We start from the raw sequence: 50440 nt of genomic DNA on the forward strand, positions 1-50440 counted from the left end.
TGCCGCTCCGGCCGAAGAGAAGACCGAGTTCACGGTCGTTCTCGCCAGCGCCGGCGACAAGAAGATCGAGGTCATCAAGGAAGTCCGCGCCATCACCGGTCTCGGCCTGAAGGAAGCAAAGGACCTCGTCGAGGGTGCTCCGAAGCCGCTGAAGGAAGGCGTGAACAAGGAAGAAGCCGACAAGATCAAGGCCCAGCTCGAGAAGGCTGGCGCCAAGGTCGAGCTGAAGTAACGCAAGATACTTCAGCGAAATCCCGGGCTCGCGAAGCGAGACCCGGGATCTCGTCCCAAGATCGTGGATGGCCGGGTCAAGCCCGGCCATGACGATCGGAAAGACAGGGGCCGGATGCAAAAGGCGTGCGACGGAACGTTCCGACGCAGGCCGAACACGAAAAAGTGTGGGGATTTGAGGGTTTGCCCCTCGAATCTGCACTATTGTCGCCCCATATCGGGTCGGCAGCACGAAAGCGCGGTGGGCAGGGATGCCGGATTTCCCTGTAAGCCGTTGGGAGAGCAGGCTATTTCGGGCTTTTGCAGTCCGTGAAGACGATCGTTGTGACGGGCGGGCGCGCTCTTGCGCCCCGCGCGTCGTTTTGCGTTTTGAAGGTCTGAAGAACAGATTCAGGACATTCGCGCCTGAAACTGCGTCTCTGGCCCCCAAGGCGGGTTCGAAAATTCAACCCGGAGAGCGGTGGCAGCCGCGTTCCGGACGGCGCGCCCAGAGCGGGCGACGAAAATGAGAGGCCACGATGGCGCAGCAGACATTCACCGGTCGCAAACGCGTTCGCAAGTTCTTCGGACACATCAAGGAAGTCGCCGAGATGCCGAACCTCATCGAGGTTCAGAAGGCGTCCTATGACCAATTCCTGATGGTCGACGAACCCCAGGGCGGCCGTCTCGACGAGGGTCTGCAGGCGGTGTTCCGCTCGGTGTTTCCGATCTCGGATTTCTCGGGCACCTCGATGCTGGAATTCGTCCGCTACGAGTTCGAGCAGCCGAAATACGACGTCGACGAGTGCCGCCAGCGCGGCATGACCTTCGCCGCGCCCCTCAAGGTGACGCTGCGCCTCATCGTGTTCGATATCGACGAGGAGACCGGCGCCAAGTCGGTGAAGGACATCAAGGAGCAGGACGTCTACATGGGCGACATCCCGCTCATGACGATGAACGGCACCTTCATCGTCAACGGCACCGAGCGCGTCATCGTCTCGCAGATGCACCGGTCGCCCGGCGTGTTCTTCGACCACGACAAGGGCAAGACCCATTCCTCGGGCAAGCTGCTGTTCGCCGCCCGCGTCATCCCGTATCGCGGCTCCTGGCTCGACATCGAGTTCGACGCCAAGGACATCGTCTATGCGCGCATCGACCGTCGCCGCAAGATTCCGGTGACGTCGCTGATGTTCGCCCTCGGCCTCGACGGCGAAGCGATCCTGTCCACGTTCTACAAGAAGATCCTCTACAAGCGGACCAAGGAAGGCTGGCGCGTTCCGTTCGACGCCAACCGTTTCCGCGGCTATTCGACCGTCAACGACCTGATCGACGCCGACACCGGCAAGGTCGTGCTCGAGGCCGGCAAGAAGCTCACCGTTCGTGCCGCCCGCCTTCTCCAGGAGAAGGGGCTGAAGGCGCTGCGCATGGCCGACGAGGAGCTGGTCGGCAACTACGTCGCCGAGGATCTCGTCAACCCGAAGACCGGTGAGATCCACGCCGAGGCCGGTGAGGAAATCACCGACAAGCTGATGAAGGCGCTCAACGAGCAGGGCTACAAGGAACTTCCGCTGCTCGACATCGACCACGTCAATGTCGGCCCCTACATCCGCAACACGCTGTCGGCCGACAAGAACATGACGCGTGAGGATGCGCTGTTCGACATCTACCGTGTGATGCGCCCGGGCGAGCCGCCGACGCTGGAATCGGCGCAGGCGATGTTCCAGTCGCTGTTCTTCGACGCCGAACGCTACGACCTCTCAGCGGTCGGCCGCGTCAAGATGAACATGCGCCTCGACCTCGATGCGCCCGACACCCAGCGTACGCTGCGCAAGGAGGACATCCTCTCCGTCATCAAGACGCTGGTGGATTTGCGCGACGGCAAGGGCGAGATCGACGACATCGACCATCTCGGCAACCGCCGTGTGCGTTCGGTCGGCGAACTCATGGAGAACCAGTATCGCATCGGCCTGTTGCGCATGGAGCGTGCGATCAAGGAGCGCATGTCCTCGGTCGACATCGACACGGTCATGCCGCAGGACCTGATCAACGCCAAGCCGGCGGCTGCCGCCGTGCGCGAGTTCTTCGGCTCCTCGCAGCTCTCGCAGTTCATGGACCAGACCAACCCGCTGTCGGAAATCACCCACAAGCGCCGCCTGTCGGCGCTTGGACCGGGCGGTCTGACCCGCGAGCGCGCCGGCTTCGAGGTGCGCGACGTGCATCCGACGCATTACGGCCGCATCTGCCCGATCGAGACGCCGGAAGGTCCGAACATCGGCCTGATCAACTCGCTCGCGACCTTCGCGCGCGTGAACAAGTACGGCTTCGTCGAGACGCCGTATCGCAAGGTCAAGGACGGCCGCGTCACCGACGAGGTCGTGTACCTGTCGGCGATGGAAGAGGGGCGCTACTCCGTGGCCCAGGCCAACGTGCCGGTCGACGCCAAGGGCCGCTTTACCGAAGACCTGGTGGTCTGCCGCTCGAGCGGGACCCGCGACGTCGTGCCGATGACGCCTGACAAGGTCGACTACATGGACGTGTCGCCGAAGCAGCTCGTTTCGGTCGCCGCGGCGCTGATCCCGTTCCTCGAGAACGACGACGCCAACCGCGCGCTGATGGGCTCGAACATGCAGCGCCAGGCGGTGCCGCTGGTTCGCGCCGAGGCGCCGTTCGTCGGCACCGGCATGGAAGGCGTCGTTGCCCGGGACTCGGGTGCCGCGATCGCGGCGCGCCGCTCGGGCGTGATCGACCAGATCGACGCGACCCGCGTCGTCATCCGCGCCACGGAAGATCTCGATCCGACCAAGTCGGGCGTCGATATCTACCGTCTCATGAAGTACCAGCGCTCCAACCAGTCGACCTGCATCAACCAGCGTCCGCTGGTGAAGGTCGGCGACGTCGTCAAGAAGGGCGACATCATCGCTGACGGTCCGTCGACCGATCTCGGCGAGCTGGCGCTCGGCCGCAACGTACTGGTCGCGTTCATGCCATGGAACGGCTACAACTTCGAAGACTCGATCCTGCTCTCCGAGCGGATCGTGAAGGAAGACGTCTTCACCTCGATCCACATCGAGGAGTTCGAGGTGATGGCCCGCGACACCAAGCTCGGACCCGAGGAAATCACTCGCGACATTCCGAACGTCTCGGAAGAAGCGCTGAAGAACCTCGACGAAGCCGGCATCGTCTACATCGGTGCGGAAGTGCGCGCCGGCGACATCCTGGTCGGCAAGATCACGCCGAAGGGCGAAAGCCCGATGACGCCGGAAGAAAAGCTCCTGCGCGCCATCTTCGGCGAGAAGGCTTCCGACGTTCGCGATACCTCGCTGCGCGTTCCTCCGGGCGTGCAGGGCACGATCGTGGAAGTGCGCGTGTTCAATCGTCATGGCGTCGACAAGGACGAGCGTGCGCTGGCGATCGAGCGGGAAGAGATCGAGCGTCTGGCCAAGGACCGCGACGACGAGCAGGCGATCCTGGACCGCAACGTCTACAACCGTCTCGCCGAGCTCCTCGAGGGGCGGCAGGGCATTGCGGGTCCGAAAGGCTTCAAGAAGGACACCAAGATCACCCGTGCGGTGCTCGAGGAGTACCCGAAGTCGCAGTGGTGGCTGTTCGCCTCGCCGAACGACAAGCTGATGGCCGAGATCGAGGCCATGCGGAAGCAGTACGACGAGTCGAAGAAGGGGCTGGAACAGCGCTTCCTCGACAAGGTCGAGAAGCTTCAGCGCGGTGACGAATTGCCGCCCGGCGTGATGAAGATGGTCAAGGTCTTCGTCGCGGTGAAGCGCAAGATCCAGCCCGGCGACAAGATGGCCGGCCGCCACGGCAACAAGGGCGTGGTGTCGAAGATCGTGCCGATCGAGGACATGCCGTTCCTCGAAGACGGCACGCATGCCGACATCGTGCTCAATCCGCTCGGCGTGCCCTCGCGCATGAACGTCGGACAGATCCTCGAGACCCATCTCGGCTGGGCCTGCGCCGGTCTCGGCAAGCGTATCGGCCAGACGGTCGACGCCTATCTGTCGAAGCAGGACATCAAGCCGCTGAAGGAAACCTTGAAGAAGGTCTACGGCGAGGACGAGACGATCAAGTCGCTCAACGACAACGAGCTGCTCGAACTCGGCCATAACCTCAGCCGCGGCGTGCCGATCGCGACGCCGGTGTTCGACGGCGCCAAGGAAGCCGACATCGAGGAGATGCTGAAGCTCGCCGGTCTCGACGCTTCGGGTCAGTCGACCGTCTACGACGGCCGCACCGGCGATCCGTTCGATCGCAAGGTGACCGTGGGCTACATCTACATGCTCAAGCTGCACCATCTGGTCGACGACAAGATCCATGCGCGTTCGATCGGTCCGTACTCGCTCGTCACCCAGCAGCCGCTGGGCGGCAAGGCGCAGTTCGGCGGCCAGCGCTTCGGCGAAATGGAGGTGTGGGCGCTCGAGGCTTACGGCGCGGCGTACACGCTCCAGGAGATGCTGACGGTGAAGTCGGACGACGTCGCTGGCCGTACCAAGGTGTACGAGGCGATCGTGCGCGGCGACGACACGTTCGAGGCCGGTATTCCGGAATCGTTCAACGTGCTGGTCAAGGAAATGCGCTCGCTCGGCCTCAACGTCGACCTGCACAACTCCAAGATGGGACCGGCGCCGACGTCGGAAGCGGCCGAGTAATTCGACCTGTCATGCCCGGCCCTCACGGCCGGGCATTGGCGCCCCGCCTGAGGCCTTGAGGGCAGGGCGCCCCGCTAAGTGATTTTCGACTTTTGCGGCCGGAGGCGACCGGTACGCGAGGAGAAGACGATGAACCAAGAAATTATGAATCTCTTTAACCCGACGACGCCGGCTCAGGTCTTCGACCAGATCCGGATCTCGATCGCGTCCCCGGAGAAGATTCTGTCCTGGTCCTACGGCGAGATCAAGAAGCCGGAGACCATCAACTACCGTACATTCAAGCCCGAGCGTGACGGCCTGTTCTGCGCCCGCATCTTCGGGCCGATCAAGGACTACGAGTGCTTGTGCGGCAAGTACAAGCGTATGAAGTACAAGGGCATCATCTGCGAGAAGTGCTCGGTCGAGGTCACGCTGTCGCGCGTCCGGCGCGAGCGCATGGGCCATATCGAACTCGCAGCCCCCGTCGCCCACATCTGGTTCCTGAAGTCGCTGCCCTCGCGCATCGGCCTCCTCCTGGACATGACGCTGAAGGATCTCGAGCGGATCCTTTACTTCGAATATTACGTCGTGCTGGAGCCGGGCCTCACCGCGCTGAAGGACCGTCAGCTGCTGTCGGAAGACGAGTATCTGAAGGCGCAGGACGAGTACGGCCAGGATTCCTTCACTGCCATGATCGGCGCCGAAGCGATCCGCGAGCTGCTCAAGGGCATGGACCTCGAGAAGCTCGAGGCCTCGCTGCGTGTCGAGATGCAGGAGACCGACTCCGACATCAAGCACAAGAAGCTCGCCAAGCGCCTGAAGATCGTGGAAGCGTTCCGCCACTCCGGCAACAAGCCGGAATGGATGATCATGACCGTGGTCCCGGTGATCCCGCCGGACCTGCGTCCGCTGGTGCCGCTGGACGGCGGCCGCTTCGCGACCTCGGACCTCAACGACCTCTACCGCCGCGTCATCAACCGCAACAACCGCTTGAAGCGGCTGATGGAGCTGCGCGCGCCGGACATCATCATCCGCAACGAGAAGCGCATGCTTCAGGAGGCCGTCGACGCGCTGTTCGACAACGGCCGCCGCGGCCGCGTCATCACGGGCGCCAACAAGCGCCCGCTGAAGTCGCTCGCCGACATGCTCAAGGGCAAGCAGGGCCGCTTCCGCCAGAACCTGCTCGGCAAGCGCGTCGACTATTCGGGTCGTTCGGTGATCGTGGTCGGTCCCGAGCTGCGCCTGCATCAGTGCGGCCTGCCGAAGAAGATGGCGCTCGAGCTGTTCAAGCCGTTCATCTATTCGCGGCTTGACGCCAAGGGCCTGTCCACCACGGTGAAGCAGGCCAAGAAGCTGGTCGAGAAGGAGCGGCCCGAGGTCTGGGACATCCTGGACGAGGTCATCCGCGAGCATCCGGTGCTGCTCAACCGCGCGCCGACGCTGCATCGCCTCGGCATCCAGGCGTTCGAGCCCGTGCTGATCGAGGGCAAGGCGATCCAGCTTCATCCGCTGGTCTGCTCGGCGTTCAACGCCGACTTCGACGGCGACCAGATGGCCGTGCACGTTCCGCTGTCGCTCGAAGCGCAGCTGGAAGCACGCGTCCTGATGATGTCGACCAACAACATCCTGCATCCGGCGAACGGTCAGCCGATCATCGTGCCGTCGCAGGACATCGTGCTCGGTCTCTACTACGTCTCGATCATGCGTGAAGGCCTGCCCGGCGAGGGCAAGGTGTTCGGCGACATGGCCGAGCTCGAGCACGCCCTGCACGCCAAGGTCATCCACCTCCACACCAAGATCAAGTACCGGTGGGAAGGCATGGACGAGACCGGCAAGGTCTCCAAGCGCTGGATCGAGACCACCGCCGGCCGCGTCATGCTGGGTAATCTGCTGCCGAAGAACCCGCGCATCTCGTACGAGATCATCAACAAGCTGATGACCAAGCGCGAGATCTCGGGCGTGATCGACCAGGTCTATCGTCACTGCGGCCAGAAGGAGACGGTGATCTTCTGCGACCGCATCATGGCGCTCGGCTTCTACAATGCGTTCAAGGCCGGCATCTCGTTCGGCAAGGACGACATGGTCGTGCCGCACGGCAAGTGGAAGATCGTCGACACCACCCGTACGCTGGCGAAGGATTTCGAGCAGCAGTACAACGATGGTCTGATCACCCATGGCGAGAAGTACAACAAGGTCGTCGACGCATGGTCGAAGGCCACGGAAGAAATCGCCAAGGCGATGATGAAGGAGATCTCCGCCACCAAGAAGACGGCGAGCGGAGCCGACGCCGACATCAACTCGATCTACATGATGGCTCACTCCGGTGCCCGCGGTTCGCCGGCCCAGATGCGCCAGCTCGCCGGCATGCGCGGCCTGATGGCCAAGCCGTCGGGTGAGATCATCGAGACGCCGATCATCTCGAACTTCAAGGAAGGCCTCTCGGTTCTCGAGTACTTCAACTCGACTCACGGCGCCCGTAAGGGCCTCGCGGACACCGCGTTGAAGACCGCGAACTCGGGTTACCTGACCCGTCGTCTCGTCGACGTCGCGCAGGACTGCATCATCACGCAGTCGGACTGCGGCACCAAGCTCGGCATCAAGATGCGCGCCATCGTCGATGCCGGCACCGTGGTGGCTTCGCTCGGTTCGCGCATCCTGGGCCGCACGGCCTGTGAAGACATCCGTGACAGCTCCGGCAAGGTAATCATCAAGCGCGATACGCTGATGGAAGAGAGCCATCTGGACGCTATCCAGCAGGGTGGTGTACAGGAGGTGAAGATCCGCTCGGCGCTGACCTGCGAGCTCGTCAACGGCATCTGCGGCAAGTGCTACGGCCGCGATCTCGCCCGCGGCACGCCGGTCAACCACGGCGAAGCGGTCGGCGTCATCGCGGCGCAGTCGATCGGCGAGCCGGGCACCCAGCTCACCATGCGCACCTTCCACATCGGCGGTGCGGCGCAGCTCAACGAGCAGTCGTTCGTCGAAGCCAATTTCGACGGCAAGATCGTGATCAGGAACAAGGCCATCGCCCGCAACAGCGAAGGCCACCTGATCGCGATGGTGCGCAACATGGTGGTGGCGATCGTCGATGCCGACGGCACCGAACGTGCGACGCACCGCGTACAGTATGGCTCGCGCCTGCACGTCGACGAGGGCGACAACGTCAAGCGCGGCCAGCGCATCGTCGAGTGGGATCCCTACACCCGTCCGCTCCTCACCGAAGTCGAAGGTACCATCGGCTTCGAGGATCTGGTCGAGGGGCAGTCGATCTCGGAAACGCTCGACGAGGCCACCGGTATCGCCAAGCGCGTGGTCATCGACTGGCGCTCGACCCGCGGCGGTTCGGACCTGCGTCCGGCCATCGTGGTTAAGGGCAAGGACGGCAAGGTGCTCAAGCTCGCCCGTGGCGGCGATGCCCGCTACATGCTGTCGGTCGACGCCATTCTCTCGGTCGACGTCGGAGCCAAGGTCAATCCGGGCGACATCCTCGCCCGTGTCTCGACCGAAAGCGCCAAGACGCGTGACATCACCGGCGGTCTGCCGCGGGTGGCGGAACTGTTCGAGGCTCGGCGCCCGAAGGATGCGGCGATCATCGCCGAAATCGCGGGCACCATCCGGTTCGGGCGCGACTACAAGAACAAGCGTCGCATCTCGATCGAGCCGATGGACAAGACCGACGAGCCGCGCGAGTACCTGATCCCAAAGGGCAAGCACATCCACCTTCAGGACGGCGACGTCGTCGAAAAGGGCGACTTCATCGTCGAAGGCAACCCGGCGCCGCACGACATCCTTGCGGTCAAGGGCATCGAGGAGCTCGCGGCCTACCTGGTCAACGAAATCCAGGAGGTCTACCGGCTCCAGGGCGTGCTCATCAACGACAAGCACATCGAGGTGATTGTCCGTCAGATGCTCCAGAAGGTGGAAGTCACCGACCAGGGCGACACGGACATGATCTCCGGCGAGCAGGTCGACAAGATCGAGTTCGACGCGCTGAACGAGAAGGCCAAGGAAGAGGGCAAGAAGCCCGCCACGGGAACGCCGGTTCTGCTCGGCATCACCAAGGCGAGCCTCCAGACCCGGTCCTTCTTCTCGGCGGCATCGTTCCAGGAGACCACACGCGTCCTCACCGAAGCGGCGGTCAACGGCAAGGTCGATCCGCTCGAAGGCCTCAAGGAGAACGTCATTGTCGGCCGTCTGATTCCGGCGGGCACCGGCGCCTCCATGGCCAAGATCCGCGAAGTCGCCATGAAGCGCGACAAGCTGATCCTGGACGAGCGCGAGAAGCAGGCGGCCGTCGTGTCGCCCGCGCCGGAAGCAGAGCTTCCTGCGCTGCCGCCTGCGGAATGATCGTTCATCCGTAAGAATACCGAGGACAATGAAAAGGCCGGCTTTTGCCGGCCTTTTTGCTGCTTTCTTTGCTTGCTGCGATGCAGGATCAGCCTTTGTTCATCTTTCCTTCAGCCGCAAAAGCGCTTCTGCTAGGAGAGCCTAGACCGGTGGTCCCGTGATGGGGGGCTGGGCCGGAGGACCACGGAACTCACATGCTAGATCTCGCAATCGTAGGCGGCGGCCCGGGTGGGCTGATGAGCGCCTGGTATCTGAAGCGTAAGCTCGGCGATCTCTGCCGCGTCACCATCTACGAGGCGTCCGACCGGCTCGGCGGCAAGATCGTCACGCGCAAGTTCGATTCCGCGCCCGCGATGTACGAGGCGGGCGTGGCCGAGATCTACGATTACTCGATGACGGGTCCGGATCCGCTGCGCGAGCTGATACAGCATTTCGGCTTGCAGACGATTCCGATGGATGCCGAGCAGGTGCAGTTCGGCGGTGAGCTCCTCGACGACTTGTCGGGCATGCGCCGCAAATACGGCGCCAAGACCGCGGCTGCGATCGAGGCGTTTCGCAAGCGTTGCACCGAGGTGATGTCGCCGATCGAATATTACGAGGGCGTCGGCGCGCACGACAACGAGAACCCCTGGGCCTACAAGACCGCCGAGCAGGTGCTCGACGAGGAGGTCGAGGACGAGACGGCAAAGCGCTTCTTCAAGGTGATGGCGCGCTCGGACATCGCCACCGAGAGCCACAACACCAATGGTCTCAATGCGCTCAAGAACTATCTGATGGATGTCGACGGCTATATCGGCCTCTATTCCATCCAGAACGGCAACGAGCAACTGATCGAGTGCCTGCAGTCGGAGGTCAATGCCGACATCCAGCTCAATCACCGCGTGCTCACCGTCGGCAGGGCGCCGACCGGCCGCTACCAGCTCAAGATGATGAACGGCAAGGGGCCGGAGACGCGCGACTTCGATCTGGTCCTGGTCTGCCTGCCGCATTCCTGGCTCGCCACCCTGGGCTGGGAGGGCGAGCAGCTGCGCAAGTCGATGGTCAAGCACGTTGCGTACTTTGATCGCCCCGCGCACTATTTGCGCGTCTCGATCCTGTTCGACGAGCCGTTCTGGGGCGAGAAGATTCCGGGCGCCTGGTTCATGTCGGAAGCCTTCGGCGGCTGCTGCGTCTACAACGAGGGCGCGCGCCACGACGTCGGCAAGCACGGCGTGCTGAACTGGCTCATTCCCGGCTCCGATGCGCTGGCCTTTGCCAATCTCTCGGACCAGGAGCTGGTCGAGGCCGCCCTGAAGTCGCTGCCGGCCTCGCTCGGCGATGCGCGTGCGCACTTCATGGAAGGCAAGATCCACCGCTGGCTGTCGTCGGTGAACGCGATTCCGGGCGGTCTGCCCGTGCGCGACGTCATGACCAATCACCGGCCCGAGCCGAAGGAGCATCCCGGCATCGTGGTGGTGGGCGACTATCTGTTCGATTCCACGCTGAACGGTCTGCTCGACTCCTCGGATGCGGCGACCGACATCATCCTGACCGAGATGATGCGCCTGCGCCGCGAACGCGCGCAGGAGAGCAAGCCGCTCTCGGACAAGATCGATCGCGATTATTTCGAGAACTATCGCGGTCTCGGCCCTTATCACGAAGCGTGGCGGCACTTCACCGATCCCGACTATCTCACCAGGCTGATCGGCATCGTCTGGGGCAGGACGACGGGCGCCAAGCTGCTGGTCGCGGGCTCCGCCAGCGGCGAACTGGTCGGCGCGCTGCGCGATCGCGGCATCGATGCATGGGGAATCGAGAACAACCGCGCCATCCACGCCAAGACGCCGACAGCGCTGAAGAAGTACAACAAGCTCGGCTCGGTCGCCGACATGCCGTTCAAGGACGGCGCGTTCGATTTCGTGTTCGAGACCAGCCTCTGTCACGTTTCTCCGAAACAGGTGGTCCGCGCGATCAGGGAGCTGAATCGCGTGGTCAAGACCGGCCTCGTTTTCGGCTCGATCACCTCGGACCTCGCGCCGGCATTGATCGACCGCTACGACCTCCTGCGTGGGGTCAAGAAGCTCGGCACCTGGTGGGAATGGTCCGAACTCTTCTTCGGCAATGGCTTCGACCTGTCGATGCACCGCAAGGATTGCACGGATGCACTGTGGGAGGCGACGCTCGCTGCCAACAAGGGGCCGGGGCAGTGGTACGCCGACGCCGACAGCTTGCGCTATTCCTTCTTCGACAAGGTCGAGGACGAGGACTAGCCGCCGACCGCGGATCGAATTCGCCAATTGTTTTGCCGAATTCATCCTGGTCGCATAGAATCGGTGCAATAACGGTTGCCGCTATCTTTTGCATTCTCTGCGGTCATGCCGGCCGTCAGCATCGGTTGGTTTCATGGCATCCAGGCCTCTTTCTCCCGACAAACAGAAACTCGCCCCGGACGAGGCGGTCGAGCTCGACGACAGGCTCGCTTCCGCTGCCAAGCCGGACCTCGAAGACGACGAGGACGACGACGAGGACGAGCTGGAGCTCGATGAGGACGACGAGGACGAGGACCTCGTCGTCTTTACCGCGCGCGAAGCCGCCGGCGCGCTCGCGACCATCGTCGGATTCGTCAAACCCTATCTGACGAACTACAAGCGGATGCTGTCATTCGTGGCGTTCGGCGTCGTGGTCGAGACGTTGTTCAACGTTATCATGCCGCTCAGCCTCAAGTTCCTGATCGACGACGCGCTGGGCGAGGAGGATTTCCTGGCACTGTACAAGATCCTCGGCGTGCTCGCGGTCGCCGGCATCTTCACCTCGATCGTGGCGGTCTGGTACGAACGCTGGGACGCGCGGCTTGCCGCCTGCATCATCTCCGATGTCCGCAAGCGGCTGTTCGAGCACGTCCAGGACCTGCCGGCGGCTTATTTCGGCCGCACCAGGCGCGGCGAGATCCTGTCGCGCTTCTCGGTCGATCTCTCGGCCTTTGAGGGCTCGGTCAAGACGTTTGCGAACAGTGCCGCGCTGCCGTTCCTGGAGCTGATCGCCGGCATCATCCTGATGGTGTTCCTGAACTGGCAGCTCGCCGTGGTCGCGCTGCTGGTGTTCCCGATCACGCTGATCGGCCCGCGGATCCTGACGCCCAAGGCGGTGCAGGCCAATTACGAGCAGAAGCTCAACGAGTCGGCGCTGCTCGGCATGGTGCAGGAGAACGTGGCGGCCCAGGCTGTGATCAAGGCGTTCAGCCTGCAGCGCAAGATGTTCGGCTTCTTCACCTTGCGCAACGACGAGACCCGCAACAAGATCGCCTCGGCCGCGTTCCTCTCGACCATGGTGGAGCGGACGGTCACCATCTCGGTGCTCCTCCTGCACCTCGTGGTGCTTGCGATCGGCGCGTATCTCGCGACCAAGGGCCAGATCACCATCGGCACCTTCGTCACCTTCGAGAGCGCGTTCTGGGAGGTCTCCTACAACATCGCCCATGTGATGCATTTCATCCCGGTGTCGATCTCCTCTGCCGCCGCGATCCGTCACATCCAGGAGCTGCTCGACGAGCCGAGCCGCGGTGCCGATCGTCCCGGCGCGCCCGATCTGCCGCGCATCACCAACAACATCACTTTCGATCATGTCACCTTCCAGTACGAGGGCAGTCAGACGCCGGTGCTGGACAATCTCAGCCTCAAGCTCAATGCCGGCAAGCGCATCGCGATCGTCGGCCCGAGCGGCTCCGGCAAGAGCACGCTGCTTAATCTGATCCTGCGGCTCTACGTGCCCGACGAGGGCCGCGTCACCATCGACGGCGTCGACGTCCGCAAGGTGACGCTGGATTCGCTGCGCCGAAGCATGGCGGTGGTGTTCCAGGAGAACATGCTGTTCAACATGTCGATCCGCGAGAACATCCGCCTGGGCAAGGAAGGGGCGACCGACGAGGAGGTGGAGGAGGCGGCCAAGAAGGCCGAGATCCACCGCTACATCATGAGCCTGCCACAGCGATACGACACCCCCGTCGGCGAGCGCGGAGACACGCTGTCGGGCGGGCAGCGCCAGCGCATCGCGATCGCGCGCGCAATCATCCGCAACCCTTCCGTGCTGCTGCTGGACGAAGCCACCTCGGCGCTCGACCAGACCACGGAAGCCGCGATCAACCGCACGCTGCTCAAGATCGCCAGGGGCCGCACCATGATCTGGTCGACCCACCGCCTGACCTCGGTGGTCGAGATGGACGAGATCATCGTGATTTCAGGGGGCAGGGCCATCGAGCGCGGCTCCCATGCCGAGCTGCTCGCCAAGGACGGCACCTACCGAAAGCTATGGAATGACCAGATCCACCAGTCGCTTGGCGCGTCGGGTCGCGCCGACGACAGCGACGATGACGATCCCGATGATGAGGAGGACGAGGAGTAACCGGACAGGGCGTTCAGCTCCGGCTCGGTGATTCCCGGATGCAAATCGTGTGTCCGGCGCAGGGCGGCTGATTTTTTGTCTCCTTTGGTTTGGCCGCATCGGCCAACTGCCAATTGATCAGTGCCGCCGGAGGTCGCTGGCATGACCGGCGTCGCGGCAGGCGATTGAGCTGCAAGCCCCGCCGCGGAACGCCGGATTTGTGCGCGGGCAGGAAAAATGCCCCGGCTTGGTAATAAAACTATATTTAATCCGGGTATAATTTCGTGGGAACTGACCCAACAGGCGCTTCGTTCCCCTATCGGGGCGGGCGTGGTGAGGGCGCCGAAGAGACCATTTCTGCAGGCGCGGGAAGCGCCTTGTGACTGTCGTTTCGCCTTGACTAGACCGATTCTCGCTTATAGAAAGCGCCTCACTTAACGACAGGCGGTGAGCATCGCCAGCGTCGGAACGGGCCACCCGTTGATCCCCGAGGACTAGATTCACAAGGGATCGCTCAAGGCGGGCACCAACCTCGACGAATGCCGCTCAAACGCTGTCGATCATAGCTAGGCAATGCCAGTGCGACTTTAGTTCTCTCGAGCAAGTTCTCTTGAGATTGAATTCGGATGCATGACCTCGGTGAGCGGGCCGCGGCTTTTACGCTGACGGCTCAATACTGCGGTCCTCTGTGGCGTCGAAGCGCTTTCCGCTCGTTGATGGGGCGGTTGGCGCAATTTCGCTTTGCGCGGATTGTTCCGGGTGAGGCGGCCTCGTCGGGCGGGTGGCTCGAAAGAAATTTGCGGTCCCGGCAACGGGCCGCGGCAAGATAGCGGACCCGGAAGGGGCCGCGGCAGAACAAAGGGTAAGGCCAGGATGCCGACGATCAACCAGCTGATCGCTCAACCGCGTGAAGTGCAGAAGTCGCGCAAGAAGGTGCCGGCGCTGCAGCAGTCGCCGCAGAAGCGTGGTGTTTGCACCCGCGTCTACACCACGACCCCGAAGAAGCCGAACTCGGCGCTTCGTAAGGTCGCCAAGGTGCGTCTGACCAATGGCTTCGAGGTGATCGGCTACATCCCCGGCGAGGGCCATAACCTCCAGGAGCACTCGGTGGTCATGATCCGCGGCGGCCGCGTCAAGGACTTGCCCGGCGTGCGCTATCACATCCTCCGCGGCGTTCTGGATACCCAGGGCGTCAAGAACCGTAAGCAGCGTCGTTCGAAGTACGGCGCCAAGCGTCCGAAGTAAGCGGGAACCTCGTCCATGTCTCGTCGCCATTCTGCTGAAAAGCGTGAAGTCCTTCCCGATCCGAAGTTCGGGAACATCATCGTCACGAAGTTCATGAACTCGGTGATGTATGCCGGCAAGAAGTCGGTTGCCGAAGGCATCGTCTACGGTGCGTTCGGAATCATCGAAACCAAGACCAAGCAGAACCCGCTCGGCGTGTTCGAGCAGGCGCTCGAGAATGTCATGCCGACCATCGAGGTGCGTTCCCGCCGCGTCGGCGGCGCGACCTACCAGGTTCCGGTCGAGGTTCGTTCGACCCGCCGGCAGGCCCTGGGCATCCGCTGGCTGATCGCGGCTGCGCGCGAGCGCAACGAGAAGACGATGACCGAGCGGCTCTCGGCGGAGCTCCTGGACGCATCGAATAACCGGGGCAACGCCGTCAAGAAGCGCGAAGACGTGCACCGTATGGCGGAAGCCAACCGCGCCTTCTCGCACTACCGCTGGTAACGGCGACACACTCGGACTCGCAAGGAACGACCCATGCCCCGCCAACATGCCATCGAGGACTACCGTAACTTCGGTATCATGGCGCATATCGACGCCGGCAAGACCACGACGACCGAGCGCATCCTCTATTACACCGGCAAGAGCCACAAGATCGGCGAAGTGCACGAAGGTGCCGCGACGATGGACTGGATGGAGCAGGAGCAGGAGCGTGGCATCACGATCACCTCGGCTGCGACCACCGCGTTCTGGAACGGCAAGCGCCTGAACATCATCGACACGCCCGGCCACGTCGACTTCACCATCGAGGTCGAGCGTTCGCTGCGCGTGCTCGACGGTGCGGTCTGCGTTCTCGACTCCAACCAGGGCGTCGAGCCCCAGACCGAGACCGTCTGGCGCCAGGGCGACAAGTACAAGGTTCCGCGCATCGTCTTCGCCAACAAGATGGACAAGATCGGCGCGGACTTCTTCAAGTGCCTCGCCGACATCGTCGACCGTCTGGGTGCCAAGCCCGTCGCGATCCAGCTGCCGATCGGTGCCGAGAACAACTTCAAGGGTCTCGTCGACCTCGTGAAGATGAAGGGCGTCGTCTGGAACGATGAAGCGCTCGGCGCCAAGTTCGACTATGTCGACATTCCGGAAGATCTCGTCGAGCAGGCCAAGGAGTACCGCGAGAAGATGGTGGAAGCCGCCGTCGAGCTCGACGACGACGCCATGGCCGCTTATCTCGACGGCAAGGAGCCGGACGAAGCGACCCTGAAGCGCCTGATCCGCAAGGCGGTGCTGACCGGGGCGTTCTACCCCGTGCTGTGCGGCTCTGCCTTCAAGAACAAGGGCGTGCAGCCGCTGCTCGACGCCGTCGTGGATTATCTGCCGTCGCCGCTCGACGTGCCCGCGATCAAGGGCACCGACGACAAGGGCAACGAAGTCGTGCGCAAGGCGGACGACAAGGAGCCCTTGGCGCTGCTCGCGTTCAAGATCATGGACGACCCGTTCGTCGGCACCATCACTTTCTGCCGCATCTACTCCGGTATCCTGCAGAGCGGCACCGGCGTCGTGAACTCGACCCGCGAGAAGAAGGAGCGGATCGGGCGCATGCTGTTGATGCATGCGAACAACCGCGAGGACATCAAGGAAGCCTATGCCGGCGACATCGTCGCGCTGGCCGGCCTGAAGGAAGCGCGCACCGGTGATACGCTGTGCGATCCCGACAAGCAGGTGATCCTGGAGAAGATGGAATTCCCCGAGCCGGTCATCGAGATCGCGATCGAGCCGAAGTCCAAGGCCGACCAGGAGAAGCTGGGCGTGGCGCTGGCCAAGCTGGCCGCGGAGGATCCATCGTTCCGCGTGTCGACCGACCACGAGTCCGGCCAGACCATCCTCAAGGGCATGGGCGAACTCCATCTCGACATCAAGGTCGACATCCTCAAGCGTACCTACAAGGTCGACGCCAACATCGGCGCGCCGCAGGTGGCCTTCCGTGAGCGCGTCACCAAGCGGGTGGAGCACAGCTACACCCACAAGAAGCAGACCGGCGGTACCGGCCAGTTCGCGGCCGTGTCGTTCATCGTCGAGCCGAACGAGCCCGGCAAGGGCTACGAGTTCGAGTCGAAGATCGTCGGCGGCGCGGTGCCGAAGGAATACATTCCCGGCGTCGAGAAGGGCCTGGAAAGCGTGCTGTCGTCCGGCGTGGTCGCGGGCTTCCCCGTGGTCGACGTCAAGGTGCAGCTCGTCGACGGCAAGTATCACGACGTCGACTCGTCGGCGCTCGCCTTCGAAATCGCCTCGCGCGCCTGCTTCCGCGAGGCGCTGCAGATGGGCAAGTCCGTCCTGCTCGAGCCGATCATGAAGGTCGAAGTGGTGACCCCGGAAGACTACACCGGCTCGGTCATCGGCGACCTGAATTCCCGGCGCGGTCAGATCCAGGGGCAGGACATGCGCGGCAACGCCAACGTCATCAATGCGATGGTGCCGCTCATGAACATGTTCGGTTACGTGAACAACCTGCGCTCGATGAGCCAGGGTCGCGCGACCTTCACCATGCAGTTCGACCACTACGCAGAAGCGCCGGCCAACGTGTCGGCAGAAGTCCAGAAGAAGTTTGCCTGATTGTCGTCGGTTGAAAGCTGACGATTGAACGGAGAGTCAAATGGCCAAAGCAAAGTTTGAACGTACCAAGCCGCACTGCAACATCGGCACCATCGGTCACGTCGACCATGGCAAGACGTCGCTGACCGCTGCGATCACCAAGGTTCTCGCCGAAGCCGGCGGTGCGACGTTCACCGCGTACGACCAGATCGACAAGGCGCCGGAAGAGAAGGCGCGCGGCATCACCATCTCGACCGCGCACGTCGAGTACGAGACGCCGAACCGCCACTACGCCCACGTCGACTGCCCCGGCCACGCCGACTACGTGAAGAACATGATCACCGGCGCCGCCCAGATGGACGGTGCGATCCTGGTCGTGTCGGCCGCTGACGGCCCGATGCCGCAGACCCGCGAGCACATCCTGCTCGCCCGCCAGGTCGGCGTGCCCGCGCTGGTCGTGTTCCTCAACAAGTGCGACATGGTCGACGATCCGGAGCTGCTCGAGCTCGTCGAGCTCGAAGTCCGCGAACTGCTCTCGAAGTACGAATTCCCCGGCGACAAGATTCCGATCATCAAGGGTTCGGCGCTCGCCGCTCTGGAAGACTCCGACAAGAAGCTCGGCCACGACGCCATTCTCGAGCTGATGAAGAACGTCGACGAGTACATCCCGCAGCCGGAGCGTCCGATCGACCAGCCGTTCCTGATGCCGGTTGAAGACGTGTTCTCGATCTCGGGCCGCGGCACCGTCGTGACCGGCCGTGTCGAGCGCGGCGTCGTCAAGGTCGGCGAGGAAATCGAGATCGTCGGTCTGCGTGCGACCCAGAAGACCACCGTCACCGGCGTCGAGATGTTCCGCAAGCTGCTCGATCAGGGCCAGGCCGGCGACAACATCGGCGCGCTGCTCCGCGGCACCAAGCGTGAGGACGTCGAGCGCGGCCAGGTTCTGGCCAAGCCCGGTTCGGTCAAGCCGCACACCAAGTTCAAGGCCGAGGCCTACATCCTCACCAAGGAAGAGGGCGGTCGCCACACCCCGTTCTTCACCAACTACCGTCCGCAGTTCTACTTCCGCACCACCGACGTGACCGGTGTCGTGCACCTGCCGGAAGGCACCGAGATGGTGATGCCGGGCGACAACATCGCGATGGAAGTGCACCTGATCGTGCCGATCGCAATGGAAGAAAAGCTCCGCTTCGCGATCCGCGAAGGTGGCCGCACCGTCGGCGCCGGCGTCGTCGCCTCGATCATCGAGTAACAAGCGAATAGGGAATGGTGAGTGGCGAATAGGGGATTCTATTCGCTACTCGCTACTCGCCACTCACTAAAGAAAGCACGGCAATGAACGGCCAAAACATTCGTATCCGTCTCAAGGCGTTCGACCATCGTATCCTCGATACGTCGACGCGCGAGATCGTGAACACGGCGAAGCGCACCGGCGCGCAGGTCCGCGGACCCATTCCGCTGCCCACCCGCATCGAGAAGTTCACCGTCAACCGTTCGCCGCACGTCGACAAGAAGAGCCGCGAACAGTTCGAGATGCGCACCCACAAGCGCCTGCTCGACATCGTCGATCCGACCCCGCAGACCGTCGATGCTTTGATGAAGCTCGACCTGGCCGCCGGTGTCGACGTCGAGATCAAGCTCTGAGCAAGACCCCGAAAAGTGGGCACCGGTTTTCGGACCGGGTCTTGCTCACAACGAAGATTAGCTAGTCCGCAAGGACAGAAAGAACAGGAAGCAAGCCGATGCGCTCCGGAGTGATCGCACAAAAGGTCGGGATGACGCGGGTCTTCACGGAGGCCGGCGAACATATTCCCGTGACCGTGCTGAAGCTCGGCAATTGCCAGGTCGTAGGCCACCGCACCGAAGAGAAGAACGGTTATGTCGCGCTCCAGCTCGGTTCTGGCAGCCGCAAGACCGTTTACATGCCCAAGGCCGAGCGCGGCCAGTTCGCGGTCGCCAAGGTCGAGCCGAAGCGCCGGGTCGAGGAATTCCGCGTCAGCGCGGATGCGATGATCCCGGTCGGCGCCGAGATCCAGGCCGATCACTTCGTCGTCGGTCAGTTCGTCGACGTCACCGGCACCTCGGTCGGTAAGGGCTTCGCCGGCGGCATGAAGCGCTGGAACTTCGGCGGTCTGCGCGCCACGCACGGTGTGTCGATCTCGCACCGCTCGATCGGTTCGACCGGTGGCCGTCAGGATCCCGGCAAGACCTGGAAGAACAAGAAGATGCCCGGCCACATGGGTGTCGATCGCATAACCACGCTCAACCTTCGCGTCGTCCAGACCGATGTCGAGCGCGGCCTGATCCTCGTCGAAGGCGCCGTTCCCGGCTCCAAGGGCGGCTGGATCCGCGTGCGCGACGCCGTCAAGAAGCCGCTGCCGAAGGAAGCTCCGAAGCCGGGCAAGTTCAAGGTTGCTGGCGACGCGGAAGCCGCTCCGGCTGCGCAGGAGGCGTGAGATGGAATTGAAGGTCACTACCCTCGAAGGCAAGGAAGCGGGCTCGGTCCAGCTCTCCGACGCCATTTTCGGCCTCGAGCCGCGCGAAGACATCATCGCGCGCTGCGTGCAGTGGCAGCTCAATAAGCGCCAGGCCGGCACGCACAAGGCCAAGGGCCGCGCCGAGATCTGGCGCACCGGCAAGAAGATGTACAAGCAGAAGGGCACCGGCGGTGCTCGTCACGGCTCGGCTCGCGTGCCGCAGTTCCGCGGCGGCGGTCGCGCCTTCGGTCCGGTGGTGCGTTCGCACGCCACCGACCTGCCGAAGAAGGTTCGCGCGCTGGCGCTCAAGCATGCGCTCTCGGCCAAGGCCAAGGACGGCGATCTCGTCGTGATCGACAAGGCCGCGCTCGAGACCGCCAAGACCAAGGCGCTGCTGGGTCACTTCTCGGGCCTCGGGCTCACCAACGCGCTGATCATCGACGGCGCCGAGCTCAACAACGGTTTTGCCGCTGCGGCCCGCAACATCCCGAACATGGACGTGCTGCCGATTCAGGGCATCAACGTCTATGACATCCTGCGCCGTCAGAAGCTCGTTCTGACCAAGGCCGCCATCGATGCGCTGGAGGCGCGCTTCAAATGACGAAGAACATCGAGCCTCGCCACTACGACGTGATCCTGTCGCCGGTCGTGACCGAAAAGGCGACGATCGCCTCGGAGCACAACAAGGTGCTGTTCAAGGTGGCCGCGAAGGCGACCAAGCCGCAGATCAAGGAAGCGGTCGAGAAGCTGTTCGACGTCAAGGTCAAGAGCGTCAACACGCTGGTCCGCAAGGGCAAGACCAAGGTCTTCCGCGGCAATCTCGGCTCGCAGTCGAACTCCAAGCGCGCGATCGTGACCCTCGAAGAGGGCCACCGGATCGACGTGACCACCGGTCTGTAAGGTCGTACGACGATGGCACTGAAGACATTCAATCCCACGACGCCGGGCCAGCGCCAGCTGGTCATGGTCGATCGTTCGGCCCTGTACAAGGGCAAGCCGGTCAAGGCGCTCACCGAGGGCAAGAAGTCCTCGGGCGGCCGTAACAACACCGGTCGCATCACGGTGCGTTTCCGCGGCGGCGGTCACAAGCAGACGCTGCGTACGGTCGATTTCAAGCGCGAGAAGGTCGACGTTCCCGCGACCGTCGAGCGGCTCGAGTATGATCCGAACCGCACCGGGTTCATCGCGCTGATCAAGTATCAGGACGGCGAGCAGGCCTACATCCTGGCGCCGCAGCGCCTGGCCGTGGGCGACACGATCATCGCCGGCAACTATGTCGACGTGAAGCCGGGCAACGTCATGCCGCTCGGCAACATGCCGGTCGGCACGATCATCCACAACATCGAGGTCAAGATCGGGAAGGGCGGCCAGCTCGCGCGTTCCGCGGGCACCTATGCCCAGCTCGTCGGTCGCGACCAGGACTACGTCATCATCCGCCTGAACTCGGGCGAGCAGCGCCTGGTGCACGGCCGTTGCCGCGGCACGATCGGCGCGGTGTCGAACCCGGATCACATGAACACCTCGATCGGCAAGGCCGGTCGCAAGCGTTGGATGGGCCGTCGCCCGCACAACCGCGGTGTCGCGATGAACCCGATCGACCATCCGCACGGCGGTGGTGAAGGTCGCACCTCCGGCGGCCGCCACCCGGTCACCCCGTGGGGCAAGCCGACCAAGGGCAAGAAGACCCGCACCAACAAGTCGACCAACAAATTCATTCTCCTAAGCCGCCACAAGCGGAAGAAGTAAGGAACGCCGGACATGGTTCGTTCAGTCTGGAAAGGCCCGTTCGTCGAGGGTTCTCTGCTCAAGAAGGCAGATGCCGCGCGCGCGTCCGGCCGTCACGACGTCATCAAGATCTGGAGCCGTCGCTCGACGATCCTGCCGCAGTTCGTCGGCCTGACCTTCGGCGTCTACAACGGTCAGAAGCACGTGCCGGTGGCCGTCAACGAGGAAATGGTCGGTCACAAGTTCGGCGAGTTCTCGCCGACCCGGACCTTCCATGGCCACTCGGGCGACAAGAAAGCCAAGAAGGCTTGAGGATTAAACGATGAGCAAACCTAAGCGCGAACGGAGCCTCGCCGACAACGAGGCCAAGGCGGTCGCCCGGATGCTGCGGGTGAGCCCGCAGAAGCTCAACCTGGTCGCCCAGCTCATTCGCGGCCGGAAGGCGTCTGCCGCGCTCGCCGACCTGCAGTTTTCGCGCAAGCGGATCGCGGTCGACGTGAAGAAGTGCCTGGAGTCGGCTATCGCCAACGCCGAGAACAACCACGACCTCGACGTCGACGATCTCGTCGTGGCGCAGGCTTTCGTCGGCAACGGCCTCGTGATGAAGCGCTTTGCCGCTCGCGGCCGCGGCCGCTCGGGCCGCGTCTACAAACCATTTTCGCAGCTGACGATCATCGTTCGTCAGGTCGAAGCTGAAGCCGCCGCTTAAGGGCGCAGGAGAACACGATGGGTCAAAAGATCAATCCGATCGGTCTGCGCCTCGGCATCAACCGGACCTGGGATTCCCGCTGGTTCGCCGGCAAGCAGGAATACGGCAAGCTGCTGCACGAGGACGTCAAGATCCGCGAGATCCTGCACAAGGAGCTCAAGCAGGCGGCCGTCGCCCGCATCGTGATCGAGCGTCCGCACAAGAAGTGCCGCGTCACCATCCACTCGGCCCGTCCGGGCGTGGTGATCGGCAAGAAGGGTGCGGACATCGACAAGCTGCGCAAGAAGGTCGCGGACATCACCTCGTCCGACGTCGTCATCAACATCGTCGAGATCCGCAAGCCGGAGCTCGATGCGACACTGGTGGCCGAGTCGATCGCGCAGCAGCTCGAGCGCCGCGTGGCGTTCCGCCGTGCCATGAAGCGCGCCGTGCAGTCGGCGATGCGCCTCGGCGCGGAAGGCATCCGCATCAACTGCTCGGGACGTCTCGGCGGTGCTGAAATCGCGCGCATGGAGTGGTACCGCGAAGGTCGCGTGCCGCTGCACACGCTGCGTGCCGACATCGACTACGGCGTTGCGACCGCGTTCACGACCTTCGGCACCTGCGGCGTCAAGGTCTGGATCTTCAAGGGTGAGATCCTCGAGCACGATCCGATGGCCCAGGACAAGAGAATGGCCGAAGGCGAGACGGGTGGCAGTGGTGACCGTGGCCGACAGCGCCGCGACACGGCTGCAGCCTAAAAGCCGCACAGGAATTTGAGGGCTTAAAGCCATGATGCAACCTAAGAAAACGAAGTTCCGGAAGGCGCATAAGGGCCGCATCCACGGCGTTGCGTCTTCGGGCGCGACGTTGGCGTTCGGCCAGTTCGGCCTGAAGGCGACCGAGCCTGAGCGCGTCACCGCGCGCCAGATCGAAGCCGCTCGTCGCGCGCTGACCCGTCACATGAAGCGCGCCGGCCGCGTCTGGATCCGTGTGTTCCCCGACGTTCCGGTGTCCAAGAAGCCGGCCGAAGTCCGCATGGGCTCCGGCAAGGGTTCGCCGGAATTGTGGGTTGCACGGGTCAAGCCGGGCCGGGTGCTGTTCGAGATCGATGGCGTCAACACCCAGATCGCGCGTGAGGCGCTGACCCTGGCGGCGGCCAAGCTGCCGATCAAGACGCGCTTCGTCGAGCGCATTGCGGAGTAATGGTCATGGCCCAGATGAAGATCGAAGACATCCGCGCGATGAGCCCCGACCAGCAGGATGACGCCATCCTGAACCTGAAGAAGGAGCGCTTCAACCTGCGCTTCCAGCGCGCCACCGGGCAGCTCGAGAACACCTCTCGCCTGCGCGAGGCCCGCCGTGACATCGCCCGGATCAAGACCGTCGCCGCGCAGACGCGCGCGAAGAAGAAGTAAGAGGCTTACGAAGATGCCGAAACGTACTTTGCAGGGCGTGGTCGTCAGCGACAAGCAGGCCAAGACCATCGTGGTGCGCGTCGATCGCCGCTTCACGCACCCGATCTACAAGAAGACGATCCGCCGTTCGAAGAATTACCACGCGCACGACGAGAGCAACGAGTTCAAGCCGGGCGATATGGTTTGGATCGAGGAAACGAAGCCGATTTCGAAGTTGAAGCGCTGGGTCGTGATCCGGGGCGAACACAAGAAAAGCGCCTGATCTGTTGGCTTTAGCCGACTGACTTCAGGGAAATGTTGAGCGCCGGCTGGGCTGGCGCAAAGAGAAAGAGGACGAGGTGCATCAATGATTCAGATGCAGACCAACCTCGACGTGGCCGATAATTCTGGCGCACGCCGTGTCATGTGTATCAAGGTGCTCGGGGGCTCCAAGCGCCGCTACGCCACGATCGGCGACATCATCGTCGTGTCGATCAAGGAAGCAATTCCGCGTGGCAAGGTGAAGAAGGGCGACGTGATGAAGGCCGTCGTGGTGCGCGTCCGCAAGGACATCCGCCGCGCCGACGGTTCGGTCATCCGCTTCGACCGCAACGCCGCCGTCCTGATCAACAACCAGTCCGAGCCGGTCGGCACCCGTATCTTCGGGCCCGTGCCGCGCGAGTTGCGCGCCAAGAACCACATGAAGATCATCTCGCTCGCGCCGGAGGTGCTGTGATGGCTGCGAAGATCCGCAAGGGCGACAGGGTCGTCGTGCTGACCGGCCGCGACAAGGGTCGTACCGGCGAAGTGTTCGAGGTCCGTCCCGACGCCGGCACCGCGCTCGTGCGCGGCATCAACATGGTCAAGCGTCACCAGAAGCAGACGCAGGCCCAGGAGGGCGGCATCATCTCGAAAGAGGCGCCGATCCAACTGTCCAACATCGCGTATGTCGGCAAGGACGGAAAGCCGACCCGCGTCGGATTCAAGATTCTGGCGGACGGCAAGAAGGTCCGCATCGCCAAGAGCTCGGGAGCTGAGATCGATGGCTGAGGCCGCTTACACGCCGCGCCTGCGCGCGGAATATGATGCGAAGATCCGCACGGCTCTGACCGAGAAGTTCGGTTACGAGAACGTCATGCAGGTTCCTCGCCTGGACAAGGTCGTGCTGAACATGGGCGTTGGCGATTCCGTCAATGACCGCAAGAAGGCCGAGACCGCCGCTGCCGAGCTGACCCAGATCGCCGGCCAGAAGGCGATCGTGACCTATTCGCGGATCGCGATCGCGACGTTCAAGCTACGTGAGAACCAGCCGATCGGCTGCAAGGTCACGCTGCGCAAGGCCCGCATGTATGAGTTCATCGATCGCCTGGTGAACGTCGCGCTGCCGCGCGTCCGCGACTTCCGCGGCCTGAACCCGAAGAGCTTCGATGGCCGCGGCAACTACTCGCTCGGCATCAAGGAGCACATCATTTTCCCCGAGATCGACTTCGACAAGGTCACGGAAGCCCGCGGCATGGACATCACCGTCTGCACCACGGCCAAGACCGACGAAGAGGCGAGGGCCTTGTTGACCGCTTTCAATTTCCCGTTCCGGCAGTGAGACGCTGACCTAAAGCCTCTCAAACGCGGATACCCAGGAGCCAAGCATGGCAAAGAAGAGTTCAGTCGAGAAGAACAACAGGCGCAAGCGGATGGTGAAGAACGCCGCCGCCAAGCGCGAGCGGTTGAAGGCGATCATCGCCGACAAGACGCTGCCGATGGAGGAGCGGTTCGCCGCGACGCTGAAGCTGGCGGAAATGCCGCGCAACTCGTCGGCGACCCGCATCCGCCTGCGCTGCGAACTGTCGGGCCGCCCGCGCTCGAACTACCGCAAGAACAAGCTGTCCCGTATCGCGCTGCGCGACCTTGGCTCCAAGGGCATGGTCCCGGGCCTCGTGAAGTCCAGCTGGTAAGGAGGGTCGTTTAGATGTCTACGCACGATCCAATCAGCGATCTGATCACCCGTATCCGCAACGCGCAGATGCGTTCGAAGACCAAGGTCTCCACGCCTGGCTCGAAGATGCGCGAGAACGTGCTCGAGGTTCTGAAGACCGAGGGTTACATCCGCGGTTACGCCACGCTCGAGCATTCCTCGGGCCGCAGCGAGATCGAGATCGAGCTGAAGTATTTCGACGGCGAGCCCGTCATTCGCGAGATTGAACGCGTTTCCAAGCCCGGGCGTCGCGTCTACGCCTCGGTGAAGAACCTGCCGCGGGTGAACAACGGACTCGGCATTTCGGTGTTGTCGACGCCGAAGGGGATCATGGCCGACCACAGCGCGCGCGACGCGAATGTGGGCGGTGAAGTCCTCTTCACGGTGTTCTGAGAAGGATTTTCGATCCATGTCACGTGTTGGCAAAAGGCCTGTGGTGGTGCCGTCGGGTGTTACCGCGACCGTCGATGGGCAGACCGTCAAGATGAAGGGGCCGAAGGGTCAGCTTCAGTTCGTCGTTCATGACGACGTCGAGGTGAAGCTCGAGAACGGCCAGATCAAGGTCAAGCCGCGAGCCGAGACCAACCGCGCACAGGCGCTGTACGGTACCGCTCGCGCCCAGGTCGCGAATCTGGTCGAAGGCGTCACCAAGGGCTTCGAGAAGAAGCTCGAGATCACCGGCGTCGGCTATCGCGCTGCGATGCAGGGCAAGAATCTGCAGCTTGCGCTGGGCTACAGTCACGACGTGATCTATCCGATCCCCGAGGGGATCACGATCACCGTGCCGAAGCCGACCGAGATCACGGTGGCGGGCAGCGACGTCCAGCGCGTCGGCCAGGTCGCCGCCGAGATCCGCGCCTACCGTCCGCCGGAGCCCTACAAGGGCAAAGGCGTGAAGTATGTGGGCGAATTCATCTTCCGCAAGGAAGGCAAGAAGAAGTAACGGAGCCGGTCATGTCGAAAGCCAAGGTTACGAATGCCCGGCGCAAGCGGAGTGTGCGGCTCAAGCTGCGCCGCTCCGCCGGCGGCCGTCCGCGCCTCTCGGTGTTCCGCTCGTCCAAGCACATCTACGCCCAGGTCATCGACGACCTGAAGGGCGAGACGCTGGCCTCTGCCTCGTCGCTCGAGAAGTCGATGCGCGACGGCGGCAAGACCGGCGCCGACATCGATGCGGCGAAGGCGGTCGGCAAGCTGCTGGCCCAGCGCGCCGCCGAGAAGGGCGTGAAGGAAGTCGTGTTCGATCGCGGCAGCTATCTCTATCACGGGCGCGTCAAGGCTCTGGCCGATGCGGCGCGTGAGAGCGGGCTGAGCTTCTAACAGAATTTGAGGATTGAGGCGTAAGCCTCTGAAGGATTGGAAAAACCATGGCAGCTGAACGCGAACAACGTGGTGGACGCGATCAACGCGGCGGCGGACGTGAACGCAGGGAGCGCGAAGAGCGCGACAGCGAGTTCGTCGACAAGCTCGTCCACATCAACCGCGTGGCCAAGGTCGTCAAGGGCGGCAAGCGCTTCGGTTTCGCGGCGCTGGTCGTGATCGGCGACCAGAAGGGGCGGGCCGGCTTCGGTCACGGCAAGGCGCGCGAAGTGCCCGAGGCGATCCGCAAGGCGACCGAGTCCGCCAAGCGCAACCTGACGCGCGTGTCGCTGCGCGAGGGCCGCACGCTCCACCACGACATCGCCGGCCGTCATGGCGCAGGCCGTGTCTACCTGCGTGCAGCTCCGGCCGGAACCGGCATCATCGCCGGCGGCCCGATGCGCGCCGTGTTCGAGACGCTCGGCGTCCAGGACGTGGTTGCCAAGTCGATCGGCTCGTCGAATCCCTACAACATGGTTCGCGCAACCTTCGACGCGCTGAAGCATCAGGATTCGCCGCGTTCGGTCGCAGCCCGCCGCAACATCAAGGTGTCCACTCTGCAGTCGCGCCGTATCGGTGGCGATGCCGAGGCGGCTGCCGACTAACGGAAGCTTTCGGAGTAGACTCCCATGGCCAAGGCCAGCAAGACGATCAAGCTCGAGCAGACCGGCAGCGCAATCCGCCGCCATCACTCGCAGCGCTCGACGCTGATCGGGCTCAAGCTCAATAAGATCGGCCGCACCAGCGAACTGCCTGATACCCCGGCGGTCCGCGGCATGATCGAGAAGGTTCACCATCTCGTCCGCATCGTCGACGGGAAGTAAGCAAAGGCGCATGATCCCGAGCAGCGGGCACCGTGTTTCGGTGAAGATCAGGCGCAAGACACAAGGAGAAGGGCGATGAAGCTCAGCGATATCGCCGACAACGCCGGCTCGCGCAAGAAGCGTATGCGCGTCGGCCGCGGCATCGGTTCGGGCAAGGGCAAGCAGTCCGGCCGCGGCGGCAAGGGCCAGACCGCGCGTTCGGGCGTGCGCATCAAGGGTTTCGAAGGCGGCCAGATGCCGATGCATCGCCGTCTGCCCAAGCGCGGCTTCAACAACATCTTCCGCGTCGAGTTCGCCGAGATCAATCTCGACCGGCTCCAGGAAGCGGTCGATGCCAAGAAGATCGACGCCGGCAGCGTCGTGAACGTCGAGGCCCTGGTGAAGGGCGGCGTGCTGCGCCGCGCCAAGGCCGGCCTGCGGCTGCTCGGCCGCGGCGAGCTCAAGTCCAAGCTCAACATCGAGGTGCACGGCGCCACCAAGACCGCGATCGCCGCGGTCGAGAAGGCCGGCGGTTCGGTGAAGATCCTCGCCCCTGCCAAGGAAGAAGGCGAGGCGGCGTAACAACTGCGTCATCGGCCCGCGGCTCGCGGGCCTTTACGCATGCGGGACGTGGACTTATCGAAGCCGAGCCCCAGATAATGTCCGGCGTCCGCCAGAGTAGCCCGGCCGCGGGCATGACGGCGCAACAGGCGGCGGGAGAAAGTCCAAGATGGTCTCTGCAGCGGAACAACTGGCAGCCAATCTCAATTTCGGCGCGTTTGCCAAGGCCGACGAACTGAAGAAGCGCATCTGGTTCACCCTGGGTGCGCTGCTCGTTTATCGGCTCGGCACCTACATCCCGCTGCCGGGCATCGATCCCAACATCTGGGAGCAGGTGTTCCGCTCCCAGGCGGGCGGCATCCTCGGCATGTTCAACATGTTCGCCGGCGGCGGCATCCACCGCATGGCGATCTTCGCGTTGAACATCATGCCGTACATCTCGGCCTCGATCATCATCCAGCTCCTTACCACCGTCTCGCCGCAGCTCGAGGCGCTGAAGAAGGAAGGCGAGGCCGGCCGCAAGACGCTGAACCAGTACACCCGCTACCTGACCGTCATCCTGGCCGCGTTCCAGTCCTATGGCATCGCGGTGGGCCTCGAGGGTGCCGGCAACGTCGTCAGCGATCCCGGCATGTTCTTCCGCCTGTCCACCGCGATCACGCTGACCGGCGGCACCATGTTCCTGATGTGGCTGGGCGAGCAGATCACCTCGCGCGGCATCGGCAACGGCATTTCGCTGATCATTCTCGCCGGCATCGTCGCCGAGCTGCCCGCGGCGCTCGCCAACATGCTCGAGCTCGGCCGTCAGGGCGCGATGTCGACCGGCCTGATCCTGGTGGTGATCATCATGGCCGTCGCCGTGATCGCCTTCATCGTGTTCATGGAGCGCGCGCAGCGCCGGCTCTTGATCCAGTATCCGAAGCGCCAGGTCGGCAACAAGATGTTCGAGGGCCAGTCCTCGCATCTGCCGCTGAAGCTCAACACCTCGGGCGTGATCCCGCCGATCTTTGCGTCGTCGCTGCTGCTGCTGCCGACCACGGTTGCGAACTTCAATGCCGGCAGCGGGCCGGAGTGGTTCCAGTGGATCACCACCCAGCTCGGCCATGGCCGCCCGCTGTTCCTGATCCTGTATCTGGCGCTGATCGTGTTCTTCGCCTTCTTCTACACCGCGATCGTGTTCAACCCGACCGAGACTGCGGACAATCTGAAGAAGCACGGCGGATTCATTCCGGGCATCCGTCCGGGAGAACGTACCGCGGAATATATCGACTACGTGCTGTCGCGCATCACCGTGCTCGGCGCGATTTATCTGGCGATCGTCTGCCTGATTCCCGAGATCCTGATCTCCTACGCCTCGGTCCCGTTCTATTTCGGCGGCACCTCGCTGCTGATCGTCGTCAGTGTCACCATGGACACGGTGGCGCAGGTTCAGGGCTATCTGCTGGCACACCAGTATGAAGGCCTGATCCGGAAGTCGAAGCTGCGCGGCCGCCGCCGCTAGGCACGGTCACGCTTGAGGCGGCGCGACCGCGCCGCCGATTCGCTGCACGCCGCAACGCGGCGCGCGCAGAGGCGTCCGGGCAGCGATTCGGTTCGCATCGGCAGAGCTGCTCACACGGCGGCGCAATCACTGATTTCAAAAGGCCTTCTTGGCGTCCGGGCATTCGCTCCCCTATGATATGGGTGGCGGTGCGGCGCCGATTATGGTTTGCACTGTTCTTGATCTTCAAACGCAGGTGCGCGACGTATCGCTCACCAAGCCGGGGGGCGTTACGCCGATGAGAATTATACTTCTGGGACCGCCGGGGTCGGGCAAGGGGACTCAGGCCCAGCTGTTGGTGCAGCGCTATGGCATTGTCCAGCTCTCGACGGGTGAAATGCTGCGCGCGGCCGTCGCGGCGGGGACGCCGGTCGGGCTGAAGGCCAAGGAGATCATGGCCAGCGGCGGTCTTGTGCCTGACGAGGTCGTGGTGGGAATCATCTCCGACCGCATCGACCAGCCGGACGCCAAGAACGGTTTCATCCTCGATGGTTTCCCGCGCACCGTGCCGCAGGCCGAGGCGCTGGACGAACTGCTCAAGCACAAGCATCTCAAGCTCGACGCCGTGATCGAGCTCCGCGTCAACGAGAGCGCGCTCCTGAGCCGGGTCGAGACTCGCGTTGCCCAGATGCGGGAGCGCGGCGAGGAGGTCAGACTCGACGACACCCCGGAGGTCCTGACCAAGCGGCTTGCCAGCTATCGCAGCCAGACGGAACCGCTGATTCACTACTATTCCGAGCGTCGGAAGCTCTCGACCATCGACGGCATGATGGCCATTGACGAGGTCACCCGCGCCATCCACCGCCAGCTCCTGGCGCTCGGCGCGGTCGAGCCCAAGACCCACGCCAGAAGCGCAGCCAAGGTGGCACCGGCCAAAAAGACCAAGGTGGCGAAGAAATCGACCAAGAAGCCGGCGAAGGCAGCCAAGAAGGCCGCCAAATCGGCCAAATCCGGCAAAAAGACGGTCAAGAAGGCTAGGAAGGGCGCCAAGAAGGCAGCCAAGAAGGCGGCCGGGAAAACGGTCAAAACGGCAGCCAAAAGGACGGCCAAGAAGACCGCCAAGAAGGCCGTCAAAAAGGGTGCCAAAAAGGCTGCAAAAAAGGTCACGAAAAAGCGAGCCAGACGCTAGCAGCGGTTGACGAAAGCCCCTGGAATCCCCTAATAAGCCCCGCATCCAAGTCGGATAGTTTCAGACGATGCCGGGCCCCAGGAAGACCGGGGGTGGGCGTCGTGTTCGCGTTTGTGAACACCTGCCCGAGAAAGCAAGCACTTAAAGCCCGATTCCTGACGAGGGATCGGCAACAGGAGAGAAGGCCGTGGCCCGTATTGCCGGCGTGAACATTCCCACCAACAAGCGCGTGCTGATCGCGCTCCAGTACATCCATGGCATCGGCGCGAAGATCGCCGGCGAGATCATGGAGAAGGTGAAGATCCCCGAGGATCGTCGCGTCAATCAGCTCAGCGACGCCGAAGTGCTCCAGATCCGCGAAGTCATCGACCGCGACTATCTCGTCGAGGGCGATCTGCGTCGCGAGGTCGGCATCAACATCAAGCGCCTGATGGACCTCGGCTGCTATCGCGGCCTGCGTCATCGTCGGGGTCTGCCGGTGCGCGGCCAGCGCACCCACACCAATGCGCGCACGCGCAAGGGTCCGGCCAAGGCCATCGCCGGCAAGAAGAAGTAAGTTTTTCGAATCCGATCGCGGCGTGTGGCGAAAGAGGGGATCACCCGTTCGCTGCACGCTTTTCGTTCCACAGGTGTAGCCGCTGGCATTACGGCGGCGTTTGAGATCTTCAGGAAAGGGACTCTATGGGCAAGGAAGCCACCCGCGTTCGTCGTCGTGAGCGCAAGAACATCGCCTCCGGCGTCGCTCACGTGAACTCATCGTTCAACAACACGACCATCACCATCACCGACGCGCAGGGCAACACGATTGCCTGGTCCTCGGCCGGTACGATGGGCTTCAAGGGCTCGCGCAAGTCGACCCCGTATGCCGCGCAGGTCGCCGCCGAGGACGTGTCGAAGAAGGCGCAGGAGCACGGCATGCGCACGCTGGAAGTCGAAGTCGCCGGTCCCGGTTCGGGCCGCGAGTCGGCTCTCCGAGCGCTCCAGGCCGCGGGCTTCACCGTCACCTCGATCCGTGACGTGACCACGATTCCGCACAACGGTTGCCGTCCCCGCAAGCGTCGGCGCGTTTGATTTCTACGAGTTGCGGGCGCAGCGGCGCCCGCAATGACTTTGCAAGAAGCCGCGGGAATGATCTGCGGCCTTTCTCCAACGCCAGTATTTGAACTGTCAAATCGACTGGCCTGTATGGGTGAAACAGTGACGATCCAGAAAAATTGGCAAGAACTGATTCGGCCGAACAAGCTCCAGGTCACGCCCGGCAGCGATCCCTCGCGTTTCGCGACCATCGTCGCCGAGCCGCTCGAGCGCGGCTTCGGCCAGACCCTCGGCAACGCGCTGCGCCGCATCCTGCTCTCCTCGCTCCAGGGCGCGGCGGTGCAGTCGGTGCATATCGACGGTGTGCTGCACGAGTTCTCCTCGATCGCGGGCGTCCGTGAGGACGTCACCGACATCGTTCTCAACATCAAGGACATCTCGATCAAGATGCAGGGCGAAGGCCCCAAGCGGATGGTCGTGAAGAAGCAGGGCCCGGGCGTCGTCACCGCCGGCGACATCCAGACCGTCGGCGATGTGGTCGTGCTGAACCCCGATCTGCAGATCTGCACGCTCGACGAGGGCGCCGAGATCCGCATGGAGTTCACGGTCTCCACCGGCAAGGGTTACGTGCCCGCCGAGCGCAACCGTCCCGAGGACGCTCCGATCGGCCTGATCCCGGTCGACAGCCTGTACTCGCCGGTCCGCAAGGTCTCGTACAAGGTCGAGAACACCCGCGAGGGCCAGATCCTCGACTACGACAAGCTGACCATGACGATCGAGACCAACGGCGCGATCACGCCGGATGACTCCGTGGCCTATGCTGCGCGCATCCTGCAGGATCAGCTCAACGTGTTCGTCAACTTCGAAGAGCCGCGCAAGGAAGTCGCCCAGGAGATCATCCCGGATCTCGCCTTCAACCCGGCCTTCCTCAAGAAGGTGGACGAGCTCGAACTGTCGGTGCGTTCGGCCAACTGCTTGAAGAACGACAACATCGTCTACATCGGCGACCTCGTGCAGAAGAGCGAAGCGGAAATGCTCCGCACCCCGAACTTCGGCCGCAAGTCGCTGAACGAGATCAAGGAAGTGCTGGCCCAGATGGGTCTGCATCTCGGCATGGAAGTGCCGGGCTGGCCGCCGGAGAACATCGACGAGCTCGCCAAGCGCTTCGAGGATCACTACTGAGCATTTCGTCATTCCGGGGCGGCTCGCAGAGCCGAACCCGGAATCTCGAAATTCCGGATCGCCGCTTCGCGCCGTCCGGAATGACGGAGAGCATGATACCGGAAAAGTGCGAAGCGGTTTTCCGATAAGGATCATGCTCAAACAAGAAAGCGAAAGCGCGTCGCGCTTTCGCGGGCGAACGCAGGCAGCCCACCTGAGCAACATGTCCGACGAACCGTCGCGGCAGTTTTAACGTAAGGACTACACACATGCGTCACGGCAAGGTTCATCGGAAGCTCAACCGTACGGCCGAGCATCGCCGCGCGATGTTTGCCAACATGGCGGCTGCGCTGATCAAGCACGAGCAGATCGTTACCACGCTGCCCAAGGCCAAGGAGCTCCGTCCGATCGTCGAGAAGCTCGTCACCCTCGGCAAGAAGGGTGGCCTGTCGCTGCGCCGCCAGGCGATCGCGGAGCTGCGCGACGTCGACATGGTCAAGAAGCTCTTTGACACGCTGGCGACCCGCTACAAGGACCGCCAGGGTGGCTACACCCGCATCATCAAGGCCGGCTTCCGCTATGGCGACAACGCTGCGATGGCCGTGATCGAGTTCGTCGATCGCGACGTCGATGCCAAGGGCCAGGATTCCGGTCCGGTCGAGGCGAAGGAAGCCGAAGCGGCGTAAGCCGACGGGTACTTGAATTTTTCAGAAAGCGGCGCCCGTGGGCGCCGCTTTTTTTATGGCGCGGCCGTGAGGCCTGGAACGATCACGAAATCAAACGTGCGATTGCGTAAGGCATCGCGTACGACCGGCACAAGCTCGAGCGCCGATGGCGTATGCTGCCCTGTCAGTATGACGGCGTAGGTATCGCATTCCGCGGCGACAGGATGGGCACGGTACGCTTTGCCGACCTGCGGCACGGCTGTTGTGGCGGGCCAGCCTCACGCGTGGGGACGATTGAAGCTGCGTGGGCAGCGCACGATATCTCCGCCAACCTCTATGGAGAGACGACGCATGAACATCGACCTTTTCGGAAAGACCGCCCTCGTCACCGGCTCGACCGCCGGCATCGGCCATGCCATCGCCAAGGGCCTTGCCGCCTCGGGCGCAAGCGTCGTCGTCAACGGGCGGGGCCAGGACAAGGTCGATGCGGCCGTGCGCAAGTTGGAAGGGACGGGCGCCAAGGTGCGGGGCATCGCCGCCGACGTCTCGACCGCTTCGGGCTGCGAGGCGCTCGTTGCGGCGCTGCCCGAGGTCGACATCCTCATCAACAATGCCGGCATCTTCGAGCCCAAGGACTTCTTCGATATCCCGGACGCGGACTGGAGCCGCTTCTTCGAGGTCAACGTCATGAGCGGCGTGCGGCTGTCGCGCGCGTACATGAAGGGCATGCTCGCCCGCAACTGGGGCCGCATCGTCTTCATCTCCTCGGAGTCCGGGCTCAACATTCCCGTCGAGATGATCCACTACGGCATGACCAAGACGGCCCAGCTCTCGGTCGCGCGCGGTCTGGCGCAACTGACCCGCGGCACCGGCGTCACCGTCAATTCCGTCCTGCCGGGCCCGACCATGTCGGAGGGCGTCGAGACTTTCGTCAGGGATCTCGCGAAGCAAAACGGTCAGTCGGTGGACGAGGCCGCCGCCAATTTCGTCAAGCAGCATCGCCCGAGTTCGCTGATCCAGCGCTTCGCCAGTGTCGACGAGATCGCCAACATGGTGGTCTATGTTGCCTCGAAGGAGGCGTCTGCCACCAATGGCGCCGCGCTGCGCGCGGAAGGCGGCATCGTCAACACGATCGCATGAGGCGATGCGCATGGTGGCCTATGTGATCTCGGAGGTCGAGACACGCGACAGGGCCGCGATGGAGGCCTATCGTACACTGGCCGAGCAGACCATCGCGCGATATGGCGGCCGCTATCTTGCGCGCGGCGGCGCCGCTGAGGTGGTGGAGGGGGGGCCGCCGTCCAAGACCATCATCATCGTGGAGTTTGCTTCGATGGCTCGCGCGCGCGAATGGTACGCCTCACCGGAATACGCGGAGGCGCTGAAGTTGCGACAGGCGGCGCTGGAGCGGCGGCTGATGTTCGTCGACGGAGTCGTTCCAGTCTAGCTGGTCTGCCGCCCTGCGGGTTCCATTCGGCGCGCTGTCGGCTAGGATGGGCATTCATGCTCTGGCCCCTGTCGACCCGCCACAAACGCCTCTTCAGATTGACGTCCGCGCGATGGCAGCGGCGGGCGATCTTCCTGCTCGGTGGTATCGGGGTCGGCGCCACGGCTGTGGCGCTGGCGCAGCTCGCCGATCTGGCGCAGCATGCTTTCGCGCTGCTGCTGGCGAAGTCGCGCTACGCCGTGCTGGCGGTGACCCCGCTCGGCTTCATGCTGTCGGCCTATCTGACCATCCGGCTGTTTCCCAACGCGCAGGGAAGCGGGATTCCACAAGCCATTGCCGCACGCCATCTGACCGATCAGGGCGCGCGCGAGAGTCTGGTTTCGATCCGGATCGCGGCCGGAAAGGTGATCCTCACTCTGTTCGGTCTGTTGTGTGGCGGCTCCGTCGGTCGGGAAGGGCCCACGGTGCAGGTCGGCGCGTCCATCATGTTCGCGCTCGGCCGCGTTTCGCCGCGCCGCCAGCCGGGCTTGATCCTGGCCGGCGCCGCCGCAGGCGTTGCCGCGGCGTTCAACACGCCGCTCGCCGGCATCGTCTTCGGCATCGAGGAGATGAGCCGCGCTTTCGAGACCCGCACGTCCAGCCTCATCATTGCGGCCGTGATCGCGGCCGGCCTGACCTCGCTGGCGCTGGCCGGCAATTACGCCTATTTCGGCAGCAGCGCGACGTCGCTGGCGCGTGGCACGGACTGGCTGGCCGTTCCGCTCTGTGGCGTGGTCGGCGGCCTCGCGGGGGGCCTGTTCAGCCGCATCGTCATCGCGATGGCGCACGGGTTCAAGAATCCGCTCGGACGCGCGATCAAAGGCCATCCGCTCTGGTTCGCATTCGCGTGCGGCATCGCTGTCGCGATCTGCGGTCTGGTGTCCGGCGATACGATCTACGGCACCGGCTATGAGCAGGTGAAGACGGCACTGGAGCACGGCTCGCCGCTGCCGCAGGATTTCGGCGTGCTCAAGCTCCTGGCGACGACCTTTGCTGCAATCAGCGGCATACCGGGCGGCATTTTCTCGCCGTCGCTGGCTGTCGGTGCCGGCATCGGCAGCAACGTCGCCTCGTTCTTCCAAGATGCACCGCTCGGCGCGATCATGCTGCTCGGCATGGTCTCGTACTTCGCCGGCGTGGTGCAGGCGCCGATCACGGCGTTCGTGATCGTGACCGAAATGACGGACAATCATGGCATGGTCGTGCCGTTGATGGCGGCCGCGTTGATCGCGCATGTCACCTCGCGAATGATCTGCGAGGAGGGCATCTATCACGCACTGGCAAAGGGCTTCGTCGAACGGGCGACGCAATCGCCGGAAGCGAAGGCGCCGCACGCTTCGAGCTGAAGCCTACCACCCCTCCAGCACGATCTTGCCGCGCGACTTGCCGCTCTCGAGCAGCGCATGGGCGCGCTTGAGGTTGGTGGCGTTGATCGTGCCGAAGGTCTGGTCGAGCGTGGTGCGCAGCACGCCCTTGTCGATGAGGTCGGCGACGTCGTTGAGCAGGTGATGCTGCGCGATCATGTCCGGAGTCTGGAACGAGGAGCGCGTGAACATCGATTCCCAGTGCACCGAGATCGCCTTGCCCTTGAACGTGCTCATGGCGAATTCCGGCGGATCGTCGATCAGGCCGAACTTGCCCTGCGGGGCCATGAGTTCGGCGATCGCCTTGTAGTGCTGGTCGGTGAAAGTGAGGCTTGCCACCAGCGCGACCGGCGGCAGCTTGAGCTTCTCGATCTGCTCCTTCATCGGCTTGCCGTGGTCGATCACCGCATGCGCGCCGAGATCGAGGCACCATTTCTGCGACTCCGGCCGCGTCGCGGTTGCGAGCACCGTGAGCCCGGTGAGGCGACGGGCGAGCTGGATCAGGATCGAGCCGACGCCGCCAGCGCCGCCCGTGATCAGCAGCGTGCGAGGATCGACGCTCTTGCCGGGTACGGCGCCGAGCCGGTCGAACAGCAACTCCCAGGCGGTGATGGAGGTGAGGGGAAGGGCGGCTCCTTGCGCGAACGACAGGCTCTTCGGCTTGTTGCCGACGATGCGTTCGTCGACCAGGTGGAACTCGGCGTTGGTGCCCTGGCGCAGGATCGAGCCGGCGTAGAACACCTCGTCGCCCGGCTTGAACAGCGTGACCTCAGGTCCGACCGCATCGACCACGCCGGCCGCGTCGTAGCCGAGGATCTTGGTCTCGCCCTCGGGCGGGGCGGCGCGCTTGCGCACCTTGTAATCGACGGGATTGGCCGAGATCGCCGTCACGGCGACGCGGATGTCGCGCCCCTTGGGTTCGGGTTTGGCGGTCTCGAAGTCGATCAGTGAATCCGCATCCTCGATCGGAAGCGATCTTTTGTAGCCGACGGCCTTCATGGCTTGTCTCCATCAGATGGCGCCCGGCTTGGCAGGGGCGCCCGACCCGCTAACTGTCGCCCCGGCTCCGATTTGGCAAGTACTGTAAATTCGGGGATATAGTCCCTGTTTGGATACTATTGGGAAACCACGCATGAAACGGCGCAATTTTGCCCGTCGGCCCGGCTGCTCGGTCGAGGCGACGCTGGATCTGATCGACGGCAAGTGGAAGGGGGTGATCCTCTATCACCTGCAGAGCGGCACCCAGCGCTTCGGCGAATTACGCCGCCGGATGCCAGGGATCACCCAGCGCATGCTGACGAAGCAGCTGCGCGCGCTGGAGGAGGACAAGCTCGTCATCCGCAAGGTCTATGCCGAAGTGCCGCCGCGTGTGGAGTATTGCCTCTCCGAGCTCGGCGAGAGCCTCAAGCCGGTGATCGACATCCTGAAGGCCTGGGGCGAGAGTCACCAGGAGCGGCTGTCCTGCGCGCCGCCGCCGGTGGTCGTGAAGAAGAAGCGTGCGGCGTGAAATTTTGAGTCAGCTCGCCGAGCTCTGGGTGTCGTCCCTGCGAACGCACCGATCCATAACCCCGGGAGACGTTGTGGCGCCAGCTGGCAACTCCGAGCCTTCGCCCAATCTCATCCTGTGGCTATAGGTCCCGGGTTCGTGCTTGCGCACGCCCCGGGACGACGAGTCTAGCCTGGCCTCAGAACGCAAACTGCGTGCGCATTGCGACGGCATCGAACTTCGAGCCGACGTCTGCGGTCGAGACCGGCGAAGCCTGTCGCGACACCGTGCCGTGCAGGTAATCGAGCATGAAGCGGACGTTGCCGTTGACATACCAGTTGAGCGCGAGCGTATAGACCGTCTGCCGCCCGCCGGCGATGCCGCTCGCCGTTGCAAGCTGATCGTTCAGGTCGACCGTCGAGAAGCGCCCGGCGATCTCCCACGCACCCCAGCCGCCGCCGTCGAGCGAGAACGGATGCGCCGGCTTGACGCCGCTATAGGCCGCGCTCGCCGCGTTGTAGGTGCGCCCCTCACCAGTCAGCACGTAGCCGGCCTGCGCATAGCCGCCCTGGAACTTCAGGCTCGGTGCGCCGACCAGCGGCACGCCGGTGTTGGCGGTGCGGTCGACGTTGTACCAGAAGTACTCGCCCTGGACGATGAGCGGACCGTAAGTCGCTGCCGCCTCGACGCTGTAGACCTGTGCCCCCGAAACATTGGCCATGGCGCCGGTCGAAATCAGGGTCGTCGGGTCGAGACGCAATTCCGGACGATCGCTGAGCGCGAGCGTCTGCGTATTGGCGATCAGATTGCGCGGCGGCTGGATCAGCCATTGCGCGTCGGCGCCGATATGTACCGAGTAGTCTCTGCCGCTGATGGGATTGCCGGCGACGCGCGCCACCGCGCCGTACTGCTCGCTCGTGCCCGGCGGCGAAGCGCTCGAGGCGGAATGGATCGCGCCGGTCGACGGTCCCGTGACATAGCCGCCGATCCAGAGCTGGTCGTTGAACCAGCGCGCACCGGCTGCGGAACGGAAGTCGCCGGCGGCGATGTTGGTCGCGATCACACCGGGTGAGGCGCGCTCCATGAACAGGATATCGTTGGAGCTCGTGGCCTCGTCCATGGTGTAGGGCAGATCCATGATGCCGGCCTCGATCGCCATCTTGCCGCCGAACGGCTTCAGGCCGGTGTAGCTGAGATAGGCGTTCTCGACGCCGGAGACGCCGCCGCCCGGCAGCGATCCTGGCGCGGCGCCGCCAAATCCGTCGGAGGAGCCGCCGAAATCGTAGACCAGCGCGAAGTTCCAGTCGTTGAAGAACTTGCCGGCGACGCCGATGCGCGCGCGGCGGACGTTCTGACCGCTGTTGAGCCTCTGCGGCACGGTCGCTGCGGTGTTGGGACGATAATCGTAGCCGCCGACATCCCAATGCAGGCGGCTGGTGATGGCGACGCAATTGGCCTGGTCGGCGGTGCAGATCGTCGGCCGGTTGTTCGGCATCGTCACGACGACGCCGGATGCCGGCGCGGGTCCCTTGACGGGGATCGCCGCGTTCGCGTTGGCGACCACCGCCTTCGCCTCCGAGCGCGCCTCCGCCTTGGCTTCGGCTTTCGCCTTCGCGGTAGCCGCGGCGTTCGCCGCCGTCTGGCTCTGAAGCTTGTCGAGCTTTCGCTCGAGCATCTTCAACTGCTGCTTCAACAGCGCGATCTCCTGCTCGCTGTTGGTTGCCGATTGGGCCTGGGCCTGCGAAGCCGCCATTGCGCCGGCGAGACCAATCGCGGTCGCTGCAATCCTTGTCCTGCTCACATCATCACTCCATCGGTTGGACCAACTTCCCCAAGTCGTCAGCGCAGAGCCTAAGAACGGTCGATGACTGCCGCACGACGGCGCGCCTCCGGTTGCGCTGGTTCCCGCTGATGCAAATTCGCCGCAACCGAATCCGCCGGGAGCGAGCATGCAAGATGACGCGTGTCATGCCAATCCGCGACGACAGGCAAGCGGTCGCTTTCGTACGCCGGGCTTGCATTCGGGAGACACCGGAATGAGGCCGAATATTGCCGCCCTGCGCCCTTCTATTGAGGGGCGAACGCGCCTATATTCCGGCGTCTTTTCCAAGAGGTAGGAATGTTTCGATCGACCTGGACCGCCGTCGTCACGGCCTTGTGCATAGCCTTTCCGGCCCATTTCAATCCGGCCTCGGCGCAGGACCGTCGCCTCCCGTCGTCGCCGGCCGAGCTGCGGCTGTCCTATGCGCCGATCGTGCAGCGGGTGCAGCCGGCGGTCGTCAACGTCTATGCCGCCAAGGTGGTGCAGAACCGCAATCCGCTGTTGGACGACCCGATCTTCCGCCGCTTCTTCGGCGTGCCGGGTCAGCAGCCCGAGCAGATGCAGCGCTCGCTCGGTTCCGGCGTCATCGTCGATGCCTCCGGGCTCGTCGTCACCAACGTCCACGTCATCGAAGGTGCGGACCAGGTCAAGGTATCGCTGTCGGACAAGCGCGAGTTCGAGGCCGAGATCCTGCTGAAGGATTCGCGTACCGATCTCGCCGTGCTGCGCCTCAAGGATACGAAGGAGAAATTCCCAACCCTCGACCTCACCAATTCGGATGAGCTGCTGGTCGGTGACGTCGTGCTCGCAATCGGCAATCCCTTCGGCGTCGGCCAGACCGTGACCCACGGCATCATCTCGGCGCTGGCGCGCACGCAAGTCGGCATCACCGATTATCAGTTCTTCATCCAGACCGATGCGCCGATCAATCCCGGAAATTCCGGCGGCGCGCTGGTCGACATGAGCGGCAAGCTCGCCGGCATCAACACCGCGATCTATTCGCGCTCCGGCGGCTCGCAAGGCATCGGCTTCGCGATTCCATCCAACATGGTGCGCGTCGTCGTCGCCTCCGCCAAGAGCGGCGGCAAGGCGGTGAAGCGGCCGTGGCTGGGAGCAAAGTTGCAGGCGGTGACGCCCGAGATCGCGGAGAGCCTCGGCCTGCGCTCGCCGACTGGTGCGTTGGTGGCGAGCGTGGTGCCCAATGGCCCCGCAGCGAAGGCGGGCCTGAAATCCTCCGACCTGATCACCGGGATCGACGGCCAGACCGTGGATGATCCCAACGCCTTCGACTACCGCTTCGCGACCCGTCCCCTCGGCGGCACCGCGCAGATCGACGTGCAGCGCGGCACCAGGCCGCTCAAGCTGACAGTGGCGCTGGAAACTGCGCCCGACATCGGCCGCAACGAACTCGTCGTTACCGCGCGCTTGCCGTTCCAGGGCGCGAAGGTCTCGACCATCACGCCGGCGGTCGCTGACGAGCTGCATCTGGACGCCGACACCGAAGGCGTCGTCATCACCGATGTGGGCGGTGATACCGCGGCCGCGAGCGTCGGCTTCCAGAAGGGCGACATCATCCTCGCCGTCAACAACCTGAAGATCGGCAAGACCAGCGACCTCGAGAAGGCGGCGGGCGAACGGTCGCGGATCTGGCGCATTACGCTGGTGCGCGGCGGCCAGCAGATCAACGTCACGCTGGGCGGATGAGTCCGAAGCGACCACAACAGACGCCGACTCTCTTTGCCGCGGCGGGGCTCGACCACGAGGCTCCGCATCCGCTGCCGGACCGGCTGCGCCCGCGCGCGCTCTCGGAGGTCGTCGGCCAGGACCACATCCTCGGCCCCGACGGTGCGTTGACGCGCATGTTGGAGACGCGCACGCTCGGATCGCTGGTGTTCTGGGGCCCGCCCGGCACAGGCAAGACCACGGTGGCTCGGCTGCTGGCGGACGCAACGGATTTGCATTTCGAGCAGATTTCGGCCGTGTTCTCCGGCGTCGCCGATCTGAAGAAGGCCTTTGATGCCGCGCGCGCCCGCCGCGAGATGGGCAAGGGCACGCTGCTGTTCGTGGACGAGGTGCATCGCTTCAACCGTGCCCAGCAGGATTCCTTCCTGCCCGTGATGGAAGACGGCACGGTGGTCATGGTCGGCGCCACCACCGAAAATCCATCCTTCGAGCTCAACGCGGCGCTTCTGTCCCGCGCGCGCGTGCTGGTGTTTCGCTCGCTCGATGCCGCCTCGATCGAAAAGCTGTTCGCGCATGCCGAGGCGGTCGAGGGCAGGAAGCTGCCGCTCGATGCGGAGGCGCGCGCCGTGCTGGTGCGCATGGCCGACGGCGACGGCCGCGCCTCGCTGACGCTCGCCGAAGAGGTCTGGCGTTCGGCGCGCGCGGACGAGATCTTCAATGCGGCGCAATTGCAGGACATCCTGCAACGCCGCGCGCCGATCTACGACAAGTCGGCCGACGGCCATTACAATCTGATTTCGGCGCTGCACAAATCGGTGCGCGGCTCCGATCCCGACGCGGCGTTGTATTATCTCGCGCGGATGTTGGACGCCGGCGAGGACCCGCTGTTCCTGGCACGCCGCGTCGTGCGCATGGCGGTGGAGGACATCGGGCTCGCCGATCCGCAGGCGCTCGTGATCGCCAATGCGGCCAAAGACGCCTTCGACTTCCTCGGCCACCCCGAGGGCGAACTCGCCATCGCGCAAGCCGTCGTCTATCTCGCCACCGCGCCGAAATCGAACGCGGTCTACACCGCCTTCGGCACGGCGATGCAGGTCGCCAAACAAGCCGGCTCGCTGCTGCCGCCAAAGCACATCCTCAATTCCCCGACCAAGCTGATGAAGTCCGAAGGCTACGGCGCGGCTTATGAATACGACCACGACGCCCCCGATGCCTTCTCCGGCCAGGACTACTTCCCGGAAGCCCTGGGCCGCCAGACCTTCTACGACCCGCCCGAACGCGGCTTCGAGCGGGAGATCCGCAAGCGGCTGGATTACTGGGCTAAGCTGCGCAAGGAGCGGGGCGGGAAGTAGAGCTGTGGCTCGCCGCAGGGTGTACATTTACGGTTTACGTAACACGTAAATCTTGCTACTCGGCGGGGGAATTCCCATGCCCCAGACACCCACACATCCCGGTGAGCACCTCGCCGAAGAACTACGCGAACTCGGCATTACAGCCGCGGAGCTGTCGCGTCAGATCGATGTGCCGGTCAATCGTATCACCGGCATCATCAACGGACAGCGCGGCATTACTGCTGATACGGCGCTGCGCCTTGGTCACTGGTTCGGCACGAGCCCGCAATTCTGGATGAACCTGCAACAGCAATATGAGCTGCGGCTGGCGGAGAAGGAGGTGGGCGCGCAGGTTGCGTCGCTGCCCCGCCGCGCCAACGCGCAGTCGACACGAAAGCTTGGAAAAACCGCATGAGCCGCCGCATCAAGAGAATGAATCCAAAGCCCCGCTCGCGTGACGAGCGCGAGGACGCTCGTCCGCATCACGCGCGCAGCGCGAAGAAGGCCGGGCCGCGTCCGGGCGGCAAGCCGCCGCGCTTTGCCGGAGAGCGTGCCGAGCGGCGTGCCCCCGAGCGTGCCGAGCGGCGGCCGCCCAAAGTCCCCCAGGACAGGCCCGCGCCGGAGAAGCCCGTCGAAGCATTGCTGCCGACCAAGGTGCAGACCGTCACCGTGACGGCCGACGAGAACAACATGCGCGTCGACCGCTTCCTCGAAGCGCGCTTTCCCGGCCTGTCGTTCTCCCACATCCAGCGCGTCGTCCGCAAAGGCGAGCTGCGCGTCGACGGCAAGCGCGTCGACAGCAAGGACCGTCTGGAGGAGGGCCAGAGCGTCCGCATTCCGCCGCTGAAGCTCGACGCGCCGAAGGCTGTGGGGGAGCTGTCGGAGGCGGCGCAGAAGACGCTCAAGGCGCTGAAGGAGATGACGATCTATGAGGATGACGACGTCCTCGTCCTCAACAAGCCGGCCGGCCTTGCCGTGCAGGGCGGCTCGGGCATGACGCGGCACATTGATCAGATGCTGGAGGTGATGCGCGATGCCAAGGGCCAGAAGCCGCGCCTCGTTCACCGCATCGATCGCGAGACGTCCGGCTGTCTCCTGATCGCCAAGACGCGCTTCGCTGCCTCGCATCTGACCGGCGCGTTCCGCTCGCGGTCGGCGCGGAAGGTGTATTGGGCGCTGGTGCCGGGCCTGCCGAAGCCCAAGCAGGGCCGCATCTCGACCTTCCTCGCCAAGGAAGAGAGCGAGGACGACACCATCATGCGCATCGCCCAGCATGGCGACGAGGGCGCCAGCCACGCGGTGACCTATTACGCGGTGGTGGAGACCGCCGGCAACAAGCTGACCTGGGTGTCGCTGAAGCCGGTCACCGGGCGCACCCACCAGTTGCGCGCCCACATGGCCCATATCGGCCATCCCATCGTCGGTGATCCCAAATATTTCAACATCGAGAACTGGCAGCTGCCGGGCGGCCTGCAGAACCGGCTGCATCTCCTGGCACGCCGCATCGTCATTCCGCATCCGCGCGGCGGCGTCATCGACGCCACCGCGCCGTTGCCGCCGCACATGCAGCAGTCCTGGAACCTGCTCGGACTGGATGCAACCCGATTTGATCCGATCGAGAACGCGCCTGAAGAATAGTTAAGTTGAACGGGGGTGGTCGGAGCACAACATATCACCCATGAAACGGCTCTCGATCTGTCTCCTGGTTTTGACCGCACTGCTCTTGGGGCAGGTCTTGGGGCAGGTCTTGGGGCGGGCGGCTCAGGCACAGATTATACTGCCGGGCCCCACACAGGTCGTTCCGCCGCCTTCGCCGCCACCGCCGCCGAAGCTCGAGGTGCCGAAGATGCCGCAGATCGATGCGCGGCCGAGCCACAACTACCGGCCGTTCCCGCGCAATTCGTTCAGCGATCGCGTGTCGAAGTGCCTCGAGGACGCCGCAGGCGCGGGGCTGGGCCCCGCCGACCGCGGCACCTATGCGCTCAGATGCGCGAACTAGGGTCGATTCGGTCTCCTGTCGCTACCGGTTGAAGCCTGGCGAACAGGGCCCGCAAGTTCCCTCGCGCCGCTCGCTTTATCGGCCGCCGGTCTTATCTTAAAAGCCTGGCATTCAGCGGCAGGGACCGAAAAGCGACATGCGCGAATTGTTCGACGAAGCTGCGGGGCAGACCCCGCCCGATCCGCGCGAGGCGGCACGCCAGTCGGCGCGCCCGCCGCAGCGCAAGCGCTTCTACAAGGAGGCGGGCGTGAGCGAGGCCGACGGCGGGTACGTCATTGCGCTCGACGGCAGGCCGATCCGTACGCCGTCGGGTCGTCAGGTGGTGATCCCTTCGCGCGACCTCGCCGATGCGGTGGCCGCGGAATGGGCGGCCCAGGGCGAGACGATCGACCCCGTGACCATGCCGCTGACGCGGATCGCCAACAGCGTGGTGGAGGGGGTCGTCGATCGGGTCGAGCTCGTCAGCGACGATCTCGCCAAGTATTTCGAGTCTGATCTGCTGTTCTATCGTGCCGGCCATCCCGAGGGACTGGTCGCCCGCGAGGCCGCGCATTGGGATCCCGTGCTGTTCTGGGCGGCGGAGACGTTGGGAGCGCATTTCATCCTGTCCGAGGGCATCATGCATGTGAAGCAGCCGGACGAGGCGCTTCGCGCGGCGCGCGCCGCGCTGCCGCGGGACGCCTGGTCGGTCGCCGCCCTCCACGTGGTGACGACCCTGAGCGGCTCGGCGCTGCTGGCGCTGGCGCTGGCCCATGGCGCGCGGGACGCCAGCCAGGTCTGGGCCGCCGCTCATGTCGACGAGGATTGGAACGCCGAGCAATGGGGCGTGGACGAGGAGGCAGCTAACCGCCGGGCCATCCGCTTCAGGGATTTCGAGGCCGCCGTGACGGTGCTGGCGGCCGTAAAGCCTTCCGCAACCACAGGTCCTTAACGAGAGGTTTACGACGCAGCGTTACGGTAGCCGGCGCTCCCTAAGGCCGCTGAGATGCCGACGCCCGTCACCTCCATCGCTCCCGTCAGCGCCGCCAGCCCCTTGGCTGATGCGGCGACGCCCGATCTCGTGCTTCAAGCCGGCAGTGTCGTCGATGCCAGGGTCGTCAGCGTCCTCGCCGACCATCTGGTGCGGATCGCGATCGCAAATCTATCCCTCGACGTGATGTCGGAAGTCGCGCTGTCGCCCGGGCAAAATCTCCAGCTGGCGGTGTCGCAGAACGACGGCACTGTCCGCCTTGCCGTCGTCGGCGGAGCAGGGGAGGCGGTCGCCGATATGGTCACGCTGACGCCGCGTGCGGCCTCGCTGGTGGAGAGCCCGCCGCTCGCGCCGTCGGCGGGCGCAGCGCGCAGTGCGTTGACGCCTTCGGAGCAGGTCGCGGTCACGGCGGCTTCGGCCGAGGCCGTCACCAGGCAGGGCAGCCAGGCGCCGCTGTTTGCCAATCTGGCCGCCGTCGTCACCGGCAGCGATCTGCCCGCGGGCCTGAAGCAGGCGGTGCTGGACGTGCTTGCGCAGCAGACGCCGCTCAACACCGGGCTCGATGGCGGCGATATCGAAACCGCCTTCCAGAAATCCGGCCTGTTCCTCGAGGCCTCGCTGGCCGCAGGCGCGACGCCGTCGTCCGGCGCAATGCCCGATCTGAAGGCGGCGCTGCTGGTGCTGCGCCAGGCACTGGCCACGCTCGAAGCCACCCCGCCGCATACGCAAGGCGCCATCATGCCCGCCAGCGCCGCGGGGACACCGCAGTCGGCAGCTGCACCGGCTCAGCCGACAGGCGGGGCCGTGCCCTCATCCGAAACCGAGATCGCGCAACCTCAGCAAATGCCGCGCAGCGCCACACAAGCGGCCGCCGTCCTGGCTGATGCTGCCGCCGGCGTTGCGCAGGCCGCGATGCCGCGGACCATGACCGCGGGGCTTGCCGCCAGCCTCTTGCAGGAGATGACGCAAAATCTCCCGCGCATGATCGGCAACGTGCCAGGGTCCAACAAGGCCGTGCCGGACGGCCACATCTTCGAGGCGGCCACCCGTGCGGCCACGCCGCCACCGTTCCGCGGCGCATTGCCGGCGCCCCAGCCGATCGCCTCGCCGTCGCTCGCGCCGGATACACCGTTGGCCACCGCGGTGCATCGCCTGCTCGGCGACACCGACGCCGCGATCGCGCGGCAGACCTTGCTCCAGGTCGCCTCGCTCCCCGATCGCACCGACGCCGGCGGCCACCGCGTCGATCCGGCCGTGCCGCAGTGGAATTTCGAGATTCCGTTCGCGACTCCGCAGGGCACCGCGATGGCCCAGTTCGAGATCTCGCGCGATGGCGGCAATGACTCCGCCGATCCCGCCAGGCGCGCCTGGCGCGCGCGCTTCTCGCTCGATGTCGAGCCGGCGGGTCCCGTGCATGCGCTGATCACGCTGAACGGCGACAAGACCCTGGTGCGGATGTGGGCGGAGCGGCCGGCGACGGCGCAGCAACTCCGTGCCGGCATTGGCGAGCTCAGCCAGGCATTGACGCGGGCCGAGCTCACACCCGGCGACATCGTGGTCCGCGACGGCACGCCGCCCCAACCGACGCCTGCCCGCGCCGGCCACTTCCTGGATCGAGCGACATGAGCGATCCGTCCAGGCTCGCGATCGCGCTGCACTACGAGAAGGGCACCAACGCGCCTGTCGTCGTCGCCAAGGGCAAGGGCACGATCGGCGAAAAGATCGTCGAGATCGCGAAGGCCCACGACATCCCGATCGAGGAGAACGAGGTCCTGGCCGGCGCGCTGTCCAAGGTCGAGCTAGGTGAGGAGATCCCGCCGGATCTCTACAAGGCCGTCGCCGAGGTGCTGGTGTTTGTGCTGCGGCTGTCGGGCCGGGGGCGGTAAAACCAACCTGTCATCGTTTCACCACGTAGCGGCTGCATGGTCGCGCTGGCCTTCATTGCTCACGGATATCGCTGTTGCTCACCCGTCGTTCCACCCTCGGTCTTCTCGCCGCAGCCGCGGTCCTGCCATCCCGCGCGCGCGCCCACGTCGCGCCGCCGCGCAATGAAATCCGTGAGAGTCTTGCGAAACGCTTCACCGACCTCGGCACATCAGGCACCTTCGTCGGCTACAAGGTCGAGGACTATCTGATCGTCGCCAGCGACAAGGAGCGCTCGGGTGAGGGCAAGCTGCCGGCCTCGACCTTCAAGATTCCAAACTCGTTGATTGCGCTCGAGACCGGCGTGGTCGCCGACCCCGACAAGGATGTGTTTCCCTGGGACGGCGTCAAGCGTCCGATCGAGGCCTGGAACAAGGACCACACGCTGCGCAGTGCGATCGCGGTCAGCGCGGTGCCGGTGTATCAGGAGATCGCGCGTCGCATCGGGCAGGAGCGCATGCAGAAATATGTCGACGAGTTCGACTACGGCAATCGCGACATCGGCGGCGGCATCGACCAGTTCTGGCTCACCGGCGCCCTGCGCATCGATCCGGTCGAGCAGATTGATTTCGTCGACCGGCTGCGCCGCCGCGTGCTGCCGATCAGCAAGCGCAGTCAGGATCTCGTCGCCGACATCCTGCCGGTGACCAAGGTCGGCGACAGCGTCATCCGCGCCAAGTCCGGATTGCTGGGTGCCGAGCGCGGCGAGCCGTCGCTCGGCTGGATGGTCGGCTGGGCCGAGAAGGGGGAGGCGCACACCGTGTTCGCGCTCAACATGGATTGCAAGGAGTCGCGCCTGATCGGCGAGCGCATGCCGCTGACGCAAGCTTGCCTTGCCGAGATCGGCGCGATCTAGCGTATGTAGTGATCGCGCCCTATTGCGGACCGCAAAGAAGTCCTCGTTATTGCGAGCGCAGCCCTACCACCGACGTCATTGCGAGGGGTCCGCGCCGGTCAGGCGTCCTTCTGCCGGCCGATCGCGCCCAGATGCGTGAAGCCGAACCCGGCGGAATATTTCAGGCCGTAGCCCAGCGCCCGGTCGATGCCGATATGGGCAAGCCAGATCAAGGCAATGGACAAAGTGAGGGACGAGGCGAGCCCGAAGCCCAGCGTCAGCAGTGCCACCGGCGCCATGTAGCTGTGAGCGGCGTTGTAGACCATCGCGCCGGACTTGGCGTCGGACAGGTATGCCAGGAAGCTCAGATCGGGCACGAAGAAGAGGAGGGCAAAGACCAACCAGGAGCCGTCCCAGGCCCAGTAGAGCATCACCATCCCCGCAAACAGGGTCAGGCCCTCCAGCCGCAGCAGGATGTTGACACCGCCTGTCGCCGCGCCGGTCCCGGCCGTTCCTTCGGTCATGCTCGTCCCCCAGGCAAAACTTTGTAATTCCTTGCGCTTTCCCGCTGCGGCAGGGCAGCCCTGCGACGCCGAAAGCCGCTTCCCGGCCTGCAAAATGCCGTGTTAGAACCCCGCATCATTTAAGAACTGGCGGGAGCAAATGAAACACATCCTGGACGCCCTTGAAGACCGTCGCGCCGGCGCCAAGCTCGGTGGCGGGGAGAAGCGCATCGAGGCGCAGCATGCCCGCGGCAAGCTGACCGCGCGCGAGCGCATCGAGCTCCTGCTCGACAAGGGATCGTTCGAGGAGTTCGACATGTTCGTCGAGCACCGCTCCACCGAGTTCGGCATGGAGAAGACCAAGGTGCCGGGCGACGGCGTCGTCACCGGCTGGGGCACCGTCAACGGTCGCAAGACGTTTGTCTTCGCCAAGGATTTCACCGTGTTCGGCGGCTCGCTGTCCGAGACCCACGCGCTGAAGATCACGAAGCTCCAGGACATGGCGATGAAGGCGAGGGCGCCCATCATCGGCCTCTATGACGCGGGCGGCGCCCGCATCCAGGAGGGCGTCGCTGCGCTCGCCGGGTACTCCTACGTTTTCCGCCGCAACGTGCTCGCCTCGGGCGTGATCCCGCAGATCTCCGTCATCATGGGGCCCTGCGCCGGTGGCGACGTCTATTCGCCAGCGATGACCGACTTCATCTTCATGGTGAAGAACACCAGCTACATGTTTGTCACCGGCCCGGACGTGGTGAAGACCGTCACCAACGAGGTCGTCACCGCCGAAGAGCTCGGCGGCGCCTCGGTGCACGCCACGCGCTCCTCGATCGCCGACGGCGCCTTCGAGAACGACGTCGAGACGCTGCTGCAGATGCGGCGCCTGATCGACTTCCTGCCGTCCAACAATACCGACGGCGTGCCGGAATGGCCGAGTTTCGACGACATCGGCCGTGTCGACATGTCGCTGGACACGCTGATCCCCGACAATCCCAACAAGCCCTACGACATGAAGGAGCTGATCCTGAAGGTCGTGGACGAGGGCGATTTCTTCGAGATCGCGGAAGCCTTCGCCAAGAACATCGTCACCGGCTTCGGCCGCATCGCTGGCCGCACCGTCGGCTTCGTCGCCAACCAGCCGATGGTGCTGGCGGGGGGGG

At 64.2% G+C, this 50440-nt stretch carries 53 protein-coding genes; 50 read left to right on the forward strand and 3 right to left on the reverse strand.

The features are described from left to right. From rplL to IC50_RS22145, 39 genes are all read left to right on the forward strand, one after another. The coding region (gene rplL / locus IC50_RS21950) for a 50S ribosomal protein L7/L12 (protein ID WP_035709559.1) at positions 1 to 232 on the forward strand (232 nt) is incomplete at its 5' end. Positions 233 to 749: 517 nt separating this feature from the next. Beyond that, complete coding sequence (rpoB, locus tag IC50_RS21955) at positions 750 to 4874, forward strand: DNA-directed RNA polymerase subunit beta (RefSeq protein WP_035709561.1); 4125 nt, start codon at positions 750 to 752, stop codon at positions 4872 to 4874. Positions 4875 to 5003: 129 nt separating this feature from the next. Continuing rightward, on the forward strand, positions 5004 to 9200 hold the full coding sequence (gene rpoC / locus IC50_RS21960; RefSeq protein WP_035709563.1) for a DNA-directed RNA polymerase subunit beta': 4197 nt from the start codon (positions 5004 to 5006) through the stop codon (positions 9198 to 9200). 194 nt (positions 9201 to 9394) lie between these two features. Then, positions 9395 to 11449, forward strand: coding sequence for an FAD-dependent oxidoreductase (locus tag IC50_RS21965; protein WP_035709565.1), 2055 nt, complete (start codon positions 9395 to 9397; stop codon positions 11447 to 11449). Positions 11450 to 11582: 133 nt separating this feature from the next. Then, positions 11583 to 13577: an ABC transporter ATP-binding protein gene (locus IC50_RS21970; RefSeq protein ID WP_035709567.1), complete on the forward strand. Its 1995-nt coding sequence runs from the start codon at positions 11583 to 11585 to the stop codon at positions 13575 to 13577. Positions 13578 to 14429: 852 nt separating this feature from the next. Beyond that, complete coding sequence (rpsL, locus tag IC50_RS21975) at positions 14430 to 14801, forward strand: 30S ribosomal protein S12 (protein WP_007603006.1); 372 nt, start codon at positions 14430 to 14432, stop codon at positions 14799 to 14801. Positions 14802 to 14816: 15 nt separating this feature from the next. Beyond that, positions 14817 to 15287 (forward strand): 30S ribosomal protein S7, encoded by a 471-nt coding sequence (rpsG, locus tag IC50_RS21980; protein ID WP_035709569.1) that lies wholly within the window; start codon positions 14817 to 14819, stop codon positions 15285 to 15287. 33 nt (positions 15288 to 15320) lie between these two features. Then, positions 15321 to 17393: an elongation factor G gene (fusA, locus tag IC50_RS21985; RefSeq protein ID WP_035709571.1), complete on the forward strand. Its 2073-nt coding sequence runs from the start codon at positions 15321 to 15323 to the stop codon at positions 17391 to 17393. 40 nt (positions 17394 to 17433) lie between these two features. Beyond that, on the forward strand, positions 17434 to 18624 hold the full coding sequence (tuf, locus tag IC50_RS21990) for an elongation factor Tu (protein WP_025036994.1): 1191 nt from the start codon (positions 17434 to 17436) through the stop codon (positions 18622 to 18624). A gap of 83 nt (positions 18625 to 18707) precedes the next feature. Continuing rightward, the gene (gene rpsJ, locus IC50_RS21995; RefSeq protein ID WP_002712302.1) at positions 18708 to 19016 is read left to right on the forward strand and encodes a 30S ribosomal protein S10; all 309 of its coding nucleotides are present in this window, start codon (positions 18708 to 18710) and stop codon (positions 19014 to 19016) included. Positions 19017 to 19114: 98 nt separating this feature from the next. Beyond that, positions 19115 to 19828: a 50S ribosomal protein L3 gene (rplC, locus tag IC50_RS22000; protein WP_024342448.1), complete on the forward strand. Its 714-nt coding sequence runs from the start codon at positions 19115 to 19117 to the stop codon at positions 19826 to 19828. A gap of 1 nt (position 19829) precedes the next feature. Next, positions 19830 to 20450 carry a 50S ribosomal protein L4 gene (gene rplD / locus IC50_RS22005; protein WP_035709574.1) on the forward strand — a complete coding sequence of 207 codons (621 nt, stop codon included), beginning with the start codon at positions 19830 to 19832 and terminating at the stop codon, positions 20448 to 20450. Continuing rightward, on the forward strand, positions 20447 to 20749 hold the full coding sequence (locus IC50_RS22010; protein ID WP_035709576.1) for a 50S ribosomal protein L23: 303 nt from the start codon (positions 20447 to 20449) through the stop codon (positions 20747 to 20749). Before rplD ends, IC50_RS22010 begins: the two co-directional genes overlap by 4 nt. A gap of 12 nt (positions 20750 to 20761) precedes the next feature. Further along, positions 20762 to 21595, forward strand: a complete 834-nt coding sequence (rplB, locus tag IC50_RS22015; RefSeq protein ID WP_025036991.1) for a 50S ribosomal protein L2 — start codon at positions 20762 to 20764, stop codon at positions 21593 to 21595. Positions 21596 to 21607: 12 nt separating this feature from the next. Then, complete coding sequence (gene rpsS / locus IC50_RS22020) at positions 21608 to 21886, forward strand: 30S ribosomal protein S19 (protein ID WP_008136357.1); 279 nt, start codon at positions 21608 to 21610, stop codon at positions 21884 to 21886. Between the two features lie 10 nt (positions 21887 to 21896). Further along, a complete protein-coding gene (gene rplV / locus IC50_RS22025; protein WP_008549264.1) occupies positions 21897 to 22283 on the forward strand; it encodes a 50S ribosomal protein L22 in 387 nt (128 codons plus the stop codon). 17 nt (positions 22284 to 22300) lie between these two features. Continuing rightward, positions 22301 to 23023, forward strand: a complete 723-nt coding sequence (gene rpsC / locus IC50_RS22030; RefSeq protein WP_028177968.1) for a 30S ribosomal protein S3 — start codon at positions 22301 to 22303, stop codon at positions 23021 to 23023. A gap of 31 nt (positions 23024 to 23054) precedes the next feature. After that, positions 23055 to 23468, forward strand: a complete 414-nt coding sequence (gene rplP, locus IC50_RS22035) for a 50S ribosomal protein L16 (RefSeq protein WP_035709578.1) — start codon at positions 23055 to 23057, stop codon at positions 23466 to 23468. A gap of 5 nt (positions 23469 to 23473) precedes the next feature. Further along, complete coding sequence (gene rpmC / locus IC50_RS22040; RefSeq protein ID WP_011088144.1) at positions 23474 to 23680, forward strand: 50S ribosomal protein L29; 207 nt, start codon at positions 23474 to 23476, stop codon at positions 23678 to 23680. Positions 23681 to 23693: 13 nt separating this feature from the next. Further along, positions 23694 to 23942, forward strand: a complete 249-nt coding sequence (gene rpsQ / locus IC50_RS22045; RefSeq protein ID WP_028177969.1) for a 30S ribosomal protein S17 — start codon at positions 23694 to 23696, stop codon at positions 23940 to 23942. A gap of 84 nt (positions 23943 to 24026) precedes the next feature. Continuing rightward, entirely contained in the window at positions 24027 to 24395 is a 369-nt protein-coding gene (gene rplN, locus IC50_RS22050; protein ID WP_007603030.1) for a 50S ribosomal protein L14, read from the forward strand. Next, entirely contained in the window at positions 24395 to 24709 is a 315-nt protein-coding gene (gene rplX, locus IC50_RS22055) for a 50S ribosomal protein L24 (RefSeq protein ID WP_035709580.1), read from the forward strand. The genes rplN and rplX overlap by 1 nt, the downstream gene beginning before the upstream one ends. Continuing rightward, positions 24702 to 25259 (forward strand): 50S ribosomal protein L5, encoded by a 558-nt coding sequence (gene rplE, locus IC50_RS22060; protein WP_025036988.1) that lies wholly within the window; start codon positions 24702 to 24704, stop codon positions 25257 to 25259. Before rplX ends, rplE begins: the two co-directional genes overlap by 8 nt. A 46-nt stretch (positions 25260 to 25305) precedes the next feature. Then, on the forward strand, positions 25306 to 25611 hold the full coding sequence (gene rpsN, locus IC50_RS22065; RefSeq protein ID WP_024342455.1) for a 30S ribosomal protein S14: 306 nt from the start codon (positions 25306 to 25308) through the stop codon (positions 25609 to 25611). A 14-nt stretch (positions 25612 to 25625) separates the two neighbouring features. Continuing rightward, positions 25626 to 26024 carry a 30S ribosomal protein S8 gene (gene rpsH, locus IC50_RS22070; protein WP_027554158.1) on the forward strand — a complete coding sequence of 133 codons (399 nt, stop codon included), beginning with the start codon at positions 25626 to 25628 and terminating at the stop codon, positions 26022 to 26024. Between the two features lie 16 nt (positions 26025 to 26040). Continuing rightward, positions 26041 to 26574, forward strand: a complete 534-nt coding sequence (rplF, locus tag IC50_RS22075; RefSeq protein WP_035709582.1) for a 50S ribosomal protein L6 — start codon at positions 26041 to 26043, stop codon at positions 26572 to 26574. Positions 26575 to 26585: 11 nt separating this feature from the next. Then, on the forward strand, positions 26586 to 26948 hold the full coding sequence (gene rplR, locus IC50_RS22080; protein WP_035709584.1) for a 50S ribosomal protein L18: 363 nt from the start codon (positions 26586 to 26588) through the stop codon (positions 26946 to 26948). 47 nt (positions 26949 to 26995) lie between these two features. Further along, entirely contained in the window at positions 26996 to 27592 is a 597-nt protein-coding gene (gene rpsE, locus IC50_RS22085) for a 30S ribosomal protein S5 (RefSeq protein ID WP_014494507.1), read from the forward strand. 24 nt (positions 27593 to 27616) lie between these two features. Continuing rightward, positions 27617 to 27811 (forward strand): 50S ribosomal protein L30, encoded by a 195-nt coding sequence (rpmD, locus tag IC50_RS22090; protein WP_035709586.1) that lies wholly within the window; start codon positions 27617 to 27619, stop codon positions 27809 to 27811. 75 nt (positions 27812 to 27886) lie between these two features. Continuing rightward, a complete protein-coding gene (rplO, locus tag IC50_RS22095) occupies positions 27887 to 28372 on the forward strand; it encodes a 50S ribosomal protein L15 (RefSeq protein ID WP_018322273.1) in 486 nt (161 codons plus the stop codon). Between the two features lie 148 nt (positions 28373 to 28520). Beyond that, positions 28521 to 29852 (forward strand): preprotein translocase subunit SecY, encoded by a 1332-nt coding sequence (gene secY, locus IC50_RS22100; RefSeq protein ID WP_035709588.1) that lies wholly within the window; start codon positions 28521 to 28523, stop codon positions 29850 to 29852. 277 nt (positions 29853 to 30129) lie between these two features. Further along, on the forward strand, positions 30130 to 31020 hold the full coding sequence (locus tag IC50_RS22105; RefSeq protein ID WP_035709624.1) for an adenylate kinase: 891 nt from the start codon (positions 30130 to 30132) through the stop codon (positions 31018 to 31020). 187 nt (positions 31021 to 31207) lie between these two features. Then, positions 31208 to 31576 carry a 30S ribosomal protein S13 gene (gene rpsM / locus IC50_RS22110; protein ID WP_035709590.1) on the forward strand — a complete coding sequence of 123 codons (369 nt, stop codon included), beginning with the start codon at positions 31208 to 31210 and terminating at the stop codon, positions 31574 to 31576. 125 nt (positions 31577 to 31701) lie between these two features. Further along, positions 31702 to 32091 carry a 30S ribosomal protein S11 gene (rpsK, locus tag IC50_RS22115; RefSeq protein WP_007603045.1) on the forward strand — a complete coding sequence of 130 codons (390 nt, stop codon included), beginning with the start codon at positions 31702 to 31704 and terminating at the stop codon, positions 32089 to 32091. A 114-nt stretch (positions 32092 to 32205) separates the two neighbouring features. Further along, on the forward strand, positions 32206 to 33237 hold the full coding sequence (locus IC50_RS22120) for a DNA-directed RNA polymerase subunit alpha (RefSeq protein ID WP_029674561.1): 1032 nt from the start codon (positions 32206 to 32208) through the stop codon (positions 33235 to 33237). A gap of 248 nt (positions 33238 to 33485) precedes the next feature. Continuing rightward, positions 33486 to 33902: a 50S ribosomal protein L17 gene (rplQ, locus tag IC50_RS22125; protein WP_035709592.1), complete on the forward strand. Its 417-nt coding sequence runs from the start codon at positions 33486 to 33488 to the stop codon at positions 33900 to 33902. Positions 33903 to 34232: 330 nt separating this feature from the next. After that, on the forward strand, positions 34233 to 35021 hold the full coding sequence (locus IC50_RS22135) for an SDR family NAD(P)-dependent oxidoreductase (protein WP_035709597.1): 789 nt from the start codon (positions 34233 to 34235) through the stop codon (positions 35019 to 35021). A gap of 10 nt (positions 35022 to 35031) precedes the next feature. Continuing rightward, positions 35032 to 35328 carry a DUF1330 domain-containing protein gene (locus IC50_RS22140; RefSeq protein ID WP_035709626.1) on the forward strand — a complete coding sequence of 99 codons (297 nt, stop codon included), beginning with the start codon at positions 35032 to 35034 and terminating at the stop codon, positions 35326 to 35328. Positions 35329 to 35384: 56 nt separating this feature from the next. After that, positions 35385 to 36713, forward strand: a complete 1329-nt coding sequence (locus IC50_RS22145; RefSeq protein WP_035709599.1) for a chloride channel protein — start codon at positions 35385 to 35387, stop codon at positions 36711 to 36713. Between the two features lie 3 nt (positions 36714 to 36716). Here the strand turns inward: IC50_RS22145 and IC50_RS22150 are convergent, their stop codons facing one another. After that, entirely contained in the window at positions 36717 to 37730 is a 1014-nt protein-coding gene (locus tag IC50_RS22150) for a zinc-binding alcohol dehydrogenase family protein (protein WP_035709601.1), read from the reverse strand. 133 nt (positions 37731 to 37863) lie between these two features. Between IC50_RS22150 and IC50_RS22155 the strand changes: the two genes are divergently transcribed. Continuing rightward, positions 37864 to 38238: a winged helix-turn-helix transcriptional regulator gene (locus tag IC50_RS22155; protein WP_035709603.1), complete on the forward strand. Its 375-nt coding sequence runs from the start codon at positions 37864 to 37866 to the stop codon at positions 38236 to 38238. Positions 38239 to 38416: 178 nt separating this feature from the next. Here IC50_RS22155 and IC50_RS22160 read toward each other — a convergent pair whose 3' ends face one another. After that, positions 38417 to 40018, reverse strand: coding sequence for an OprO/OprP family phosphate-selective porin (locus IC50_RS22160; RefSeq protein WP_035709605.1), 1602 nt, complete (start codon positions 40016 to 40018; stop codon positions 38417 to 38419). A gap of 318 nt (positions 40019 to 40336) precedes the next feature. Here IC50_RS22160 and IC50_RS22165 point away from each other — a divergent pair, with 318 nt between their 5' ends. The 9 genes from IC50_RS22165 (at position 40337) to blaOXA (ending at position 48801) form a co-directional block, all read left to right on the forward strand. Beyond that, the gene (locus IC50_RS22165) at positions 40337 to 41743 is read left to right on the forward strand and encodes a DegQ family serine endoprotease (RefSeq protein ID WP_035709606.1); all 1407 of its coding nucleotides are present in this window, start codon (positions 40337 to 40339) and stop codon (positions 41741 to 41743) included. Next, positions 41740 to 43074, forward strand: coding sequence for a replication-associated recombination protein A (locus IC50_RS22170; protein ID WP_035709608.1), 1335 nt, complete (start codon positions 41740 to 41742; stop codon positions 43072 to 43074). Before IC50_RS22165 ends, IC50_RS22170 begins: the two co-directional genes overlap by 4 nt. A gap of 76 nt (positions 43075 to 43150) precedes the next feature. Then, positions 43151 to 43468 carry a HigA family addiction module antitoxin gene (locus IC50_RS22175; protein WP_035709610.1) on the forward strand — a complete coding sequence of 106 codons (318 nt, stop codon included), beginning with the start codon at positions 43151 to 43153 and terminating at the stop codon, positions 43466 to 43468. Further along, a complete protein-coding gene (locus tag IC50_RS22180) occupies positions 43465 to 44691 on the forward strand; it encodes an RluA family pseudouridine synthase (RefSeq protein WP_035709612.1) in 1227 nt (408 codons plus the stop codon). Before IC50_RS22175 ends, IC50_RS22180 begins: the two co-directional genes overlap by 4 nt. Positions 44692 to 44731: 40 nt before the next feature. Continuing rightward, positions 44732 to 45052 carry a hypothetical protein gene (locus IC50_RS22185; protein WP_050991057.1) on the forward strand — a complete coding sequence of 107 codons (321 nt, stop codon included), beginning with the start codon at positions 44732 to 44734 and terminating at the stop codon, positions 45050 to 45052. 136 nt (positions 45053 to 45188) lie between these two features. Further along, positions 45189 to 45983 (forward strand): ATP12 family chaperone protein, encoded by a 795-nt coding sequence (locus IC50_RS22190; RefSeq protein WP_035709616.1) that lies wholly within the window; start codon positions 45189 to 45191, stop codon positions 45981 to 45983. Positions 45984 to 46037: 54 nt separating this feature from the next. Then, a complete protein-coding gene (locus tag IC50_RS22195) occupies positions 46038 to 47648 on the forward strand; it encodes a flagellar hook-length control protein FliK (RefSeq protein WP_035709618.1) in 1611 nt (536 codons plus the stop codon). Then, positions 47645 to 47908, forward strand: a complete 264-nt coding sequence (locus tag IC50_RS22200; protein ID WP_035709619.1) for an EscU/YscU/HrcU family type III secretion system export apparatus switch protein — start codon at positions 47645 to 47647, stop codon at positions 47906 to 47908. The genes IC50_RS22195 and IC50_RS22200 overlap by 4 nt, the downstream gene beginning before the upstream one ends. Before the next feature lie 74 nt (positions 47909 to 47982). Continuing rightward, positions 47983 to 48801 carry a class D beta-lactamase gene (gene blaOXA / locus IC50_RS22205; protein ID WP_035709621.1) on the forward strand — a complete coding sequence of 273 codons (819 nt, stop codon included), beginning with the start codon at positions 47983 to 47985 and terminating at the stop codon, positions 48799 to 48801. Positions 48802 to 48899: 98 nt separating this feature from the next. Here blaOXA and IC50_RS22210 read toward each other — a convergent pair whose 3' ends face one another. Beyond that, positions 48900 to 49304, reverse strand: a complete 405-nt coding sequence (locus IC50_RS22210; protein WP_035709622.1) for a DUF4260 domain-containing protein — start codon at positions 49302 to 49304, stop codon at positions 48900 to 48902. A gap of 139 nt (positions 49305 to 49443) precedes the next feature. On the opposite strand from IC50_RS22210, the gene IC50_RS22215 reads away from it, so the two are divergent. Beyond that, the coding region (locus IC50_RS22215; protein ID WP_035709623.1) for an acyl-CoA carboxylase subunit beta at positions 49444 to 50440 on the forward strand (997 nt) is incomplete at its 3' end.

The sequence above is a fragment of the Bradyrhizobium genomosp. I (2014) genome, assembly GCF_000261685.1.
Lineage (GTDB): Bacteria > Pseudomonadota > Alphaproteobacteria > Rhizobiales > Xanthobacteraceae > Bradyrhizobium.

Coding starts and splice junctions, on each gene's coding strand:
- rpoB (WP_035709561.1), top strand. CDS start 750: ATGGCGCAGCAGACATTCACCGGTCGCAAACGCGTTCGCAAGTTCTTC.
- rpoC (WP_035709563.1), top strand. CDS start 5,004: ATGAACCAAGAAATTATGAATCTCTTTAACCCGACGACGCCGGCTCAG.
- IC50_RS21965 (WP_035709565.1), top strand. CDS start 9,395: ATGCTAGATCTCGCAATCGTAGGCGGCGGCCCGGGTGGGCTGATGAGC.
- IC50_RS21970 (WP_035709567.1), top strand. CDS start 11,583: ATGGCATCCAGGCCTCTTTCTCCCGACAAACAGAAACTCGCCCCGGAC.
- rpsL (WP_007603006.1), top strand. CDS start 14,430: ATGCCGACGATCAACCAGCTGATCGCTCAACCGCGTGAAGTGCAGAAG.
- rpsG (WP_035709569.1), top strand. CDS start 14,817: ATGTCTCGTCGCCATTCTGCTGAAAAGCGTGAAGTCCTTCCCGATCCG.
- fusA (WP_035709571.1), top strand. CDS start 15,321: ATGCCCCGCCAACATGCCATCGAGGACTACCGTAACTTCGGTATCATG.
- tuf (WP_025036994.1), top strand. CDS start 17,434: ATGGCCAAAGCAAAGTTTGAACGTACCAAGCCGCACTGCAACATCGGC.
- rpsJ (WP_002712302.1), top strand. CDS start 18,708: ATGAACGGCCAAAACATTCGTATCCGTCTCAAGGCGTTCGACCATCGT.
- rplC (WP_024342448.1), top strand. CDS start 19,115: ATGCGCTCCGGAGTGATCGCACAAAAGGTCGGGATGACGCGGGTCTTC.
- rplD (WP_035709574.1), top strand. CDS start 19,830: ATGGAATTGAAGGTCACTACCCTCGAAGGCAAGGAAGCGGGCTCGGTC.
- IC50_RS22010 (WP_035709576.1), top strand. CDS start 20,447: ATGACGAAGAACATCGAGCCTCGCCACTACGACGTGATCCTGTCGCCG.
- rplB (WP_025036991.1), top strand. CDS start 20,762: ATGGCACTGAAGACATTCAATCCCACGACGCCGGGCCAGCGCCAGCTG.
- rpsS (WP_008136357.1), top strand. CDS start 21,608: ATGGTTCGTTCAGTCTGGAAAGGCCCGTTCGTCGAGGGTTCTCTGCTC.
- rplV (WP_008549264.1), top strand. CDS start 21,897: ATGAGCAAACCTAAGCGCGAACGGAGCCTCGCCGACAACGAGGCCAAG.
- rpsC (WP_028177968.1), top strand. CDS start 22,301: ATGGGTCAAAAGATCAATCCGATCGGTCTGCGCCTCGGCATCAACCGG.
- rplP (WP_035709578.1), top strand. CDS start 23,055: ATGATGCAACCTAAGAAAACGAAGTTCCGGAAGGCGCATAAGGGCCGC.
- rpmC (WP_011088144.1), top strand. CDS start 23,474: ATGGCCCAGATGAAGATCGAAGACATCCGCGCGATGAGCCCCGACCAG.
- rpsQ (WP_028177969.1), top strand. CDS start 23,694: ATGCCGAAACGTACTTTGCAGGGCGTGGTCGTCAGCGACAAGCAGGCC.
- rplN (WP_007603030.1), top strand. CDS start 24,027: ATGATTCAGATGCAGACCAACCTCGACGTGGCCGATAATTCTGGCGCA.
- rplX (WP_035709580.1), top strand. CDS start 24,395: ATGGCTGCGAAGATCCGCAAGGGCGACAGGGTCGTCGTGCTGACCGGC.
- rplE (WP_025036988.1), top strand. CDS start 24,702: ATGGCTGAGGCCGCTTACACGCCGCGCCTGCGCGCGGAATATGATGCG.
- rpsN (WP_024342455.1), top strand. CDS start 25,306: ATGGCAAAGAAGAGTTCAGTCGAGAAGAACAACAGGCGCAAGCGGATG.
- rpsH (WP_027554158.1), top strand. CDS start 25,626: ATGTCTACGCACGATCCAATCAGCGATCTGATCACCCGTATCCGCAAC.
- rplF (WP_035709582.1), top strand. CDS start 26,041: ATGTCACGTGTTGGCAAAAGGCCTGTGGTGGTGCCGTCGGGTGTTACC.
- rplR (WP_035709584.1), top strand. CDS start 26,586: ATGTCGAAAGCCAAGGTTACGAATGCCCGGCGCAAGCGGAGTGTGCGG.
- rpsE (WP_014494507.1), top strand. CDS start 26,996: ATGGCAGCTGAACGCGAACAACGTGGTGGACGCGATCAACGCGGCGGC.
- rpmD (WP_035709586.1), top strand. CDS start 27,617: ATGGCCAAGGCCAGCAAGACGATCAAGCTCGAGCAGACCGGCAGCGCA.
- rplO (WP_018322273.1), top strand. CDS start 27,887: ATGAAGCTCAGCGATATCGCCGACAACGCCGGCTCGCGCAAGAAGCGT.
- secY (WP_035709588.1), top strand. CDS start 28,521: ATGGTCTCTGCAGCGGAACAACTGGCAGCCAATCTCAATTTCGGCGCG.
- IC50_RS22105 (WP_035709624.1), top strand. CDS start 30,130: ATGAGAATTATACTTCTGGGACCGCCGGGGTCGGGCAAGGGGACTCAG.
- rpsK (WP_007603045.1), top strand. CDS start 31,702: ATGGGCAAGGAAGCCACCCGCGTTCGTCGTCGTGAGCGCAAGAACATC.
- IC50_RS22120 (WP_029674561.1), top strand. CDS start 32,206: ATGGGTGAAACAGTGACGATCCAGAAAAATTGGCAAGAACTGATTCGG.
- rplQ (WP_035709592.1), top strand. CDS start 33,486: ATGCGTCACGGCAAGGTTCATCGGAAGCTCAACCGTACGGCCGAGCAT.
- IC50_RS22135 (WP_035709597.1), top strand. CDS start 34,233: ATGAACATCGACCTTTTCGGAAAGACCGCCCTCGTCACCGGCTCGACC.
- IC50_RS22140 (WP_035709626.1), top strand. CDS start 35,032: ATGGTGGCCTATGTGATCTCGGAGGTCGAGACACGCGACAGGGCCGCG.
- IC50_RS22145 (WP_035709599.1), top strand. CDS start 35,385: ATGCTCTGGCCCCTGTCGACCCGCCACAAACGCCTCTTCAGATTGACG.
- IC50_RS22150 (WP_035709601.1), bottom strand. CDS start 37,730: ATGAAGGCCGTCGGCTACAAAAGATCGCTTCCGATCGAGGATGCGGAT.
- IC50_RS22155 (WP_035709603.1), top strand. CDS start 37,864: ATGAAACGGCGCAATTTTGCCCGTCGGCCCGGCTGCTCGGTCGAGGCG.
- IC50_RS22165 (WP_035709606.1), top strand. CDS start 40,337: ATGTTTCGATCGACCTGGACCGCCGTCGTCACGGCCTTGTGCATAGCC.
- IC50_RS22170 (WP_035709608.1), top strand. CDS start 41,740: ATGAGTCCGAAGCGACCACAACAGACGCCGACTCTCTTTGCCGCGGCG.
- IC50_RS22175 (WP_035709610.1), top strand. CDS start 43,151: ATGCCCCAGACACCCACACATCCCGGTGAGCACCTCGCCGAAGAACTA.
- IC50_RS22180 (WP_035709612.1), top strand. CDS start 43,465: ATGAGCCGCCGCATCAAGAGAATGAATCCAAAGCCCCGCTCGCGTGAC.
- IC50_RS22185 (WP_050991057.1), top strand. CDS start 44,732: ATGAAACGGCTCTCGATCTGTCTCCTGGTTTTGACCGCACTGCTCTTG.
- IC50_RS22190 (WP_035709616.1), top strand. CDS start 45,189: ATGCGCGAATTGTTCGACGAAGCTGCGGGGCAGACCCCGCCCGATCCG.
- IC50_RS22195 (WP_035709618.1), top strand. CDS start 46,038: ATGCCGACGCCCGTCACCTCCATCGCTCCCGTCAGCGCCGCCAGCCCC.
- IC50_RS22200 (WP_035709619.1), top strand. CDS start 47,645: ATGAGCGATCCGTCCAGGCTCGCGATCGCGCTGCACTACGAGAAGGGC.
- IC50_RS22210 (WP_035709622.1), bottom strand. CDS start 49,304: ATGACCGAAGGAACGGCCGGGACCGGCGCGGCGACAGGCGGTGTCAAC.